The following is a 57,503-nucleotide window of genomic DNA, read 5'->3' on the forward strand; positions in this document are numbered from 1 at the left end:
TGCAACGCCTCTCCTGGCTGCGCGTGCTGCAACGCAGCCCCGCCCCCCGCCTCAATGACACCACCCGCCACCATGGCCTGACCCATGCCGTGATCTCGGCACTGACAGAGCGCCGCACCGACGTGCTGCGCCACCTGGTCGACCGCCATGGAGCGCCCCTCATGGCCAGCGCCATGGCCAATCTCAGCATCCGCCAGCGCGCCGATGCGCTGTCGCTGCTGACCCGCGATCAGCGCAGCCGCATCGACAACCAGTTGCGCGCCAGCCAGGCGCAGCAGCCCTGGACGCGATTGGGCACCTCCAGCAAGACTTTGCACTGACAGGAGGCCGTGATGCGAACCCTCAAAAACCTGTTCCGGGCCTTTTTGCACAGCCACCGCCTGGCCGGCCTCTTCGGGCGTCGGCCGATGCCCGCTGGCGGCCCCTCCACCGCCGTCACCGTGCCACCGGCACAGGTACAGGCCCTGCAATCCGCCGCCTGCAGCCCCGTGTCTGCGCTGCTGCAGCAGCTGGAGACATCGAGCCGGGGCCTGAGCCCCGAGCAGGTCCAGCAGCGCCAGCTGCGCCATGGGCCCAACGAGGTCGCGCATGAAAAGCCGCTGCCCGCATGGCAGCACCTGTGGCATTGCTACCGCAACCCCTTCAACCTGCTGCTGACGCTGCTGGCCGTGGTCTCCTATGTCACCGAGGACGAAAAAGCCACCATCGTCATCGCCAGCATGGTGCTGCTGTCCACGCTGCTGCGCTTTGTCCAGGAGGGGCGCTCCCGGCGCGCCGCCGCGCGCCTGCAGGCCCTGGTCAGCAACCGCGTCACCGTGCGCCGCAGACCCGATGCACCGGCCGCAGACTTTCGCGACAGCGGCGGCGGCCATGACACCTCGCTGTCCGAGCTGCCCATGCGCGAGCTGGTGCCCGGAGACATCGTGGCCCTGTCGGCCGGCGACATGATCCCGGCCGACTGCCGCCTGCTCTCCGCCAAGGACCTGTTCGTGAGCCAGGCAGCCATGACCGGCGAATCGCTGCCCGTGGAAAAGGATGCGCGCACCCTCGCCGCGCTGCAGTCAGGCCAGTTGCTGGAAGCCGGCAACCTGCTCTTCATGGGAACCAATGTGGTCTCTGGCTCGGCTATGGCCGTGGTCGTCGCCACGGGCAACCAGACCTATTTCGGCACGCTGGCGGCGCGCATCACGCATCAGGACCGCACGGCCACCGCCTTCGAGCAGGGCGTGAACAGCGTCAGCTGGCTGCTGATCCGCTTTGCGGCCGTGATGGTGCCCGTGGTGCTGTTCATCAACGGCTACACCAAGGGCGACTGGGCCGAGGCCTTTTTGTTCGCGCTGTCGGTGGCCGTGGGCCTGACGCCCGAGATGCTGCCCATGATCGTCACCTCCACGCTGGCCAAGGGCGCCGTGGTGCTGTCGCGCCAAAAGGTGATGGTCAAGCGCCTGGACGCGATCCAGAACTTCGGTGCCATGGACGTGCTGTGCACCGACAAGACCGGCACGCTGACCCAGGACCGCATCGCGCTGGAGCGCCACACCGATGTGCAGGGCCGCCCCAGTAACGAGGTGCTGCAGTTCGCCTACCTCAACAGCTACTACCAGACCGGGCTCAAGAACCTGCTGGACCGTGCCGTGCTCGAGCATGTGGAGCTGAACACGCGGCTGCATGTCAACGAGGACTACCGCAAGGTCGACGAGATTCCGTTCGACTTCCAGCGCCGGCGCATGTCCGTGGTGGTGGCCGAGCGCGACCACCACCATGAGCTGATCTGCAAGGGCGCGGTCGAGGAGATCCTGCAGGCCTGCACGCATATCCGGGACAGCGGGCCAGACGGCGAGACCGTGCAGACCCTGACGCCGCAACGCCGCGAGCAGGTGCGCGCCGTCACCGAAGGCCTGAACAGCGAGGGGCTGCGCGTGGTGGCCGTGGCCATGAAGGAAGTGCCGCCCGACAAGAACACCTACGGCATCGCCGACGAGTCCGGACTGACCCTGATCGGCTATGTGGCCTTTCTCGACCCGCCCAAGGAATCCACCCAGGCCGCCATTGCTGCGCTGCTGCAGCATGGGGTGACGGTCAAGGTGCTGACGGGCGACAACGAGCTGGTGGCACGCAAGGTCTGCCGCGACGTGGGCCTGCAGGTGGACGAGGCGATTGTCGGCAACGACATCGAAGCCATGGATGAGGAGCAGCTGCGCCGCACGGTGGAGTCACACCTGCTGTTCGCCCGCCTGACGCCGCTGCACAAGGAACGCATCGTGCGTGCGCTGCGCGCCAACGGCCATGTCACGGGCTTCATGGGCGACGGCATCAATGACGCGCCCGCGCTTCGCGCTGCCGATATCGGCATCAGCGTCGACAGTGGCGTGGACATCGCCCGCGAAGCAGCCGACATCATCTTGCTGGAGAAAAGCCTGATGGTGCTGGAGCAGGGCGTACTCGAAGGACGCCGCACCTTCAGCAATATGCTCAAGTACATCCGCATGACGGCCAGCTCCAACTTCGGCAACGTGTTCTCGGTGCTGATTGCCTCGGCCTTCATCCCCTTTCTGCCCATGCTGCCCATGCAGCTGCTGATGCAGAACCTGCTCTACGACCTGTCGCAGATCGCCATTCCCTTCGACCACGTGGACGAGGAAATGGTCGCGCGGCCGCTGCGCTGGAACCCTCAGGACCTGGGTCGCTTCATGCTCTTCTTCGGCCCCATCAGCTCGCTGTTCGACGTGCTCACCTTCGCGCTGATGTGGTTCGTCTTCCATGCCAGCACGGCCGCAGACCAAAGCCTGTTCCAGTCGGGCTGGTTCGTGGTGGGGCTGCTGACGCAGACGCTGATCGTGCACATGATCCGCACGCCCAGGATTGCCTTTGTGCAAAGCCGTGCCTCCTGGCCCTTGCTGGCCACCACGGCGGCCATCATGGCCATAGGCATCTTCCTGCCCATGGGCCCGCTGGCCGAGAATTTCAAGCTGCAAGCCCTGCCGCTCGGCTATTTCCCCTGGCTCATCGTCATATTGCTGGCCTATGCTGTGCTGACGACGCTGCTCAAGCGCGTCTATATCCGCAAGTACGGCTGGTAAGCTCCCGACCGCTTCGCGTCTGCCCTGCGGGGCAGGCGCGCCAGCCCGGGTCGCATGCTTCATGAACCCAGACACCGATCCATAACCAATAACAATCGGAACTTCATGCAATCCCTACAGAACTTCAATCTGCTCGCCACGCTGAACACAGTGCTGTGCCTTGTCGTGGCCTTTGTCTGCGGCAGCATCATCGGCCTTGAGCGCCAGATACGCCAGCGCACGGCGGGCCTGCGCACCAATACTCTGGTCGCCGTGGGCGCGGCCGTGTTCGTCGACCTGGCCATGCGCGTCTCGGGAGCGGACGGCGCCACGCGCGTCATCTCCTATGTGGTTTCGGGCGTGGGCTTTCTGGGCGCCGGCGCCATCATGAAGGAAGGCGCCAACATCACGGGACTGAACACCGCCGCCACGCTGTGGGGCTCGGCCGCCGTGGGCGCCTGTGCGGGCGCGGGTCTGCTGCCCGAGGCCGGCATTGCCACCTTGTTCGTGCTGGCCAGCAACACCTTGCTGCGCCCCGTGGTCAACTACATCAACCGCCACCCTGTGGCCGAGCATGCCAGCGAGGCCACCTACTATGTCTATGTGATCTGCGGCCAGCAAGCCCAGGCCGATGTGCGCGAGGGCATGCAGGAGCTGCTGGAGGCGGCCAACTACCCGGTACGCGCAGTCGAAAAGCACGAGATCCCGCCGCACAACACCGAAATCGAGGCCGAGCTGTTCGCCACGGCCGTGCATGCCGAGGAGCTGGACCAGGTGGTCACGCAGATCGAAGCCTTGCCCGGCGTGCTGCAGGCCTTCTGGAACGCCGGACCGCAGAATAATTGACCCCCCTGAGCCGCTTTGCGGCTTCCCGTTGCACGTCGCCCCCGGAGGGGGACGACGCCCTCGCCTGGGCGGCCCCTACTGGCCGTCTCTCGCTTGGGGCGAGCCGATTTTTGCGTCGTTGCCTTGCCTACGCGGCCGTATCGTCTGCGGGAGCCTGCAGGCCCAGATGGCGATAGGCGGCCTGCGTGGCCATGCGCCCGCGCGGCGTACGCTGCAAAAAGCCCTGCTGGATCAGATAGGGCTCGATCACATCCTCGATGGTGCCCGACTCCTCGCCAATGCTGGCGGCGATATTGTCGAGACCGACCGGGCCGCCATCGAAGCGATGCACCACGGCCTCGAGCAGCTTGCGGTCCATGATGTCAAAGCCCTGAGGGTCCACATCGAGCATGGCCAGCGCCTTGTCGGCGATCTCGCGCGTGATGCGGCCGTCGCCCTTGACATCGGCATAGTCGCGCACGCGGCGCAGCAGGCGGTTGGCAATGCGCGGCGTGCCGCGCGAGCGGCGAGCAATCTCGAAGCAGCCTTCCTCGTCAATCGGCGCATTGAGCAAGCCTGCGCTGCGCTTGACGATGCGCGAGAGCTCCTCTGAGCTGTAGAACTCCAGCCGCGCCACGATGCCGAAGCGATCGCGCAGCGGGTTGGTGAGCATGCCGGCGCGCGTGGTCGCGCCCACCAGCGTGAAGGGCTGCAGGTCAAGCTTGATGGAGCGTGCGGCCGGTCCTTCACCGATCATGATGTCGATCTGATAGTCCTCCAGTGCCGGATAGAGGATTTCCTCGACCACCGGACTCAGGCGGTGAATCTCGTCGATGAACAGCACATCGTTGGGCTCGAGATTGGTGAGCAGCGCCGCCAGATCCTTGGGTTTTTCCAGCACCGGGCCGCTGGTCTGGCGCAGGTTCACGCCCAGCTCGGCCGCGATGATGTGGGACAGCGTGGTCTTGCCCAGGCCCGGCGGGCCGAACAGCAGCACATGATCGAGGGCCTCGCTGCGCTTCTTGGCCGCGCCGATAAAGATCTCGAGCTGCTCGCGCGCCTTGGCCTGGCCCACATATTCGTCGAGCTGCTTGGGGCGCAGAGCGCGTTCCAGCGCCTCTTCGCCCTGGGACGAATGCCCGGCCGAGACCATGCGCGGCGCAACCGCCTCGGGGTCGGCGGCCGCGCTTTTGGCCTTGCGTGCAGGTGCGGGGCTGGCCGCAAATTCGTCCACATGAATCGTCATGGCGGCAATTGTGCCCCAAGCTCGGCCGAAGCACTGATTAAAAATACAGGGGCGAACAAAATCCCACAGTTGCAGCACAGCCGGCTGGACGCTCGGCCCCGGGCTTTGCGCACAATGGCGGCAAAGACCTCAGGAGCTTTTTCATGCGTATTCACACCCTGGCCTGCACGGCCGCCCTGTTTTGCCTGTCCGTCTCGGCCCAGGCCGCGCTCAAGCCCGGCGATGCGGCCCCGAGCTTCAAGACGCCCGCCGCCGTGGCCGGCAAGGCCTTTGACTTCGATATGGCCGAGGCGCTCAAGAAAGGGCCGGTGGTGCTGTATTTCTTCCCCAAGGCCTTCACCCAGGGCTGCACGCTGGAAGCCCATGCCTTTGCCGAAGCCACGCCCCAGTTCGCTGCCATGAAAGCCACGGTGGTTGGCATGTCGCATGACGATATCGACACCCTCAAGCGCTTTTCCATCGAAGCCTGCCGCGACCAGTTTGCCGTGGCCTCGGACCCTCGGGCCGTCACCATCAGGGCCTATGACGCAGGGGCTGCCGCCAACCCGGCCATGGCCGACCGCATCTCCTATGTGGTGGGCCAGGACGGCAAGGTGAAGTTCGCCCTCGTCAGCAGCGACCCGCTGGCCCATGTGGAGCAGACCAAGGCAGCCGTCAGGCAGCTGCAGGGGAAATAGCCCGGCCCGGCCCGGCCCGGCCCTCCATCACTGTGCCAGCCAGTTCCCGATCTGGCTGCTGAAGGTCCGGTCGAAGCGGCTGTAGACGTCGGAGCCGCCGCTGACCGTGCACGAGCTGCTGCCGCCGGACAACGTGCCCACGACGCGACCGCCCGCAAACATGGCCGAGCCGCTGCTGCCGCCTTCGGTCACGCCCTTGCTCCAGCCGACGTTCACGAAATCGCTCTGGGCATTGCCTGGGTTGCAGGTGATGCTGCCGGCGCTCAAGCTGCAGTTTCGGTAGCTCTGCACCTGCCCTTCGCTGTATTTGAGCAAATCGCCCTGCGGGTGATGCAGGCCGTAGATGGCCGTCCCCGTCACTGCCGTTCCTCTCGCATCCCAGCCGGCCAGCGTCGCACCGGCGGGCGCTGCATCATTGAGCCGCATCAGCGTGGCATCGTGCGCCGCCGTCGCATACAGCAAGGTGGCACCGCGCTGCAGCGCCGTGGTCTGGGCATTGGGCTCGAAGCTGTTGCAGCCGGCCGAACGGAAGAACCAGTCCGTGCGCAGCGAGGTGGCCGATGCCTGGGTCGAGATGCAGTGATTGGCCGACAGGAAATACGGCGTGTAATCGCGCCGTGTGTTGTTCAGCAGGGAGCCTGTGCAGTAGTAGTAGCGGTTGTCGGAGCCCACATAGGTCATGCGCGCCACGGCATTGCGCTCGGTGGCGTACTGATCGGCGCAGCTGGCATCGAGCTCGCAACCCGCGGCATCTCCCACATTTCTGGGCACGAGGCTATCGCGCAGCTCCAGCTCCGTGGGCAGGGCCAGGTTGACATAGGCATGGGTGAGCGTGGGAATGGCAATGCGCAGCTGCGATGTCGGCAATCCCGCAGGCAGTGCAATCTCCAGCGTGACCTCATCGGCTCCCAGATCGGGGGTCCACCAGATGCCGGCCGCCCGGGTGTCGCCGTCGACGCGGCGGTTGCGTGCAATGGCCTCGTTGATGGCCTGGCCCGTGGTCTCGAACCCGGTCTTGCTGCGATCCTTGCGGTACAGCCTGAGTTCGGCGGCATCGGGCATGGCATCGACCACCAGGCCCAGCCGCAGGCCATGGGCACCGGCCGAGGTGATGCTGATCGCTGCCACCTGAGCGCCCTCCGGGGTCTGGGACCAGTGCAGCGTGCGCGCCATATCGCCTGCGGACTGCAGCGAAGACAGCTCGCGCGGCGCTCCGATCTGCATGGGCAGGCCGGGCATGGGCATGACCGGCGAAGGTGCGTCGCTCCACTGCGGCAACGCCAGGCTGACGGCCTTGGGCCGCACCGCCACGGATGCCACCGTCACGCTTCTGGTCGCCGCCGCAGCCTGGGCAGCAGGCACGATCAGTGAATCCAGCACATTGGCCATGGGCGGACCCGAAGGGGGAGTGATCTCTGGCGAGCCGCCAATGATCGCACCATTGCCACCTCCGCCCCCGCCCCCTCCGCCAGGGCCGGGACCGGGGTCCGGAACACTGCCTCCACCGCCGCCGCCGCAAGCCGTCAGTACCACCAGCACCAGGCTTGCGCACCGGGAGGGAATGCGTCTGCCCTGTTTCCACCCATGCATATCGTGTTCTCCTGCAGTTCACGATCGGGCTGGCACAAGGCCAGCGAAGCTATTTGGTCAAAGCCTTGAGCGCGAGCTTAATGCCCTCGCTCACCCCTACATCGGGTGGGAGTTTCTTGAGGGCGGCCGAAGCTTCCTTATCGGAGTAGCCCAGCGCCATCAGTGCCTGCTGGATATCGTTTTGCTCGTTGTTATTGGCAAACAGCGACTGAGCGCCGGTATCCGCGCCGATCTTGCCCTTGAGCTCCAGCAGCAGACGCTCGGCGGTTTTCTTGCCGATGCCGGGTACCTTGACCAATCGCCCTGCTTGCTGCTGCGATACCGCGTCCGCGAGATCATCGATGCTCATGCCGCTGAGCACGGCCAATGCCATGCGCGGTCCTATGCCGGTGATCTTGATGAGTTCGCGGAAAGTCTGACGCTCGCGGGCAGTACCGAAGCCGAACAGCAGCTGGGCGTCTTCCCGTACCACGAAATGGGTCAGCAGGGCCACCTTGGCGCCGTTGGCGGGCAGGTTGTAGAAGGTGCTCATGGGCACCTGCACCTCATAGCCCACGCCGGCGCAGTCCACCAGGACTTCGGGCGGGTTTTTTTCCAGCAGCGTTCCAGTCAATTTGCCTATCATTGAAATCCTTTGCCGCACCGTGCGGCGATTCTTTTGAGAAATTATCCGCGTGATCCTGCGCCACACCTTCACTCCCCATAACAATACGCGCCTGACCCATATCTGCGGCCCGGCGGATGCGCATCTGCGCACCATCGAAGTCGCGCTGGGCGTCAAGATCGCTCACCGTCACGAGCAGTTCAAGATCGACGGCCCCAAGGCCAAGGCCAATGAAGCGCTGGAGCTGCTGCAGGCTCTCTATGAGATCGCCGACTACGTGATTGCCGAGGATACGCTTCAGCTCATGCTGGCCGGCGATGTCGAGATGCTGGAGGCCAATCTGACGGCACCGCAGCTGACCACGCGCCGCGCCGATCTGCGTGCCCGCACGCCCAACCAGGCGCTGTATCTGGAAAACATCGCCAACCACGACATCAGCTTCGGCATCGGCCCGGCCGGCACGGGCAAGACCTATCTGGCCGTGGCCTGCGCCGTGGATGCGCTGGAGCGCAGCGCCGTGCAGCGCATCGTGCTGACCCGGCCCGCCGTGGAAGCCGGCGAACGCCTGGGCTTTCTGCCCGGCGACCTGACGCAGAAGGTGGACCCCTACCTGCGCCCGCTGTACGACGCGCTGTACGATCTGATGGGCTACGAGAAGGTGCAGAAGGCCTTCGAGCGCAATGCGCTGGAGATCGCGCCGCTGGCCTTCATGCGCGGACGCACGCTGAACAACGCCTTCGTGATCCTGGATGAGGCGCAGAACACCACGCCCGAGCAGATGAAGATGTTTCTGACCCGCATCGGCTTCGGCGCCAAGGCCGTGGTCACGGGCGACGTGAGCCAGGTCGACCTGCCCAAGGGAGCGCCCAGCGGACTTGTCGATGCCGAGCGCGTGCTCAGGCGTGTCAAGGGCATCTCCATCAACCACTTCACCAGCGCCGACGTGGTGCGCCACCCTCTGGTGGCTCGCATCGTGGACGCCTACGATGCACGCGGGCGCGTGTCCGAAGGCACTTCGGCGCCCAAGCACCGCACCAGCAGCCCGCGCACAGCCCGCTCGCTGCCCACGGCCGACGAGCTTTAATCAAAATCAATAGCTACTGGCGCTTGTTTCATAAGGGCTAAAAGCCAAAATGACCTTGAATCAACTGCAACTATCGCTGCAATTCGGCCCCAGCACCGAGGCCGCCGCCCACCGCGAACTGCTGAGCCGCAGCCGCGTCACGCGCTGGATCCGCCATGCCCTGGCCGTGGATGCCGAGATCACGGTGCGCATCGTCGATGCCGAGGAAGGCCGCAAGCTCAACCGCGAGTACCGCCAGAAGGACTACGCGACCAATGTGCTGACCTTCGACTATCAGCAGGAGCCTAGCGTGATGGCCGACCTGGTGCTCTGCGCCCCCGTGGTGGAGCGCGAGGCCCAGGAGCAGAACAAGACGCTGGAAGAGCATTACGCCCATCTGCTGGTGCATGGCACGCTCCATGCCCAGGGCTGGGACCATGAGACCAGCGAGGAAGACGCCGAGGAGATGGAGGCCTACGAGACCGACATCATGAAGGAGATGGGTTACGAGGATCCGTACGCTCAGTAAGCCATCGCAACTCCGGTCAAGGACAGCACTCGGTAGTTCTACCGAGGTAGCTGCGTAGCCTACCGCATGGACGCCCAGCCGGCGCTTTTCTACAGTTGAGTCCGTCCCTGCATGAAGCATCTGCCTAACACGGGCCATCCTGGCCAGGGTGTGGCACCTGCTGAAGTCATCGGGCCAAGGACTCTCTGTGAAAACCCAACGCATCATCCCTTTGCTGATTCTGGCTGCCACCGGCAGCGCCTTTGCCGCCGACAATTACTACGGCGCACTGCGCATCAACTCCGCCCGCTACGAAGCCCACGACATGGACTCCAGCGCCCGCCCCGGCCTGGGCCAGTTCGTGCCTGGCGACGAGTCGAATACCGCCACCGGCGCCTCTCTGGCCCTGGGTTATCAGCTCCCGTCGAACTGGCGTGTAGAAGCCGAGTACACCATACCCAAGAACAATGAGTTCACCAGCGGATCCACTCGTTTCCCCACCAGCTTCAACCACCACCAGATCCGCTCACAGCGTCTGATGGTCAATGCGTACAAGGATTTCCCGCTGAACAATCAGTTCTCGCTGTACGGCACTGCGGGCCTTGGCCTGGCGCACCTGCAGTCCAGCGGCTGGCAAGGCAACCCTGGCCGCCAGTATTTCAGTGCGTCCCAGAACAATCTGGCCTACGCCGTGGGCTTTGGCGTCACCTATACGCCCGCACCCAAGGTCAGCATCGACCTGGGCTGGCGCTATGTCGACATGGGCAAGACCAAGAGCGGCGCCAACAACTTCGCCAATGTCCGCGGCCTGCAGGACGAGCAGATGCACGCCAAACTGACGGCCAGCGAAATCTCGATCGGCCTGCGTTACCGCTTCTGACCCTGCCCTACAGGCAAGCAGCAAACAAAAAAAGCGGCACTCGGCCGCTTTTTTACTGGGGCGTAACGCTGTTTACTCGACGCTCAGACCGATGCGGCGCACCAATTGAGCCACGCGCACATCTTCGGTCTTGATCTGTTTGACAAAGACCTGCGGACCTTCGCCCACGGGAGTGATGCCCTGCTGCAGCAGGCTCTTGCGCAGCTCGGGGTCCTTGAGCGCCTTGTCGGTGTCCTGGGCGATGGTCTGGACCACGGCAGCCGGCGTGCCCTTGGGTGCGAACAGGCCGAACCAGGCGCCGGCCTCAAAGCCCTTGTAGCTCTCGGCCAGGGTCTGCACCTGGGGCAGCAGCGCGTGACGCTGCAGGCCGGAGACGGCCAGTGCCGTGAGCTTGCCGCTCTGGATCTGGGTCAGCGCCGGAGCGATCGCAATCAGCATCACATCGACCTGGCCGGCCAGCACATCCTGCAGGCCCTGGGGACCGCCGCGATAGGGAATATGCGTTGCGAAAAAGCCTGCGCGCTGCTTGAACTGCTCCATGGCCAGGTGCTGGGCGCCGCCCGTGCCCGAGGAGGCGTAGTTGATCTTGCCCGGGTGGGATTTGGCGTAGGCCACAAAGTCCTGCAAGGTCTTGAAGCCCTTCCTGGGATTGGCCACCAGAACAAAGTCGGACTGGCCCAGCTTGGTCACCGGCACCAGATCGTTCTTGACGTCATAGGGAAGATTGCGCTGCACATTGGGCATGATGGTGATGGCGCTGTCGCCGCCCACCAGCAAGGTGTAGCCATCGGGCTGGGCCTTGACCACGGAGTCCACGGCCGAGACACCGCCGGCCGCGCCCTTGTTTTCCACCACGATGGCCTGCTTCCAGTCCCTGCCCACCAGTTGGCCCACCTGACGGGCCAGCAGATCCGGAGCGCTGCCCGGACCGTTGGCCACCACCAGCTTGACGGAGCGCGCCGGAAACTCCGGCTGCTGGGCCATGGCTGCGCCCGATACACCGCTTGCGGCCAGCAAGGCCCAAACGGTGCGGGAGAGGAAACGGGGCAGATTCACGGCAAAACTCCTTAACTAAGGAGTTGATTGTCAAAACAATCACTTATTCCTCAAAATACTGTTTTCACATTCTTTTATTTCCAAAAATAATTAACCACGACAGAAGAAGAAAAAGAGGCGACACAGGCCATCGCCTAAGATCGACGCCGACAACAAGGCGCAAAGCCGACAGAGAAAATCAGGAGACAAGAACATGGAGAACCTGGGCCACCTCGCCCTTTTGCTGGCCGCAGCTTTCACGGCCGGCGCGCTCAACGCGGTCGCCGGCGGCGGCAGCTTTCTGACCCTTCCCGCGCTGGTCTTCACCGGCGTGCCGCCCGTGATTGCCAATGCCACGGGCACCGTGGCCCTGCTGCCGGGCTATATGGCGGGCGCCTGGGGCTTCAAGGACGATATGCAGTCCCCGCCGGGCCTGTCCATGAAACAGGTGGTGGCGCTGTCCCTGATCGGCGGCTCTGCGGGTGCGGCGCTGCTGCTGTTCACGCCCGACGCCACCTTCCGCAAGGTCGTGCCCTGGCTGCTGCTGGCCGCCACCGCCATGTTCGCCTTCGGCCCGCAGCTGCGCGCCTGGGCTGCGGGCAAGAATGCCGCTCACGCCACCCCATCGGCGGCCAAGGCCGCTGCAGGCATGCTGATCGTGGCCATCTATGGCGGCTACTTCAACGGCGGCCTGGGCATTTTGCTGCTGGCCTTGTTCGGCCTGCTGGGCCAGACCTCGCTCAACGCCATGAACGGCATGAAGAACCTGGTCTCGGCCCTGCTGACGGCGATTGCCGTGGTGATCTACGCCGTGGGCGGCATTGTGGAGTGGAGGCTGGCCCTCGTCATGATGGCGGCCGCCACCCTGGGCGGCTATCTGGGGGCCCGCGTGGCGCGCAAGATCGCGCCCCATGTCCTGCGCTGGGGCATTGTGGCCACCGGGCTGGTGATGGCAGGACTGTTCTTCGCCAAGGGCTGAAGTGCCGTTCCAAAGCAAAAAGCCTTCTCGTCACCGAGAAGGCTTTTTTGCGAGCATCCCGCGCTTTGTGAACAGGCGCTGGAGATCAACCGGATGGCTGATGCTTAGAGCAGCCGCGCCTTCACGGTCTTGCCCTTGACCTTGCCTGCATTGAGCCTGGCGCAGGCCGCCGAGGCGATCTTGCGATCCACTGCCACATAGGTGGAAAAGTCGTTGACGCTGATCTTGCCGATCTGGTCGCGGCTGTAGCCGAAGTCGGCGCACATGGCGCCCATCACGTCGCCGGCGCGGATCTTTTCCTTGCGCCCGCCGATGATCTGGATGGTCATCATGGGCGGCAGCAGCTCGCCACCGGCGGCGGGCGTGAGCTCGTCCACGGGGAAGAACTGCGAAGCCCGGCCTTGCAGCTGCTCGATCTTGCCCACGCTGCCCATCTCGTCCATGGACACCAGATTCAGCGCCAGCCCTTCGGCATCGCCGCGGCCCGTGCGGCCGATGCGGTGGATATGCACTTCGGAATCCGGCGTCACGTCCACATTGATCACGGCCGACAGATCGGCAATATCCAGGCCGCGCGCCGCCACATCGGTGGCGACCAGCACGCTGCAGCTCTTGTTGGCAAACTGCACCAGTACTTCGTCGCGCTCGCGCTGCTCCAGCTCGCCAAACAGCGCCAGCGCACTGAAACCTTCGGCCTGCAGCGCATTGACCACGTCACGGCATTGCTGCTTGGTGTTGCAGAAAGCAATCGTCGATTCGGGGCGGAAGTGGGCCAGCAGCTTGGCCACGGTCGCCACCTTCTCGCGGGCACCGACTTCGTACCAGCGCTGCTCGATTTTGTTGGAGCTATGTTGCGCAGCCACCTTCACGGTCTGCGGGTCACGCATGAAACGCTGGGCCAGCGAGGCAATGCCTTCAGGGTAGGTGGCCGAGAACAGCAGGGTCTGACGATCCGCCGGACATTGGCGCACCACGGTTTCGATGTCGCCGAGAAAGCCCATGTCCAGCATGCGATCGGCCTCGTCCAGCACCAGGGTCTTGAGGTTGCCGATGTCGAGCTTGCCGCGCTCCATCAGATCCATCACGCGCCCGGGTGTGCCAACGACGATGTGCGCGCCGTTTTCCAGCGAGGCGATCTGGTTGCGCGAGGGCACGCCACCATAGACGGTGACGACCTTGATATTGTCCTGCGCGCGCGCCAGGCGGCGGATCTCGGTGGCGACCTGGTCGGCCAGCTCCCGCGTGGGGCACAGCACCAGGGCCTGGACGGCAAACCAGCGCGGGTTCAGGCGATCGACCATGGGCAGGCCGAAGGCAGCCGTCTTGCCGCTGCCGGTGCTGGCCTGGGCGATCAAGTCCTTGCCCTGCAGAGTCAGCGGCAGGCTGGCGGCCTGGATGGGCGTCATCTGCGCATAGCCGAGCTGCTGGAGGTTGGCCAGCATTTCTGGGGACAGGGGCAGCGCCGAGAAAGCGGTGGAATCAGAGGCCTGGGCGGCGCTGGTGGAGGTATTCATGGGAGCGGATTATCCCGGGCCTGCGCAGGAAAAGCCTTGTGCCATCGCTATTCACGGTGCCATTTGCGGGTTGCCCCTCTTCATTCCGGGCCGGACATGCTCCTAGTCTGAAAGCGCGGTCTTCAATGGCCGCCTCTGTTTGATGCCAACCACAGACCCCATATGCACCCTAGCCTTACCCGCAAGTTCTGCGCCGTCGCCACGCTGGCCTTCACTCTGGGCTCGGCCCAGGCCGCGGAGCTGGACCCCCAGCCGCTCAAGCCCCAGCTGCAGCAGCTGATCGCCCAGATGTATCCGCAGATGCGCGGCATCTACGAAGACCTGCATGCCAACCCCGAGCTGGGCTTCCAGGAAACGCGCACCGCCGCCAAGCTGGCGGCCGAGATGCGCAAGCTGGGCTTTGAGGTCACCGAAGGCATCGGCAAGACCGGCCTGGTCGCCATCTATCGCAATGGCGCGGGCCCCACCGTCATGGTGCGCACCGAGCTGGACGCCCTGCCCATGGAGGAAAAAACCGGCCTGCCCTATGCAAGCAAGGCCAAGGCCCAGTACAACGGCAAGGAGAGCTTTGTCGCCCATAGCTGCGGCCATGACATGCACATGACCAGCTGGCTGGGCACGGCCCAGGCGCTGCTGGGCCTGAAGAACCAATGGAAGGGAACGCTGATGTTCGTGGCCCAGCCCTCCGAGGAAACCGTGACCGGTGCCAAGGCCATGCTGGCCGACGGCCTGTTCCAGAAGTTCGGCAAGCCCGACTACGCCTTTGCGCTGCACACCGGCTCCATGCCCTATGGCACGGTGGGCTATGTGGCCGGGGCGGCGACCTCCAACTCGGACTCGCTGGACATCACGTTTCACGGCCGCGGCAGCCATGGCTCCATGCCCGACAAAGGCATAGACCCCGTGCTCATGGCCTCGCGCTTTGTGGTGGACGTGCAAGGCGTGATCAGCCGCGAAAAAGATCCCATGGAGTTCGGCGTGGTCACCGTGGGCGCCTTCAACTCGGGCAGCGCGGGCAATATCATTCCCGACCAGGCGCGGCTGCTCGGAACAATCCGCAGCTACAAGAGCGAGGTGCGCACAAAAATGCACGAAGGCATTGAGCGCACGGCCAAGGCCGAAGCCGCCATGTCGGGCGCTCCTGCACCCGAGGTCAAGCTGGTCAAGGGCTCGGATGCCGTGGTCAATGACGCGGCACTGGTAGGCCGCACGGTCAAGCTGTTCAAGGCCGCACTCGGCGACCGCAATGTGATCCCCATCTCACCCATCACGGCCAGCGAAGATTTCTCGGACTTCATCAATCAGGGTGTGCCATCCATGTTCTACACCCTGGGCGTGTACGACCCCAAGAAGGTGGCCGAGGCCAGCCAGCCCGGCGGCAAGCCGCTGCCCTTCAATCACTCACCCTTCTTCGCCCCAGAACCCGAACCCACGTTCAAGACCGGCGTGGAAACCATGACGCTGGCCGTCATGAACGTGATGCAGTAAGCAGCGCCAGCCCCGCCATCGGGGCTGCGCCTTGCCTTCAGCGCGTCATTGCATCTGCTGCAGGTTGCCGATGCGCACCAGCATCTCGGTGAACATCTGCATGTCTGTGCGCAGATCCGGCAGCTCCTGATACTCCAGCGCATTGTGGGCCGTGTATTTCTTGCCGGGCATGGCCGGGCCAAAGTTGATGGCGTTGGGCATGAGCTTGGCCGTGGTGCTGCCGGCGGTGGCCACGGGCTTGGCGTCCAGCCCCGTGGTGTCGCCAAAGATATTGAGCAGGGTGCTCAGCCACGCGCCCTTGGGATCGCGGGCCATCCAGTTGCCCTGGGTGTACTGCACGGTCACAGGAACCTTGGCCGCATCGCTCCAGCGGGCAATGCCCTGCTCCACCTCGGCGCGCAGCTGCTCGGGCGTCTTGCCCCGCGGCATGCGCGCATTGGCTGTCACCTCCAGCTTGCCGTCAGCAGACTTGATGAGGTTGGGCGACAGCGTCAGCGGCCCCATGAAATCATCGGCATAGGCAATGCCCAGCTGCCGGCCCAGATAGTCCAGGCCGAACACTCCATTGATATAGCGTACCGCCTGACTGTACTGATTGGGCTGCAGCAGCGCCGCGCCCTGCTCCGGCATCAGGCTTTGCTGCAGAAACAGCGCCAGGCGCGGCACGGGATTGACCCCTTCTTCAGGACGAGAGCCGTGGGCCGACGCTCCAGTGACCTTGACCGTGACCTGGCCCTCTGCGCGCTGCACGTCGATGGCGAACTTGCCCTGCGCCTCGTGCTGGCGCACAAACTCGTCCTTTTCCTGAGACAGCCGCTGCGCAATCTGATCCAGCGCAGCCGCATCGGTGGCGGAGACGGTGGCGGAGGCCGTCTGCGCAATAGAGTTGGCCGAGGCGGCGCCGCTCATGGCAGTGATGGCAGGCCTGGCGGCATTCACAGCCACATCCGCAAACAAGGCCTTGAGCGCGCCCGTGCCCTTTTCAGCGACCACGGCCGGGTACTTGCTGTCCAGCACGATGTTGTACTGAGGCAGCGCGGTCTTGGCCTGGTAGTACTTCATGGCATCGCCGCCGGTTTCCTCGGTGGTCTCTATCATCAGGCGAATGCTGCGCGACAGCGGCAGACCGCTGTCCTTGACCGCCTTCATCGCATACAGCACGGTGGCGATAGATCCCTTGTCGTCAATCGTGCCGCGCCCATAAAGCCGTTCGCCCACACGGGTGACCTGAAAAGGGTTGATCTGCCTGCCGTCCAGCACCCACTCGGCAGCCACCACCGGCACCACATCGGCATGGGTCAGAATGCCGAACTCGGTTGCCTCGCTCGCGCGGCTGGCCGCATTGGCTGGCAGCGTCACTTCAAAGATGCGGTTATCCACATTGCGAAAGTGCAGCCCGAATTCGGTGGCCATGGATGCAACGAGCTTGCCGAAGTCCAGGATGGCCGGGCTCTCATGCGGGGGCACCTTGGGATCGCGCACCGTGGGCAGCGCCACCATGCGCTGCAGGCTCTCCAGCACCGCCGTCTCTTGTGTCACGCGGTTGTACACCCCCAGCAATCGGGCGATATCTGCCAGCTCGCCGTCCGACAGAGACTGACCGAGCATGTAGCGCTGTACCGCTGCAGCCACACCCGGCTCTGTCCTGGCAGCCTGTTGCGCAAATACCTTGAAGGAAGCGGGAGAGGTCTTGGCGGACGATGCAATCAATGCGTCCAGCGCGGGTTTCTTCAGGGTCTGCGCCTGAACAGGCAGGCTGACGCCTGCAACCAGACTCAAGGTCAGGCTCGCAGCGATGATCGGCAAAGAGGGCTTGCAGGATTTCTTCATGGACAGCTTTTGTAGGAATCGGGGTGATGAATGTGGTCTCAGGCTTGGCTTCGCCTATACCTGAGGCTCCATACGCATGGGGATGGTCACGGGACCGTCATTGACCAGATGCACCTGCATGTCGGCGGCGAACTCGCCGGTCTGCACCTGAGGATGGGCCACCCTGGCCTGGTCCACAAAGTAGTCGTAGAGGCGCCGACCTTCGCCAGGCTCGGCAGCTGCAGTGAAGCTGGGGCGATTGCCGCCCCTGGTGTCGGCCGCCAGCGTGAACTGGCTGACCACCAGCAGCCCTCCGCCAACGTCCTGCAGGCTTTTGTTCATCTTGCCGGCCTCGTCGCTGAAGATGCGCAGCTTCAGCATCTTGGCCAGCAACTTGTCGGCCTCGGCCTCGGTATCGCCGCGCTCGGCACAGACCAGCGCCAGCAAGCCCTGGTCGATCTGGCCCGTAATACGACCACCAACCTCCACGCGCGCCTGCTTGACGCGCTGAATCACACTCATCATGTACTTAAACCTTCCTTGGCCGTGCCTTGTGCTGCGCCACCCTGCTCTCCGTCAGCCACTTCGCTGACCGTGTTCATGCCCATGGGCAGCAGCTCGATACGGGCATAGAGGCCGGGAATGGCCTCCAGCAGCGCGACTTCAATCTCCGAGCGCAATTGTGCCGCTCGCTGCACGCTCCACTGGCCGGGAACATGCATGTGGAAATCCACAAAGCTGCGCTCCCCCGCCTGGCGGCTGGAGATATTGTCAAAGCTCACACCCTCGTTGCGCTTGGCATAGCCATCCAGCAAAGTGTCAATCTTCAGACGCTGCGGCGCATCCAGCGCCTGATCCATCAGTCCTTGCGAGGACTGCCAGACCAGTTGCACACCCTGCACGCAGATATGCACAGCCACTGCCAGAGCCACCAGTGCATCCATCCACAGCCAACCCGTCAAGGCGGCGGCCAACAGCCCCACCACCACGCCCACCGAAGTCCAAACATCAGTCAGCAGGTGCCGCGCATCGCCCTCCAGTGCCATGGAGCGATATTTGCGTGAAGAGCGCAGCATGACCCAGGCCAGCAGCCCGTTGAAGACCGTGCTGAGCAGCGACAGCATCAGGCCCCAGCTCAACTGCTCCAGTGGTTGTGGGCTCCACAGCCGCGACAGCGCCGCCCAGGCAATCGCCAGGCTGGCGCCTATGACCAGCACGCCCTCGAAACCGGCCGAGAAGTACTCGGCCTTGTAATGCCCGTAAGGGTGCTCGGTGTCCGCCGGCCGCTTGGCCACGGTCACCATGGTCAGCGCGAACATGGCACCGGCCAGATTCACAAAAGACTCCAGCGCATCGGACAGCAGGCCTACCGAGCCGGTCAGCCACCAGGCCAGGGTCTTGAGAACGATGGTGAGCAGTGCCACCACCACGGATAGACGCAGCAGATTGTGCGGCTGCAGCCATTTTGAAGAGCTTGAGAGGTCGGATTTGAGCATGTTCTGGTTCCTGAGCCTCTATATCACCAAGTGTTCTGATACATCAATAGTCTTTGCAAGTTGTCTGAAAAGCAATTCACAATCCCTTATCGTGATGGACATGTCATGGTCGAGGCTGACCTGATTCCTATATAAATACTCCCAGAAAAAAGGGAGGCGCATGCCTGATACGTTGACAGCACAGCAAACGAGGGATGAGGACGCCATTCTTCGACTGGTGGCCGATACAGCACCCGCAATGCTGGCTTATTTTGATGCCGACACACGCGCCTGTCGCTTTGCCAACGCGCGCTATGCAGAGCACTTTGGTCACACCATGCAAAGCATCGTGGGCATGGATGTGCGCGACATCGTGGGCGAGCCGGTCTGGACACAGATCGAGCCTTATCTGGACTCCGTGGCCGTCGACAACACTCAGACGCTGCGCTATACCCGCCAGGTCGAAAACGAAACTGGCCGGCTGCAACACATCGAGGCAGTGCTGCGCCCTCATGAGGAAAAAGGCGTACTCAAGGGCGTTGTGGCGCTGATGACCGATGTCAGCCACCACCATCTGGCGACACAGCAGATACGCGACAGCGAAGAGCGCATGCGCAAATTCGCAGCCATCACCACCGAGGCCATCGTGCTGCATCGTGACGGAATCATCACGGACGGCAATGACGCACTTGCACGGCTGGTTGGCTACTCGCTTGGCGAGCTGCGCGGCACACCGGTTCTCGATTACGTGGCACCTGAAGCGCGCCTGCGGGCGCTGCAGAACATGCGCAGCGAGCGAGAAGATCGCCTCGAGTCCGTGATCATTCACAAAAACGGCCAGCTCATACCGGTGGAGATAGAAGCTTCCACCATGCCCGGTGGAAAAGACCGGCATCGCATCGTCCTGCTGCGCGACCTGACCGCAAGCCTTCAGACCCAGCAGCGCATGGACTATCTGACCCAGCATGACCTGCTGACGCATCTGCCCAACCGAGCACGTCTCAACCATTTGCTGGCCGACGCCATCGCCAGGGCTGCCGGCGAGGAGTCACGACTGGCGGTGCTGTCGCTGGACCTGGACCAATTCAAGGCGGTGAATGATTCGCTCAGCCATCAGGCAGGGGATCTGCTGCTGTGCGAGCTTGCAAAGCGGCTGCGAAGCACTGTAGGTGCTCAGGACATCGTGGCCCGCACCGGCAGCGACGACTTTGTGGTCGTGCTGCCTGACAACCCCGGCCTGCTGGAGACGGAGGCCCTGCTGACGCGACTTCGGGCCACGGCAGAAGCCCCTTACCTGATCGAAGGCACTCAACTGGTGATTTCCGTGAGTGTCGGCATCGCCATGTATCCCAAGGACGGGAAATGTCCGGCGTCCCTGCTGAGCAATGCCGAGGCCGCCATGCAGATGGCCAAGAGTCGCGGCCGCAGCTTCTCCCAGTTCTACACTCCTGCGCTCGAAAGCAGGGCCACACGCATGCTGATGCAGGAGCAAATGCTGCGCAACGCTGTGGAACGCGGTGAGTTCGAGCTGCATTACCAGCCGCAGACCCTCATGCAGACGGGCGAGCTTTCAGGCTTCGAGGCCCTGGTGCGCTGGAAGCACCCGCACCGTGGCCTGGTCTCGCCCGACGAGTTCATCGGCTTTGCCGAAAACCGGGGGCTGATCGCAGCAGTGGACCGCTGGGTGCTCTATCAGGCCTGTCGCCAGGCCCGTGCCTGGCAGCAGCAGGGATTTCCCCCTGTCCCGGTGGCAGTCAACCTGTCGGCGCAGGAATTCCGCCAGCGTGATGTCGTCAAGGAAGTGGCACAGGCACTGGCCGAGACGGGGCTTGACGCCAGCTATCTGCACATCGAGGTCACAGAAACCACGCTGATGCTCTCGGGCAACCAGATGCAGCAGATTCTGCATGCCCTCAAGGCACTGGGCGTGGGACTGGCGATCGACGATTTCGGTACCGGCTACTCGTCTCTTGCCTATCTGCGCAAGCACCCCATAGACCGGCTCAAGATCGACCGTTCGTTCGTGGCCGATCTGCCCCACAACCCGGATGCAGCGGCCATTGTCAATGCCATTGTGCAGATGGGCCAGAGCCTGCATCTGGAGGTTCTGGCCGAGGGTGTGGAAAGCACTGAACAGCTGCAACTTCTGAGAGAGATGGGCTGTGCCATGATGCAAGGGTTTCTCGTGTCAGCGCCATTACCTGCCGAGCAGGCTTCGGCATGGATGTCGCAACACTGTCAACTGCTACAAAGACAATAGTGCATGGCCTCAAATACACCGACACCCTCTCATAAAAGCAGCAGCATGTTTCATACGGATGCCCCTCAGGCATTGGCCCATGTGCAGCAGCTGTACCGCGAGCAAATCGACCATCTGCGAGCTGCCATGCAGCGTTTCGTGGCGGGTGAAACTCCGGCCGCGCCCATTCATGCCTACTACCCGTTTGTACGTATCAAGACCACCACGGTGGCGCAAGCCGATACCAAGCTGACCTACGGCTTTGTGGAAGGCCCAGGCACCTACGAGGCCACGCTGACCCGGCCCGACCTGTTTTCCAGCTACTTCGGCGAGCAACTGCGCCTGCTGATCCTCCACCACCAGGTCCCCATCGAAGTAGGCCTCAGCGACAAGCCCATCCCGATTCATTTCTCGTTCGCCGACAACGACCATATCGAAGGCTCGCTCTCGCCAGAGCGCCGCATGCTGATGCGCGATGTGTTCGATCTGCCCGACCTGGAATCCATGGACGATGGCATCGCCAACGGCACCTGGCGCGCGGCGGCAGGCGAGGCCCTGCCTCTGTCGCTGTTCACCGCCCCGCGCGTGGATTACTCGCTGCATCGCCTGCGCCACTACACAGGCACGGCCCCCGACTGGTTTCAGAACTTCGTGCTGTTCACCAACTACCAGTTCTATATCGACGAGTTCATCCGCCTGGGCCACGCCGAGATGGCCAAGGAGGACAGCGAATACATTGCCTTTGTCGAACCGGGCAATGTGGTGACCCGCCGCGCCGGCCTGCCCGCGGAAGCCGTCGACGAGCTCGGAACGGCGCCGCCGCGCCTGCCGCAGATGCCGGGGTACCACCTGGTGCGCGCAGACAATAGCGGCATCACCATGGTCAATATCGGAGTGGGCCCGGCCAATGCCAAGACCATCACCGACCACATCGCCGTGCTGCGCCCTCATGCCTGGATGATGCTTGGCCACTGCGCGGGCCTGCGCAACAGCCAGCAACTGGGCGACTATGTGCTGGCCCACGCCTATGTGCGTGAAGACCATGTGCTGGACGAAGAGCTTCCTCTATGGGTGCCGATTCCTGCGCTGGCCGAAATCCAGGTCGCGCTGCAGCAGGCCGTGGCCGACGTGACGCAGATGGAGCGTGCCGATCTCAAGCGCATCATGCGCACCGGCACCGTAGCCAGCACCGACAACCGCAACTGGGAACTGCTTCCCGACAACCTGCCCCAGCGCCGCTTCAGCCAGAGCCGAGCCGTAGCACTGGATATGGAGTCGGCCACCATTGCCGCCAACGGCTTCCGCTTCCGCGTGCCCTATGGCACTTTGCTGTGCGTGAGCGACAAGCCGCTGCACGGGGAGATCAAGCTGCCAGGCATGGCCAACCATTTCTATCGAGAGCGTGTAGACCAGCACCTGCGCATCGGCATGCGTGCTGTCGACATACTGCGCGAAGGCGGCTCCGACCGCCTGCACAGCCGCAAGCTGCGCAGCTTTGACGAAGTGGCCTTCCAGTAAATCCAGCCATGCCGGAGGCCGACCAGTTTTCCATGACATTGATGGTGGCCGTCAATTTGATGACGGTCGCTTTTGCACTGCCATGGTTTATGGGTCAGCAAATGAGCCGGGCGACCAGAAATGCTCAGCAATTCCTGCTTTTGCAGGGGCTGGCCTGGTTGCTCGTCTTCTGCGCCGGGCATGTGCTCCCCTTCGCATGGAATGCGCTGCTGTCGATATCCAGTGCCGCTGCTGCAACCGGTGCACTGTGGCAGCTGCATAAAGCACTCAAGGGTTGGCTTGGACCTCGCAACAAGATACTCACCCGCTCCCTGGCCTTGCTGTGCCTGCTGACACTTGCGGGCGTGCTGGTTCTGATCGAGAGCAAACCCTACCGGTTGGCTTGGTTCAATATCAGCTACGGCTTGAGCCTTGTCGCTCTGGTCTGCCTGAGCTTATCGCCGCAAACCAACTCGGCCGCGGCCTGGCGTTATCTGCTATTGGGCGCAGGCCTTTGCGTCGCAGGCATTCTGGTCATACGCGGCTACTTCACCTTGTACGCTCCGTGGCTGCAAAGCTTTGCGGAGGAGCCCAGCCCACATATGCTGCTTTCGTGGCTGATCCCCATAGGGTCCGCCATTTTTTTTGTATCGATCCTGATGGCCTGCCGTGACGAAGAAGTCCGCCAGCGATCCGCAAACGCACCAGAAGACAGCCTGACCGGCCTGCCGCTGCGCCAGGCCATCAAGAACCAGGCCCGCTTCATGCTGAACAGAGCTCGACGCGAAGGCCTGCCGCTGGCCTTGATTCTGATCGACATGGATCACTTTTCCCGGGTCAACAGCCGCCATGGCTATCAGGCCGGAGACGCAGCGCTGCAGCTAATGTCACGCACTCTGCGCAAGCAGATGCGCGGTGACGAGGTCGTGGCCAGATGGCAGGGTGAATCCTTTTGCCTGCTGATGCACGCCGACCAATTGGGTGTCAGGTCGCTGCTGACTCGCATCCAGTCCGCATTCCAGATCGGCGCACAGTACGAACTTCAGATGGATCTGGACTTCAGCGCGGGTTGTGCCCTGGTCCCCTCAGCCTGGAAGAGCCTGAGCCTCAACGAGCTGGCCAGCCATGCCGGAGCCGCCCTGCAACAAGCCAAGAATCAGGGCCGGGGAAGGATGGAATGCACCACTCTGACGCCTCCGCCCGGCGAGGATCATGCCCCCTCCGACTTGGCTCCGCTGGCCTGAGTCAGTACGCGGCCTTGATCAGATCTGCCGCCTTCTCTGCAATCATGATGGTCGGCGCATTCGTATTGCCGCTCACGATGCGCGGCATGACCGAGGCATCGACCACACGCAGCCCCTGCACACCATGCACCAGCAAGCGGGCATCGACCACATCCTGCGCGCCTGGCCCCATGCGGCAGCTGCCCACGGGGTGATAGATGGTGTCGGCGTAACGGCGGATGAACTGCTCGATCTCCTCGTCGCTGCGCGCCCCTGCCGAATACTCCAGCTCCCGGCCCTCGAAGCGGGCCAGCGCAGGCTGCCCGAGAATTTCGCGCATGCGGCGTACGCCGCGCACCATGCGCTGCATGTCCTCGGCCTCGGCAAAGAAGGCCGGGTCTATGAGAGGCATGGTGCCCGCATCGGCAGAGGCGAGCTTCACGCTGCCCCGACTCCTTGGCTGCAGCAGGCAGACATGGCAGGAATAGCCATGACCCAGCAGCGTCTTGCGTCCATGGTCGACCAGCTTGCCCACCACAAAATGCAGCTGCAGATCGGGCACCGCCTCCTGCGGCCGGCTGCGGATAAAACCGCCCGCCTCGGCAAAATTGCTGGTCAGCAAGCCCCGGCGCTCATGGCGCCAGCGGCTCATGCCCTGCCAGACATTCCTGAGACCGGCAAGCGAAATACCGAAGCTGTCCTTGATCTGCGGGCCATCGACCACCTGCACCACATCGGGATGGTCGTGCAGATGCTCGCCCACTCCCGGCAGGTGGTGGACGACATCGATGCCCAGCTGCTGCAGATGCTCCCCCGGCCCTATGCCCGAGAGCATCAGCAGCTGCGGCGACTGCAGGGCGCCGGCACAGAGCAGGACCTCGCGCCGGCAGAGCAGCTGCCTGGCATGACCCCCCTGCACATATTCCACGCCGACAGCCTTGCGCCCGTCCATCAGGATCCGCCGCACCTGGGCACCGGTGATGATTTCCAGATTGGACCGACTGCCGCGCACCGGCATCAGATAAGCCTTGGTCGCACTGCAGCGCTCGCCCTTGTGGTGCGTGACCTGATACAGACCCACGCCTTCCTGAGCTGTGCCGTTGAAGTCCAGATTGTGCGCATGACCGGCCTGCACGCCTGCGCGCACAAAGGCCTGCGCCAACGGATTCGGGTCGCAGAGATCACAGACATGCAAAGGGCCGCTTGCGCCATGCAGCACATCTGCGCCGCGCGTATTGCATTCGGCCTTCAGAAAATAGGGCAGAACATCGCTCCAGCCCCAGCCCGGATTACCCTGAGCGCTCCAATATTCGTAGTCCGCAGGCTGGCCACGCAGATAGATCATGGCATTGATGGAGCTGGAGCCGCCCAGCACCTTGCCGCGCGGCTGGTAGCCCCGCCGACCATTGAGGCCGGCCTGCGGCACCGTGCTCATGGCCCAGTTGAAGTTTTTCTGCTTGGCCATCAGCGCCAGCCCCGCTGGGCAGTGGATCAGCACGCTTTTGTCTTCGCCACCCGCCTCCAGCAAGGTCACGCTGACCTGCGGGTTCTCGCTGAGCCTGGCTGCCAGCACCGCACCAGCGGAGCCGCCTCCCACTACCAGATAGTCACGCATGTCCGCACTCCTTTTGCCGCAAATTCTGACCAGAGGTCAGCAGCGGCGAAACGCGGAAAAACACGGTCGTGCAGAAAAAATACTGTCATCGTGATGACTCTTAACACGCCAACCATGCCCGACTAGGGTCAAACCCGGTCAGAACCGGGATAACATTTTCCCGTTCAACCGCACTTATCTGAATGGAGACAAAAAAGATGGCAATCCAAACCGTAGGCATCATTGGCGCCGGCACCATGGGCAACGGCATCGCGCAGGCTTGCGCCGTGTCGGGCATCGACGTGGTGATGGTGGACATCTCCGACGCTGCCGTGCAAAAAGGGCTGGCCACCGTGGCCGGCAGCCTGGACCGCCTGATCAAGAAGGAAAAGATCAGCGAAGCCGACAAGAGCGCAGCGCTGGCACGCATCAAGACCTCGACCAGCTACGACGATCTGAAGTCAGCCCAGTTGGTGATCGAAGCCGCCACCGAGAATTACGAGCTCAAGGTCAAGATCCTCAAGCAGCTCGATACCCTGCTGGCACAGGACGTGATCGTTGCCACCAACACCTCGTCCATCTCCATCACCCAGCTGGCGGCCGCCACCCAGCGTGCCGACAAGTTCATCGGCATGCATTTCTTCAACCCCGTGCCCATGATGGCCCTGGTGGAGATCATCCGCGGCCTGCAGACCAGCGACGCCACCCACGATGCCGTCAAGGCCCTGTCGGAAAAACTGGGCAAATCGCCCATCACCGTCAAGAACGCTCCCGGCTTTGTGGTCAACCGCATTCTGGTGCCCATGATCAACGAGGCCTTCCAGGTGCTCAGCGAAGGCACGGCCTCGGCCGAGGACATCGACGCCGGCATGAAGCTGGGCTGCAACCAGCCCATTGGCCCGCTGGCCCTGGCCGACATGATCGGTCTGGACGTCTGCCTGGCCGTGATGGAGGTCTACCTCAAGGAATTCGGCGACAGCAAGTACCGCCCCTGCTTCCTGCTGCGCGAAATGGTGGCCGCCGGCCGTCTGGGCCGCAAGACCGGCCAGGGCGTCTACACCTACTGATCTACGGTCGCTGGCTCGGTCAGGAAGCGAGGGCCAGCAAGGCCCACTCGCACTACTCCCGAACCTCTGCCAGCAGCCGACGCACAGCCATCGCCAGAGCCTGAGGCTCGCTGACCCAGAAATGGGTTGTTGCGCCCAGTCTTTGCGCCGCTTGCTTTAAGGTCTCCAGCACCCGCTCAGGCTGGGTGCTGGTCACGCGCACCTGGGCTGCGCCTCGGTAGCCCTGCGCCACCTGCAACTGCTCACCGGGCCAAAGGCTTAGCCGCAGCTCATCCTGCAATAGCTCAATGTCGATGGGTGGCTGTATCGCACGCTTGCCTTTTTGTCTGGGCAGCTCAGGCAGCACCAACCGCGCGCTCACCTGCAGCTCAGCAGTATCCAAGGCCCCGACCGTCGCCCCCTGGCGATACGCGAGCACCGCAAGCCGCTTGCGCCGACTCAGGCCTGAGATCAGCACACAATCTGCAGCCACAGTCACTTCGGCCTCGGTCACCATCTGGGCAAAATGCGCTGCTTTCTTCTGCGCCACCGCAGGGTCACCATCCCAGAACTGCAGCACCAGCCTCGGCGTCTGATGAATTTGCGCACCGAGCCGCTTCATCACCTCCAGCATGTTCTCGCTGCTGACAATATCAGAGTGCACTTCAACGGCCAGAGGGCGCCCATCAGCCAAAGATTCCAGCTTGCGCTTGCAAGCCTCCAGCTCGCCCTCTTGCCCCATCAGGCCCATGGCCAGCAGCAGCGTATCGCCATAAACAAACGGCCGGGCCTGGAATTCATCAGCCCACTCGACTGCAGCGAGCTTGAGGGCTTCAGCTGCACCGGCGGTGCGCACTGCCGCCAACAGCGTCACCTCATGGCTGTGTATGCCACCGGACATCGACGCTGCACCCTGCTTCCAGGCCAGCGCCCGCAGCTCGGGGAACTGGTCTTCCAGACCGTAGCCCATTGCCAGCACCGATCGGCCAATGGCCAGCAAATCGCGCGGCATCTCGCCATAGGCCAGCCCCGGCCCGGCCACGGCCTGCGCCTGAAAGAGCTGCTGCCATTCAGGTGCATAGTCTGCTTCCGGCCTCCAGGCTGGCAGCAGCTGCGCCAGATAGCTGTTGGCATCGCTAATGGTGTCGAACTTGGCCACCATCACACATTCGCCACTGTTATTGCCCGAAAACGCCTGCCACACCCGTATGGATGGCGCCGCGGCATGGGCGCGCTGCGTTTGCGGCACGCCAGCCCGTTTGCGGCCCGCACAGCCATGACGCAAACTGGGCTGGGCCAGACGCGAGCGCTGATGCTGCCAGCCCGCCAGAATCTCCTGCGCATTGCGCGCGGGCAGGCCGCCATCGTGGAACGAGCAACCCTGCATGCGCTGATCAGGAGTGATGGACACAAAATCCACGCCCGCGCCGCAGTCCCCGCTACCGTCCGCTCCATCAAACAAGCGAGGCAATGGAACGGTATCGCCAAAGCACACAGAAAGGCGGCAAGGCAGCGGAGCATCCTGCACCATGGCCGCCAGTTGCAGCCGCCCCTCAGCCGTCAAATGCCTGCGCATATCGGCACCGATATACGAGAGCAGCGACACATCGTGGCAACCCAGTGCCGCCAACTCCCCCAGCAGACTGGGCAGCATAGTCAGCACTGCCGCATCGACCAGCAGATTAGCGCCCCATCTTTGCCCATAGCTGGACAAAACCTGCGCCGTATCGCGCCAGCGCGGGTCGTCATAAAGAGAGATGCGCACCTGCCCCAAGCGGCCCGCATACGCCGCAAAGCTGCCTGGGCGAATCAGCAGTCCATTGGTGGTGACATTCAGCGCCAGCGGCGTGGTTTCATGCAGCTGCTGAACCAGATCGGCAAAGCCGCGAAAGACAAAAGGCTCGCCGCCGCCAAACGCAACCTCCAACACACCGGCTGCGCTCAGGTCTTGCAGCACCTGCGCGGCGGAATCGACCGTCCATGCGCTCTCGCGCTGCACATCGCGTGAGCAGAAGTCACAGCTCAGATTGCATTTATTGGTAATGCCAAACATGGCCACCCGGGGTGCCACGCGCTGCAGATGCCGGGTTTCAGCGTTTTCAATGCGGATGCTGGTGCCGCTTTCCGGGTGGAAACGCAGCAGCGCGCCATCCAGCGGGTAGTCTCTGAACAGTTGACGGTGCGGCGCTTCTGGCATCTTTTTTCCAATTCGTGGGATCACGCCCAAAGCATAGCTGCGTGCAAGGCGCTGGCGTTAACACCTAGCTCTGCAAGCGATGACTCGTCCTGTATGCGACTGCTGCGGAAACCGCTGCGGTCTATTGTTTTGCGCAGGAGATTCACCATGCAAATCGACATTCCCAACCCTCCGCCCGAGGGCTGTATTTCTTGTGAAGTCCGCGGCCATGTGCTGCTGATCGGCATCAACCGCCCGGCCAAGCGCAATGGCTGGACGCCGGCCATGTTCCAGCAACTGGCAGAGGCCTACACCCGGCTCGACGACGAGCCAGAGCTGCGCGTGGGCCTGCTCCATGCTTTTGGCGAACATTTCACGGCGGGACTGGATCTGCCCGTCATCGCCGAATTCATGAAGACTGGCCAGAAAGCCATCCCTGCCGGCCTCGTGGAGCCTCATGACTATGGCCTGCCCGGCTACCGCCGCCGCACCAAGCCCATGGTGGCCGCCGTCAAGGGCATCTGCTTTACCGTCGGCATAGAGCTGATGCTGGGCGCCGATATCGTCGTCGCTGCCGACAGCAGCCGCTTTGCACAGATGGAAGTACAGCGCTGCATCATGCCCACGGGCGGCGCCACGCTGCGCATGCCCGAGCGCGCCGGCGTGGGCAATGCCATGCTGCATCTGCTGACCGGCGACGCGTTCGATGCGGCCGAAGCCCTGCGCTGCAACTTTGTGCAAAAAGTGGTGCCTGCGGGCCAGGAACTGGACGAGGCTTTTCGCATTGCCGAGCGCATTGCCGCCCAGGCGCCGCAGGCCGTGGTGGCCACACGCCTCAATGTCCTCAAGGCCATAGAGCTGGGCCAGGCCGCCGCCGTGGCCGATTTCATCCCCGTGCAGCAGCGCCTGGCCAATAGCGAGGACGCCGCCGAAGGCGTGCGCTCCTTCGTCGAGAAACGCCCAGCCCGTTTTACCGGTCGTTAATCCAAAGTCCAAGAGGTGATGATGAGTTTGAAGTCTTTTACGCACAAAACGCTTGTGCCACTTGCGCTGACAGCTATGGTTTCTGTAGTCCATGCACAAGCTGCCGCTCCCGCATTGCCCGACCCGGCCAGCACCAGCGTGCAGGCCATGGGGTGGATGCAGGGCTTTCCGCCCGCTGCCGACAAGCTCATCACCTTCGACAACCCCCTGGGCAACACCTTTCCACGCAATCGCTGGACCTTCTCGCATATCCGCGAAATCACGCCCACAGCCAATGTCTGGCGCGGCCCTGGCGCGCCCAGCGCACTGCGCTCGACTCCGGTCGACATCGAACAAGTTCGCTTCAAGGTCATGGGCACGGGCGAGGAGCTGACCTTTGCCCAGGCGCTGGATCGCAACTACACCGACGGCATCCTGGTCATGCACAAGGGCCGCGTGATCTATGAAAAATATCTGGGCGCACTGGAGCCGCAGCGCCCGCACCTGGCCATGTCGGTCACCAAGTCCTTTGTCGGCACCCTGGCCGCCCTGCTGGCCCACGAGGGCGTCATCAAGCCCGAAGCACCGGTGACCGACTATCTGCCCGAGATGAAGAACACCGCCTATGGCGACGCCACGGTGCGCCAGGTGATGGACATGACGATCGGCGTGAAGTACTCCGAGAACTACGCCGATCCCAAGGCAGAGGTCTGGGACTACGCCCGCGCCGGCGGCATGATGCCCCAGGGCAAGGACTATGCCGGGCCCAGGAGCTTCTACGAATTTCTGCAGACCCTGCAAAAAGAGGGCGAGCATGACCAGGGCTTTGCCTACAAGACAGTCAACGCCGAAGTCCTGGCCTGGATCGTGCGCCGCGCCAGCGGCAAGCCTCTGGCCCAGCTGCTGTCCGAGCGCATCTGGAGCCGCATCGGAGCCGAGCAGGACGCCTACTTCATGGTGGATCGCATAGGCACGGAATCGGGCGGCGGCGGGCTCAACACCACGCTGCGCGACCTGGCCCGCTTCGGCGAGCTGATGCGCAACGAAGGCCGCGCCGCCAGCGGCCAGCAGGTGCTGCCCAGGGCCGTGGTCCAGGACATCCGCCGCGGCGCCGACCCTGCCAAGTTTGTGAAGGCCGGTTATGCCACTCTGCCCGGCTGGTCGTATCGCAATATGTGGTGGGTCTCGCACAACCCCAACGGGGCCTATATGGCGCGCGGCATTCACGGTCAGGCCATCTATATCGACCCCAAGGCCCAGATGGTAGTGGTGCGCTATGCCTCCCACCCGATTGCGGGCAATGCAGGCATAGATCCGACCAGCCTGCCCATGTACCAGGCCTTGGCCGATGCGCTGACTGCCCGCTGAGCACGCGCCCGTTAAGAACGCGCCCGCCAGGCACGGGACAGTTTCAGCCGCGACAGGCTCCGTACACGGAGCCTGTTTGCATTGCTCCATACCTCTCTACTACCTCTTTCGTATTGGCGGCTTGCAAATTAAATTGCACGCAATTTAATTGTCTGCAATAATTCAACCCATGCGATCCGATGACAACCTCTTCCCCGACAGCTCCGAGCTGCTGCGCCTGGACAATCAGGTCTGCTTTGCGCTGTACTCGGCATCGCTGGCCATGACCAAGCTCTATAAGCCCTTGCTGGATGCCATAGGCCTGACTTACCCTCAGTACCTGGTCATGCTGGTGCTCTGGGAAGGCGACCAGCTCACGGTCTCGGAACTGGGCGAGCGTCTTTACCTGGATTCAGGCACGCTGACGCCCTTGCTCAAGCGACTGGAGAGCGCAGGCCTGCTGGCACGCCAGCGCGATGCACAGGACGAGCGCCGCGTGCGCATCGCCCTCACGGATACCGGCCGGGCACTGCGCGCCGAGGCCGAGAAAATACCTGCCTGCGTGCTTCAGAGCACCCAGTGCACCCTGCCCGAACTGCAGGCTCTTACGGGCCAGCTCAGCACACTGCGCGCACGGCTGGCACCGCGCCGCAGCCACTCCGGCTGATACCGGGGTGACGATTTCCTCCACCCGCCCGCACTGCCGGGCAATCTCGCAAAGGAAGACACCATGGCCCAGCTCGACAAAGTTCTCTACACCGCCCACGCCCACACAACCGGCGGCCGCGAAGGCGCTTCGCGCACCGATGATGGCCGCTTGGACATCCAGCTCAGCTCGCCCGGCGGCGCCGGCAAGGGCACCAACCCTGAGCAGCTGTTTGCCGCCGGTTACTCCGCCTGCTTTATCGGTGCCATGAAAGCCGTGGCCGCTCGCCAGAAGATCACCCTGCCTGCCGACCTGTCAGTAGACGCAGAAGTCGATCTGGGCCCCGTGGGCGAAGTGTTCGGCATCGCCGTACGCATGAAGATCAGCCTGCCCGGCATGGACAAGGCTGCGGCCCAGCAACTGGTGGACGCCGCTCACAAGGTCTGCCCCTACTCCAACGCCACGCGCGGCAATATCGGCGTGACGCTGACCATCGCCTAAAGCGGCTCAGGCCACAGGGCACCGGGCGCTGCAGCGTAGCGCCCGGTGTCCAGTTCGAAGACGCCTTCAAGCGTCAGCGGCCCGGCAATATCGGCCGCCGCATAGCGGGCCAGCGCCAGCTGCCTTACCTCGAAGACCGGCAAGTCCTGGATCATTGCCAGCAACTTGTCCACAGCCTCTCGCAGCGGCAGCCGTCTCGCATAGTGGCCCAGGGTCACATGGGGTACATAGCGCCAGCCCGGCGCGGGCTCCACGGGCACCAGCGCCGTATGCAGGCGCTGCAGGCATTCCTGCCCCCGGCCGACACCCAGATAGGGCACGGTGGTGAAGCTGCCAACCCCCGCGACTTGCACGGCAAAAGGGCCAAGCCGCAGGCCTTGCAGCATGGCGACATCAGCGCTCAACGCCAGCCGGTCATATTCCCGCGCCGCATGCTCATCCCCTCCCCGGCACAGCCCCCTATAGGCCAGCGTGATATGTGGCTGGCGCGCATGGCGCGGCAGCAGGGCATCACCGAGTCTGGATCTGGCCTGCTGCAGCAAGGACTCCAGGTCAGGGCCTTGCAGCATCACCACCCAGACGGCGCACCAGGGGCAGCCTTGATGCCACTCTGCAAAATCCCGGTCCTCGCAGGGCTGTGAAAGTGCTTCGCTGTCTTGCATGCGGGCAGTGTGCCAGCTTCGGCCGCATGCACAGCACCAAGACAGTTTTTCCCAATTTTCAGGCCACCAGGCCAGTCCTGTCCGATGGATATTGCTATCAAATCAAAAGCAATCTTGTCGGCGTATGCGCAACCCCGTCCGACCCGGACTGACCTGTTTGGGCCTGACAATGCAGGAATGAGCGATACACAAGACCCCTCTCACCCCTATGCGGACCTCACGCCGGATTGCGTGATCGATGCGCTGTGCAGCACGGGCCTTGTGCCGGACGGACGGCTGACGGCGCTGAGCTCCTATGAAAACCGCGTCTATCTGGCCCACCAGGACGAGGGCGACAGGGTTGTCGCCAAGTTCTACCGCCCCGGCCGCTGGAGCCGCACCCAGATCGAGGAAGAGCACGCCTTCTCCCAGGAGTTGGCGGACGGGGAAGTTCCCGTGGTTGCACCACTGGTGCTGCAAGGACAGACTGTGCATGAACATGCGGGCTTTCTGTTCAGCATCAGCCCCTGGCGCGGTGGGCGCCGCCCCGAGCTGGACGACTGGGAGGTGCTGGAATGGACAGGCCGTTTTCTAGCCCGCATCCACACCGTGGGTGCCGCCCGGCCCTTTGCGCATCGTCCGGCGCTGAACCTGAAAAGCTTCGGCTACGAATCCATGCACTATCTGCTCGAACATGAGGTCGTCGCGCTCGAAGTGCGCAGCCGCTGGCAGCATGCTTGCGACAAAGCTCTTTCATTGATAGCACCGTCTGTTGATGGGCTAAGTGCCGCAGGACACTTTGCCCTGCATTCTGCGACACAGATTCGCCTGCATGGCGACTGCCACCCGGGAAACATTCTCTGGACGCCGCTGGACGACGAAGGCCATGGCGGCCCGCATTTCGTCGATCTGGACGACGCGCGCAGCGGTCCTGCCGTGCAGGATCTGTGGATGCTGCTCTCGGGCGACCGGGGTCAGCAGACGCAGCAGCTGTCGGCCCTGCTCGAAGGCTATGAACAGTTCCGCAGCTTCGACCGGCGCGAGCTGGCACTGATCGAGCCGCTGCGCACCCTGCGCCTGCTGCATTACAGCGCCTGGCTGGCGCGCCGCTGGCAGGACCCGATCTTTGCCATCAACTTCCCCTGGTTCGGCAGCACCGACTACTGGCAGGGCCAGGTGGGCATGCTGAACGAACAGATCGAAGCCATGCAGCAGGAGCCGCTCTACGCCTAGGGCGGTCCATGCCTGCAAAGCGCTAGCAGCGCCCCTGCAAACGGCATTCGGGCACGAGCTGCCCACGTGCATCGCGCCATTGCACGGCATCGCCGCTCTGTGCGGGGGCCGGCGGCGGCTCGGGCTGCGCCTCTGGTGCCTGCGGGCGATTGGGGTCATGCAGCACGGTGGAGGACCCCACCCCGACGCCCACGCTGGCACCGCCCACGCCGGTGGACGCGCCCACACCGGCACTGCCCAGTACCTGCCCGCGCTGATTGACGCCTACGCCCACACCGACAGGCCCGACGCCCGTGCCGACGCCTGCGCTGAGACCGCCGCTGCCAAGGCCCACGCCCACCGAAAACGGCCCCACCGGAATCCCGACGCCCACGCCAGCTCCTACGGAGCCGCAGGCGGGTAAGGCCAGCACCATAGCGGCGGCCCAGACCGTGCTCAGGATTCTGTGATGACCGGGCTTGATGGTGACTGGCATGGAATTCATCTCACTGACGTTGAACAGTCGCATTGTCACCCGCCGCGCCCGCAAAAAGGTTATCAAGCAGTAGCTCGACCAGTGGCTTGAGGGCCAGCTTCTGCGAGCCCTCGGAGGCCAGCAGGTTGTTGTGCACCAGCGCCATCCAGAACGGGCTGGCCAGCAACTGGGCACTGCGGCTGACCGAACGGGTCTTGAGCTCCCCCTCTTTCACGGCCAGCGCCAGCAAGTCCTGCACATAGTTCTGCCAGGCATCAAAAGCCAGCTCTTTGTACAGTCTGGCCAGCTCAGGCGCATGCCGTGCCTCGCTGAGCACCAGACGTGCCAGCATGCCGCGCTCGCTGCTGTCCACCGCCTCCAGCGTCGGCAGCAAACTGCGGCGCAGCAAGGCACGCACCGTCTCGCCCTTTCGGCGCCTGAGCGGCTGGTAGACGGCCGAATGCCGCAGCGCGTGCTCCACCACGCCCCGCAGCAGCTCATCCTTGGATGGGTAGTAGAGATACAGCGTGCCCTTGGCCACCTGCGCGCGGCATGCAATGCGCTCCATGGTGCTGCGGGCCACGCCGCACTCCACGAACTCGGCCAGCGCGGCCTCCGCAATCTGCTGACGTGTCTGCGCTGTCTTGTCGAGACTAGGGCCACGCGTGCGCCGCTGACGCTTTGCCTGCGTGCCGATATCCGGGTCTGCACAAGGGGCAGCCGTCGCGCCATCCACCATGCGCTGAAATCCTTTTCTAGAATTCATAAAATTGACCAAATAGTCATTTTTAATAATTCTAGGTCAAGCCGACTTGCCCGCACCGGACATGCGGATGACTGCCTCACCAACGCTTTCCCAATGCAATCCCGTCTGAGTCCCTATGCCTGGGTGTGCTTTTCCATGTGCGTCGGCGTCATGGGAACGGCGCTTGCCAGCCCGCTCTACCCGCTCTACCAGCAGGCCTGGGGGCTGCAGCCCAGCCATATCACGCAGATTTTCGTGACCTATATGCTGGGCGCCTTGATCAGCCTGCTGTTCCTGGGCCGTCTGACCAACCTCTTCGGTTTTCTCAAAGTGCTGCGCCTGGGACTGATGGTGATGACCGTAGGCGTCATCGGCTCGGCCCTGTCCTGGAATGCCTGGAGCCTGGGCGCCTCCCGCTTCATCATCGGCCTGGCCTCGGGCCTGATCACCACATCGGCCTCGATAGGCATGACCCAGCTCAACAACAAGGGCGACCTGCAGCGTGCGGCTGCGACCACCAGCCTGACGATTGCCTTCGGCTTCGGCCTCGGGCCCGTGGTTGGCGGCCTGATGGCGCAATGGGTGCCATTCCCCCTGGTCAGCAGCTATCTGCCGCCCATCGCACTGAGCTTTCTGGGCATCCATGCGCTGTTCAAGATCCAGCTTCCGGCGACCAGTGCACCCGTCCACAGCGCGCCCGGCCTGACGCTGAAAGATGTCCTTCCCAGCATCTCCCAGCCGCGCAAGCCTTTTCTCTATCACTATGCGCTGGGTTGCATGGCGGCGTTTTCCGCCTTCGGCATGTTCAGCCTGTTTGCCGCCATGGCCCCCAGCTTCATGGCCCAGATGCTGCCCTGGCATGGACCTGCAGTCTCGGGCCTGTCCATCGGCGTCATCCTGTTTCTGTCGGCCGGCATTCAGCTGATCGCCCGGCCCTACCCCACCAAGCGACTGATCATCATCGGCTTCTTCGCCCTGGCGGCGACCAATGTCCTGCTGGTTCTCAATCTGTTTGCCGGCTCGCCATGGCTGTTCGCTCTGAGTGTGCTGAGCATGTCCTGCGGTCATGCACTGTGCAATCTGTCGGGCATGGCCGTGGTCAACAAGGTATCCAAGCCCGTCAACCGCACAGGCCTGCTGTCCACCTATCTGGTCGTCGGCTATGTAGGCACCATCGTCCCCATCCTGGGCATGGGCTGGCTGTCCGACCATATCGGGCTGACGGGCGCATTGATAGCCTTCTGTGCCTGCTTGGGCCTGCTGTCGGCACTGCTGGGCGTCATCAGCGTACGGGCCCGCGTGCTGCCCGTGCCGCGCCAGTAAGCCAGCTATCTGAAATGCGGGCCGGCCCCCTGCGCCGCCAGACAGTCATGGTCGTTGCGCAGCGGGCAGGCCTGCAGAGACAGGCAGCCGCAGCCTATGCAGGAGTCGAGCTGATCCCTGAGCTGGGTCAGTATGGCAATGCGTGCATCGAGTTGGGCCTGCCAATGCAAGGACAGGCGACTCCAGTCAGCCTTGCCGGGCACGCGGTTGGCCGGCAGATGGGCCAGTGCCTGCGCTATCTCGGCCAGAGGTACACCCATGCGCTGAGCCACCTTGATCACCGCCACCCGCCTCAACACCGCTCGCGCATAGCGGCGCTGATTGCCGGCCGTGCGCGCACTCGCGATCAGGCCCTGCTTCTCATAGAAATGCAGGGCCGATACCGCCACCCCGCTACGGCTGGCGACCTCTCCCACACTGAGATCCGGCATTCCTTCAGCCTCGGCCACCAGGCCGTTGCCACATCCATTCATCTCGCCAGTCTCTTCACACTGCACAGTCATCCCCCGCTGCTTTCCCGTTGTCCCTGCCTGGCCAGCCATGACCGCAATCCTGTGTGGTCATACAAACCCCTTGACCTCAAGCTTAGTTGAGGTTGAACAATTCCAGCAGCTTCCGGAACAAAGGCCTGCCGCTGACGGGCCCTGCCGGACCAGCCTTGCCTGAAAGACCTTAATGGACGCCAAGCCCAGTTTCATTGCCCAAGCCCCTGCCCCGCAACTGCGCCATCTGCAGCCCGCCGGCCTCTATGACAGCATACCCAATGGCTACACCCATGTGGTTACCGTCCAGGAGCCGCTGCGCTGGCTCTTCGTCTCGGGCCAGGGCGGAGAAAACGCCCTGGCCGAGCTGCCAGACAACTTTGCCCAGCAAGCTGCGCAGGCTCTGGCCAATATCAAGACCGCCTTGGCCGCCGGTGGCGCGGACATGGGCCATGTCCTCAAGCTCACCGTGCTCATCGTCGATCACTCACTGGAGCGCTTCGAACACTGGCAAAGTGCCGTGAGACAGCATTGGGGCAGCGGTGAGCCCGGCGACAGGCGGCCGCGCTTTCCGGCCTGCACGCTGATTCCCGTGCCCAAGCTTGCCCTGCCCGGCATGCTGATCGAGGTGGAGGCCACGGCGGCCCTGCCCATGGCGATGGGCGCCAAAGCCGCCATTTCCGCCTGACCCCTGCACCTGAGCGCCTCATGAAAACCACAACACCAGCGGCCACCACCGTCCTCTCCAGAACCACCCTGCTGCTCATGGCCACGGCCTGCGGTCTGTGCGCCGGAGCCAATTATTTCAACCAGCCCTTGCTCAACTCCATGGTCCAGCATCTGCAGATCAGCGATGCCCAGGCCTCCAGCACCGTGACCATGGCCCAGGTCTCCTACGGCCTGGGACTGCTGTTTCTGGTGCCGCTGGGCGATATGCTGGAGCGCCGCCGCCTGATTTTGACCCTGATGCTGCTGGCCGCCTGCGGCATGCTGCTGTCGGGCATCAGCGGCCTGGCTGGCAGCTTCGCGCTGCTCGCCGCCGGCACCCTGATGGCCGGCGTGTTCTCAGTGGCCGCCCAGGTGCTGGTGCCCATGGCCGCCACCTTTGCCGCCCCCGGCGCCAGCGGACGTGCCGTCGGCCTGGTCATGAGCGGCCTGCTGATCGGCATTCTGGCTTCGCGCAGCGTGGCGGGGATTCTGTCCGACCTGGGCGGCTGGAGCACCGTCTACTGGGTGGGGGCCATCAGCACCGCCTTCATGGCTGTGCTGCTGGCACGGGCCCTGCCCAGGGCAGCACCTGCCGCTCCCGTCAGCTATGGCGAAGTCATGAAGTCCCTGGGCGATTTGCTGCGCCGCCATCCGCGCCTGCGCAGCCGCGCGCTGATCGGCGGCACCGGCTTTGCCACCGTGAGCGTGCTGTTCTCCACCATGGCGCTGCTGCTGGCTGGGCCGGGCTTTGAACTCTCGGATCTGATGATCGGCCTGATCGGCATCGTGGGCATTGCCGGCGCGCTGATGGCCAATGTGGCAGGACGCATGGCCGACAAGGGACTGGAGCAGTCCGCCACACTGGCCGGCGCCATTCTGATGCTGCTGGGCTGGCTGTGCCTGTGGCTGGGCGGCAGCAGCATCTGGTGGTTTCTGCTTGGCCTGCTGGTGGTCGACGGCGCCTTGCAGGCGCTGCACATCAGCAACCAGAACGTGGTCTATGCATTGGCTCCCGAGGCCCGCTCGCGCATCAATGCCGTCTATATGACCACGTACTTTCTCGGCGCCTCCCTCGGCTCGGCACTGGGCTCATGGGCCTGGCTGGCACATGGCTGGACCGGTACCAGTCTCATGGGCGGCCTGCTGGGCCTGCTCACTCTGGCCATGGTGCTCTGGGATCGCAGCCTGCTTGCACGTTCACGCAGCTAATCAATTTTGATAGCTGGTGGCGCCATACTCATAAGCGATACAGCCAGAAATCATAAAAAATCCCCGCAGAGCCACCACTCTGCGGGGATTTCTATCGGGGAGACCGAACCGATCAGGCCAGCAGCGCGTTCACACGCTTGACATAAGCAGCCGGGTCTTCGGGCATGCCGCCCTCAGCCAGCACGGCCTGGTCGAACAGGATCTGGGCCAGATCGTTGAAGTGGACGGAGCCGTCCAGCTTCTTGACCAGGGCGTGATCGGGGTTCACTTCCAGCACCGGCTTGGACTCGGGCGCGGCCTGGCCGGCCTGCTTGAGCAAGCGAGCCAGTTGCAGGCTCATGCCGCCGTCACTGACAACCAGACAGGCGGGCGAGTCGACCAGGCGGCTGGTGGCGCGCACGTCTTCGGCACGGTCCTTGAGGGCTTCCTTGAGCTTGGCCAGCACGGGCTTGAAGGCTTCGGCGGCTTCCTCGGCGGCTTTCTTCTCTTCCTCGTTCTGCAGCTTGCCCAGATCCACAGCGCCCTTGGCCACGGACTGCAGCGGCGTGCCGTCAAAGTCGTGCAGATAGTTGAGCGCCCACTCGTCCACGCGATCGGTCATCAGCAGGACTTCGATGCCCTTTTTCTTGAACACTTCGAGCTGAGGACTGTTCCTGGCCGCCGCCAGTGTGTCGGCCGTGATGTAGTAGATCGCGTCCTGACCTTCCTTCATGCGTGCCTTGTAATCGGCAAACGAAGTGTTCAGGCCTTCATGAGTGGTGCTGGCGAAACGCAGCAGCTTGGCAATGCGCTCCTTGTTGCCGAAGTCCTCGCCCAGGCCTTCCTTGAGCACGGCGCCGAACTCGTTGTAGAACTGCGTGAACTTGCCTTCCTTGGCCTTGTCCTCTTCGCTGACGACATCCTGCACGCCATCGGCAGCCTCTGTCGCGGCTTCGTGCTTGTCGTGCCGTGCCAGATCCTCCAGCATCGACAGCACGCGCTTGGCCGAGCCGTCGCGGATCAGGCGCACATCGCGGCTTTCCTGCAGCAGCTCGCGGCTCACGTTCAGCGGCAGGTCGGCAGAGTCGATCACGCCCTTCACAAAACGCAGGTACTGGGGCATCAGCGCCTCGGCATCGTCCATGATGAAGACGCGCTTCACATAGAGCTTGATGCCGGCGTGCTTGTCACGCTGGTACAGGTCGAACGGGGCCTTGGCGGGGATGTATAGCAGCTGCGTGTACTCGGTATTGCCTTCGACGCGGTTGTGGCTCCAGGTCAGCGGGTCCTCGAAGTCATGGCTGATGGCCTTGTAGAACTCCTTGTACTGCTCTTCCGTGATGTCCTTCTTGGCGCGGGTCCACAGGGCGCTGGCCTTGTTCACGGTTTCCCATTCGCCGGTCTTGACCATTTCGCCGGGCTGATCGTTCTCGCCTTCCTTCCACTCTTCCTTTTCCATCAGGATGGGCAGGCTGATGTGGTCGGAGTATTTGGAGATGACCTGCTTGAGCTTGTAGCCGTTGAGAAACTCCTCGGCGTCGTCACGCAGGAGCAGGGTGATGCTGGTGCCGCGCTGTGCGCGTTCGATCTGCTCGATCTCGAAGTCGCCCGTGCCGCCGCTGATCCAGCGCACGCCGGCCGATGCCGGAGCACCGGCGCGGCGGGTCTCCACGGTGATCTTGTCGGCCACGATGAAGCCCGAATAAAAGCCCACGCCAAACTGGCCGATCAGTTGCGAGTCCGCCTTCTGGTCGCCGCTGAGCTTTTCCATGAAAGCCTTGGTGCCGCTCTTGGCAATCGTGCCCAGATTGTCGATGGCTTCCTGCTCGCTCATGCCGATGCCGGTATCGGTGATAGTCAGCGTGCGGGCAGCCTTGTCAAAGGAAACGCGCACTTCCAGCTCGGGCTGATCGCCGTAGAGGCTGGCGTCGCCCAGCGCTTCAAAGCGCAGCTTGTCGCAAGCATCCGAAGCATTGGAGATCAGCTCGCGCAGGAAGATTTCCTGGTTGGAATACAGCGAATGCGTGACCAGGTGCAGCAGCTGGGCCACTTCGGCCTGGAAGGAATGGGTTTGCTTTGTCATGTCTTTGTGAGCGAAAAACTGAAGTCAAAAGCCGCCCGGAGATCCTCTCAAGGCGATTCGCAGTCATAGCTAGGGCCAGCCCCTGATATTTCAAGGGCTATTCGGGCAAGAAAAAAGCGCAAGCGCCGATTCAAAAAGAATAGCTGCTTGCGCTTATCAGCAAAGGGATGGATACCATTTTTACTTAGAAAATGGCATCACCCCTACCCGAGGGGCAGCGAGCAAAAGCCGCATTGCGGCGAAACTGCCCGCCCCCTTGGGCGAAGCGGCGAGGCCGCTCAGGGGGTATCAAAAGCTTTCATGCGCAGCCAGATAGCGCCATTGGCCGGTGGGCAGATTGCCCAGGGTCACACCGCCAATGCGGATGCGCTTGAGGCCCACGACCTTGAGGCCGACCTGCTCGCACATGCGACGAATCTGGCGCTTCTTGCCTTCGGTCAGCACAAAGCGCAGCTGCTCGGGGTTCTGCCAGTCCACCTGGGCCGGCTTGAGCGGCTGCTCATCCAGCGACAGGCCGTGGCGCAGCAGAGCCAGCTTTTCCTCGGGGAAGACGGACTGCACATCCACATCGCGATCGCCGAAGGTCACACGCACCAGGTATTCCTTGTCGACTTCCGAGTCCTCGCCAATGATCTGGCGTGCCACGCGGCCGTCCTGCGTCAGCACCAGCAGACCCACGGAGTCGATGTCCAGACGGCCGCAGGGAGCCAGGCCCTTGAGCTGGCTGAAGTTGAAGCGCGTCTTGCTGCGGTCTTCGTTCCAGCGGTTCTCGTTGGTGATCAGCACCACGGCGGGCTCATGGCCGTCCTCGGCCTGACCGCTGACATAGCCCATGGGCTTGTTCAGCAGGATGGTGACCTGCTGGTCCTGACGGTCCTGAGCCTTCTGGTCGATCTCGATCCTGTCGCCGGGCACCACGTTCTGGCCCATGGTTGCGACTTCGCCGTTGACCTTGACCCAGCCGTTTTCCACCCACTCATCGGCTTCGCGACGCGAGCACAGGCCCATGTCGGCAATGCGCTTGTTGATGCGAATCGCTCCGGGGCGATCGTCCTGGCGCGCCTCCACTTCAGGCGCACGCTTGACGGGAATCGCACGGTCCGAGCCATCGGCAGCGGGCCGGTAGGTGCGAATGCCAGTGGTGGGGCGGCGTGTGGCCTCCGACACAAACGAGCCGGGGATATGACGCTTTTCAGGCTCGCCACCACGGTCGTCGCGGCGTTCGCCACGGCGCTCGTCGTTGCGGCGGTCACCACGATCAAAGGAGCGGCCTTCGGGACGGTCACCGTAGCCACGGCTCTGCGGACGATCACCAAAGTCGCGGCCTTGCGGGCGATCGCCACCACGGCGCTCGCCATCACGGGGCTGGTATTCGCGGCGTTCGCCGCCTTCGGAGCGGTCTGGGCGACCAAAACCACGGTTTTGCGGACGGTCACCAAAGTCACGACCTTGAGGACGCTCATCGCGGCGGCCTTCAAAGCGATCGCCGCCACGACGTTCGTCGTCGCGTGGACGGAATTCACGGCGCTCGCCACCTTCGGAACGCTCAAAGCGGCCCTGGTCGGGACGGCCAAAACCGGACGAACGTGGGCGGTCACCAAAGTCACGGCCGCCTTGAGGACGGTCATCACGGCGGTCGTCACGAGGACGGAATTCACGACGCTCTCCGCCTTCGGAGCGCTCAAAGCGGCCCTGGTCGGGACGGCCAAAACCGGACGAACGTGGGCGGTCACCAAAGTCACGGCCGCCTTGAGGACGGTCATCACGGCGGTCGTCACGAGGACGGAATTCACGACGCTCTCCGCCTTCGGAGCGCTCAAAGCGGCCCTGGTCGGGACGGCCAAAACCGGACGAACGTGGGCGGTCACCAAAGTCACGGCCGCCTTGAGGACGGTCATCACGGCGGTCGTCACGAGGACGGAATTCACGACGCTCTCCGCCTTCGGAGCGCTCAAAGCGGCCCTGGTCGGGACGGCCAAAACCGGAAGAACGTGGACGGTCACCAAAGTCACGGCCGCCTTGAGGACGCTCATCACGGCGGTCGTCACGTGGACGGAACTCGCGGCGCTCGCCACCGCGATCACCATCACGCGACTCGCCATAGGGGCGGAAACCTCGATCACCGCCGCCAAAGCGACGCTCGCCGCCTTCGGCAAAGCGGTCATCGCGATCAGCGCGGGGACGGCGCTCATCGCGCTGCGAGAAGCCGCCGCGGCGTTCGCCGTCGTCACGAGCAGGACGGCCGCCATCGGGGCGACCAAAGCCGGAAGCGCGGGGACGCTCGTCGCGCTCACGCTGAGGGCGTGCGCCACGCTCGCCACGCGGGCCTTCGCCGCGCGGGCCGCGATCGGAGCCGCCTGCGGGCCGGGAGCCACGGGCTGCCGCGGGATTCTCCGCCTTGGCTGGCTTGGCCGGTGCACGCAAAACAGGGCGCGCCGACGAGGAATCAGAGGGCGCTGAGGAATTGCCAGCACCAGGGGCGCCGGACTCTTTAGGAGGTTTGACTGACATTTGGGCGTAATTGTCTCGCGACGCGCGGACGCGAGGCGAGAGTTATCCACAATTCCAGCGCGGAGCTAGGTTATAGGGCGTCTCTCAGGCAAGCGCCTTGCGCGACGCGCAGAACTCTCCATGCCGCAATGCCTCTAGGTCCAGTACGCGCAGGCCGCCATACTCGATCTGGATCACACGCTCGCGCTGCAGCACGGACAAGGCCTCGTTCACACGCTGACGTGACAGGCCTACCAGATTGGCCAGCTCCTGCTGAGTGATGCGCAGAATCTGCCCCACGCCGGGATAGAGCAAGGGGTTGAACAAAGCGGCCAGAGTGCGCGCCACGCGCAGATCGGGGTTGCTCATGCGGTCGATCTCGCGCGCCGCGATGAACTGGCCTAGGCGCTCGTTGAGCTGATTCATTACAAAACGATTGAAGCCTATGGAGTGATCAAGCAGCCAGTGGAACATGTCTATGGGCAGGCCGCCCACAACGGTCCTGCGGATGGCCTGCACGTTGTAGCGATAGGGCTCGCGCTTGATGACCGTTCCCTCGCCAAACCAGCCACCAGGCGGCAGACCGGCCAGCGTCATGCTGACTCCGTCGGCGCTTTCGGTGTTCATCTTGAGCAGACCGTCAACTACGCCAAACCAGTAGGTAGGCGGGCGACCGGTGCGGCAGACATAGTCGCCCGGCTCGGCATCGCCGACGAGCAGCACGCGTGCCACGTTTTCACGCTCTATGGGCAACAGAACGGGCCACCAGGGAATGCCATCGAGTTCTGAGCTCAAAGGCTTGCGCCGCCTTTGATGCAGGGACAGTTCTTGACTCATGCCCAGAAGCATTGCCAAAGCCGCGCTGGCGCAACAGCGGGATTTCCACGAGGCAGCAAATGAGCCATTTTCAGCAGCATTTGTTACAGCGGATTTTCACTATGCAGGCTTTCCCTCAAATTGTCGTCAAACAGACATCCTGACGTCAAAGTCGCTCATAGCATGTCTGCAAGACTTTCGTGAAGGGTAGCCGCGGCGGCACCAACCCCAACCAAGAGGATCAGGCATGACAACCACGTTCCCGCAACTGCTGCTCAAGCACGCGACAGAACGCCCCGATGCGCCCGCCCTGCGCGAGAAAGAGTATGGCATCTGGCAAACCTGGAGCTGGCGCGAAGCCGCACAAACCGTACGCCACATGGCCTGCGGCCTGCGCGCGCTGGGGCTTCAAAGTGGCAAGAACCTGGCGTTCATCAGCGATAACCGGCCCCATGTCTACATGGGCTTTCTGGCTGTTCAGGCCTGTGGCGCAGTGCCCATTCCGCTGTACCAGGATGCCGTGGCCGCCGAGATGCGCTTTGTGATGGAGGACGCGGAGATCGCGTTTGCCTTCGCCGAGAACCAGGAGCAGGTGGACAAGCTGCTGGAAGTTCGCGAAAGCGTTCCAGGCATTCGTCACATCATCTATGACGATCCGCGCGGCCTGCGCAAATATGATCAACCCGGCCTCATCAGCACCGAGGAGCTGCTGGCCAAGGGCAAGGAATGGGATGCTCAGCACGCGGGAGCCTATGAGGCCATGGTCCAGGCCATCTCGCCCGACGATGTCTCGGTCATCCTCTACACCTCGGGTACCACGGGCAAGCCCAAGGGGGTGTGCCAGACCCATGCCAGCTTTGGCGAATCGGCCCGCGGCGGCGTCCAGACCGACAGCCTGAATGCCACGGACAATGTGATCTGCTACCTGCCCCCGGCCTGGGTGGGAGACCATCTGTTCTCGTTTGCGCAATGGCTGGTGGCAGGCTTCACCATCAACTGCCCGGAATCTGCCTCGACCATCGCCATCGACCTGCGCGAGATCGGCCCCAGCTACTACTTTGCTCCACCGCGCATATTCGAGGGCATGCTGACCTCGGTTTCCATCCGCATGGAAGATGCGTCGCCGCTCAAGCAATGGATGTATGCCAAGGCCATGGAGGTGGCACGTCGCGTCGGCTCTGACATTCTGGACGGCAAGAACGTCGGTGCCGTGGATCGCCTCAAATACCAGTTGGGCAGCTTGTTCATCTACGGGCCGCTGCGCAATGCACTGGGCCTGTCGCGCATCCGCGTGGCCTATACGGCAGGCGCTGCCATCGGCCCCGAGCTGTTTCGCTTCTTCCGCTCCATCGGCATCAACCTCAAGCAGCTGTACGGTCAAACCGAAACCTGCGCCTATGTCTGCCTGCAGCGCGACCGCCAGGTGGAACTCTCCAGCGTGGGCCAGGCCGCACCGGGCATTGAGCTCAAGATTGCCGACAACGGCGAGGTACTGGTCAAGGGCGTGTCCGTGCTCAAGGAGTACTACAAGCGCCCCGACGCCACGGCCGAGGTGATTGATGCCAGCGGCTATTTCCACACCGGCGATGCCGGGGTGATCGACGCCAACGGCCAGTTGCGCATCATCGATCGCGCCAAAGATGTGGGCAAGACCAGCCGCGGCGCCATGTTCGCGCCCAACTACATAGAAAACAAGCTCAAGTTCTTCCCGCATATCAAGGAAGCCGTGTGCTTTGGTCATGGCAAGGACGAGGTCTGCGCCTTCATCAACATTGACTACGAGGCCGTGGGCAACTGGGCCGAGCGCCAGGGCCTTCCGTACGGTGGCTATGTGGACCTGGCCAGCAAGGCCAAGGTGCTGGAGCTGGTGGCCGACTGCATAGACAAGGTCAACGCCGATCTGGCCAGCGAGCCCGGCATGGCCGACACCCAGGTGGCGCGCTTTCTGGTGCTGCACAAGGAGCTGGACCCCGATGACGACGAGCTGACCCGCACGCGCAAGGTGCGCCGCAACTTCATCGCCGACAAGTACGGCGTGCTGGTGGAGGCTCTCTACACCGGCAAGCAGCAGCAGTTCATCGAGACCCTGGTGAAGTTCGAGGACGGCCGCACGGGCAGCGTCAGCGCCACGCTGACCATCGTTGAAGCCAAGCTCCACCCGGCTTCTGCCAAGGCTGCCGCCTGAGAGGAATTTTCATGAATACAAGAATCAGCGGCGACGTGATCCTGGACATCAAGAACATCAGTCTGCGTTTCGGCGGCGTCAAGGCCTTGACCGATATCTCGTTCAATGTCAAAGAGCACGAAATCCGCTCCATCATCGGCCCCAACGGTGCTGGCAAGAGCTCCATGCTCAACTGCATCAACGGCGTCTATACACCGTCCGAAGGCTCCATCACCTTTCGCGGCCAGACCTTCAGTCATATGAACAGCCGCCAGGTGGCCGAGATGGGTGTCGCACGCACCTTTCAGAACCTGGCGCTGTTCAAGGGCATGAGCGTGATCGACAACATCATGACCGGCCGCAACCTCAAGATCAGGAGCAACATCCTCATGCAGGCCCTGCGCATCGGCCCTGCGCAGCGCGAGGAAATGCAGCACCGCGAGTTCGTCGAGCACATCATCGACTTTCTCGAAATCCAGGCCTATCGCAAGACTCCTGTGGGCCAGCTTCCCTACGGCCTGCAAAAGCGCGTGGACCTGGGACGGGCCCTGGCCATGGAGCCGCAGGTGCTGCTGCTGGACGAGCCCATGGCCGGCATGAACGTGGAAGAAAAGCAGGACATGTGCCGCTTCATCCTCGATGTGAACGAAGAGTTCGGCACCACCATAGTGCTCATCGAGCACGATATGGGCGTAGTCATGGACATCAGCGACCGTGTCGTGGTGCTGGACTACGGCAAGAAGATCGGCGACGGCGCTCCCGATGAAGTACGCAACAACGAAGACGTGATCCGCGCCTACCTGGGCGCAGGCCACTGAAGGAGCAGTCATGGGATTTTTCTTAGAGACATTGTTCGGCGGCCTCATGGTGGGCACGCTGTACGCACTGATCGCCATCGGCTTTGTGCTGATCTTCAAGGCCTCGGGCGTCTTCAACTTTGCGCAAGGTGCCATGGTGCTGTTTTCGGCCCTGGCCATGGCGCGCTTTTCGCAGTGGATTCCCGGCTGGCTGGGCATGGAGCCCGGCATCGTCGGCAACCTGCTGGCCATCGTCGTCACTCTGACGCTGATGGTGATCGTGGCCTGGGTGATAGAGCGGCTGGCCCTGCGCCATCTGGTCAATCAGGAGCCCATCACCTTGCTGATGGCCACGCTGGGCATTGCCTATCTGCTCGACGGCCTAGGCCCCATGGTCTTCGGCAGCGAGGTCTACAAGATTGACGTCGGTATGCCCAAGGACCCCGTCTTCATCATGGACAACCTGTTTCAGGGCGGCGTGATGATCAGCCTGGAAGACCTGTATGCGGCCTGCATCGCCGCCATTCTGGTGATCTGCCTGAGCATCTTCTTTCAGAAAACCAAGACCGGGCGCGCCCTGCGTGCGGTGGCCGACGATCACCAGGCCGCGCAGTCCATCGGCATTCCGCTGTCGCGCATCTGGGTCATTGTCTGGTCGGTGGCCGGCGGCGTGGCTTTGGTCGTCGGCATCATCTGGGGCAGCAAGCTGGGCGTTCAGTATTCGCTGTCGCTGGTGGCCCTGAAGGCTTTGCCCGTGGTGATTCTGGGCGGCCTGACCTCGCTGCCTGGCGCCATCATCGGCGGCCTGATCATCGGCGTGGGCGAAAAGCTCTCCGAAGTCTATATCGGCCCCATGGTGGGCGGCGGCATCGAGACCTGGTTTGCCTATGGTCTGGCCCTTTGCTTCCTGCTGGTACGGCCCCAAGGTCTGTTCGGCGACAAGATCATTGACCGCGTCTGAACGGGGAGAACAAGAATATGTTTTATCGTGAAAACGGCCAGTTCAAGACCAGCTACGCGGCAGACCAGCAGATCTTCGGCGTCGCGCAGGACCGCTGGGTCATCCTGTTGGTGCTGGCCTTTGCCTTCCTGGCCATTCCCTTCATTGCCAGCGACTACACCTTTCAGGCGATTCTGATTCCCTTTGTCATCATGTCGCTGGCAGCGCTGGGTCTCAACATCCTCGTCGGCTACTGCGGCCAGATTTCGCTGGGCACGGCCGCCTTCATGGCCGTGGGTGCCTATGCGGCCTACAACCTGCAGGCCCGCATTGAAGGCATGCCCTTGCTGGTGGCGCTGATCGGCGGCGGCGTGGTGGCCATGGTGTTCGGCGTGGTGTTCGGACTGCCCAGCCTGCGCATTCGCGGCCTGTATCTGGCCGTGGCCACGCTGGCCGCCCAGTTCTTTGTGGACTGGCTGGCGACCCGCGCGGCCTGGGTGACAAACAACTCCTCTTCCGGCTCCGTCAGCGCCAAGCCGCTGGCCATTCTGGGCTGGGCCATCGACACGCCCATGGAGAAATACCTGCTCTGCCTGGCAATCCTGTGTCTGCTCGGACTGGCCGCCAAGAATCTGGTGCGCAGCTCGGTCGGCCGTGAATGGATGGCCATGCGCGACATGGACGTGGCAGCTGCAGTGATCGGCATCCGCCCCACCTACGCCAAGCTCTCGGCCTTTGCCGTGAGCAGCTTCATCGTCGGCGTGGCCGGCGCGCTATGGGGCTTTGTCCACCTGGGTGCCTGGGAACCCGCTGCCTTCAGCCTCGATCGTTCGCTGCAGTTGCTGTTCATGATCATCATCGGCGGCCTGGGCTCTGTCGTGGGCAGCATCTTCGGCGCCGCCTTCTTCGTGCTGCTGCCGCTGCTGCTCAACCAGGTACCCCACTGGCTGGACCTGCCGCTGTCCACGGCCACCGCCACCTATCTCGAGCACATGATTTTTGGTGCGCTCATCGTGTTCTTCCTGATTGTGGAACCCCACGGATTGGCCAAGCTCTGGGCCACGGCCCGTCAGAAACTGCGTGTCTGGCCATTCCCGCATTGATATGAAACACCTCCTGAGTCGCTGCGCGCCTTCCTCCTCTCTCGCTTCGCGGGAGGAGGACGACATCCTCGCTGCGGGGCGGCCCTTGCTCGATGTCTCTGAGATGGCTGTTGCCAAATCCAAAGACAGTTTCCAATGCGTGAGCCCTAGCCCTTATTAATCAAGACACCACAGAGTGCCTGTCCGGGACCCCGTCCCATACAACCCAAGGAGACAGTTGATGATGTTCAAGAAGATTGCGATTGCCGCCGCCACCGTGGCAGCCGGCATGGGTGGTTTGATGGCTTCGCCGGCCGCGCAGGCGCAGGAACAGTTTGTGCCGCTGCTGGTCTACCGCACCGGCCAGTTCGCGCCCCTGGGTATTCCATGGGCAGACGGCAAGCAAGATTACCTCAAGCTGGTCAATGCCAAGGGTGGCGTCAACGGTGTGAAGATCAAATTCGAGGAATGCGAAACCGCCTATGACACGGCCAAGGGCGTGGAATGCTACGAGCGTCTGAAGAACAAGGACGGCGGCGCCTCCGGCTTTGACACCCAGTCCACCGGCATCACCTTTGCCGTGACCGACAAGGCTCCTGGCGACAAGGTGCCGGTGGTCACCCCGGGCTATGGTCTGTCCCAGTCCGTGGACGGCAAGGTCTTCGAGTGGAACTTCCCGCTGCTGGGCAACTACTGGACAGCCGCCGACTCCATCGTGCAGGACATTCTGAAGAAGGAAAAAGGCAGCCTCAAGGGCAAGAAGATCGCACTGGTCTATCACGACTCGCCTTATGGCAAGGAGCCAATTCCGCTGCTGGAAAAGCGCGCCGCCAAGGAAGGTTTCGAGCTGATCAAGCTGCCCGTGACCGCCCCCGGCGTGGAGCAAAAATCCACCTGGCTGCAGATCCGCCAGAACCGACCCGACTATGTGCTGCTGTGGTCGGCCGGCGTGATGACTCCTACGGCCGTGCGTGAGGCACAGGCCACGGGCTACCCACGCGAGAAGATGTATGCCGTGTGGTGGGGCGGCTCCGACCATGACGTCAAGGACATCGGTGCCGGCGCCAAGGGCTACAACACGGTGACCATCCACAACACGGCCGAGAGCGACAAGGTGCATGGCGACATCAAGTCCATGCTCTACGACAAGGGTCAGGGTACGGCCAAGGATGCCAAGGAGCTGGGCCAACTGGCACATACCCGCGGCATGGTGATCTCCATGCTGCAGGTCGAAGCCATCCGCACCGCACAGGAGAAGTTCGGCAAGGGCAAGGCCATGACACCCGAGCAGGTGCGCTGGGGCCTGGAGAACCTGAACATGACGCAGGAACGCCTGAACGAGCTGGGCTTCGGCAAGATCATCCGCCCCTTCAAGACCAGCTGCGAAAACCACCTGGGTGCCGACTGGGCGCGTATTGCCACCTGGGACGGCGCCAAGTTCAAGGTCACCTCCGACTGGTACCAGGCCGACAAGTCCATGGTCGATCCGCTCTACAAGGAGTTCGCGGACAAGTACGCCAAGGAAAAGAACGTCAAGGTAAGAACCTGCACGCCCTGAGGCACCTCGCGCCCTCCTCCTCTTTGGCGCTGAGCGCCTGAGGGGGACGATATCCCCGCTGCGGGGCGACGCGACCGGCATCGGCCCTTGCCTGATGTCTCCAATCAAGGCTCGCCCCGCCGCACCGGGATTTACATGAAAACAGCCTCAAACGCTTACCCATAAAGCGTATATAGCTATACATTTTGAGTTACCAGGTGACCGCATGACCGATAAAGCGCACACAGTTTCCACTTCCCCGCAGGCCACGCCGCTGGTGGAAGTCAATGGCATCGAGGTCATCTACAACCATGTGATCCTGGTGCTCAAGGGCGTCTCACTGCAAGTGCCGCACCAGAGCATCGTGGCCCTGCTGGGCGGCAATGGTGCGGGCAAGACCACCACGCTGCGGGCCATCTCCAATCTGCTCAAGGGTGAGCGCGGTGAAGTCACCAAGGGCGGCATCACGCTGGAGGGCGAGCAGATCGCCAACCTCTCGCCCGCCGAACTCGTCAAACGCGGCGTGGTCCAGGTCATGGAAGGGCGCCACTGCTTTGCCCACCTGACGATCGAAGAGAACCTGCTCACCGGCAGCTACACGCGCACCGACAAGGGCGAGATTGCCGCCAATCTCGAGAAGGTCTACAACTACTTCCCGCGCCTCAAGACCCGGCGCACCAGCCAGGCGGCCTACACCTCGGGCGGCGAGCAACAGATGTGTGCCATCGGCCGCGCGCTGATGAGCAACCCGCGCATGGTGCTGCTCGACGAGCCTTCCATGGGCCTGGCACCGCAGATCGTGGACGAGGTGTTCCACATCGTCAAAGACCTCAACAGCAAGGAAAAAGTCACCTTCCTTCTGGCCGAGCAGAACACCAATATGGCGCTCAAGTACGCTGACTACGGCTACATCATGGAGAGCGGGCGCATCGTCATGGACGGTTCCGCCAAGGATCTGGCCAGCAACGAGGACGTCAAGGAGTTCTACCTGGGCGTGGGCGGCGGTGAGCGCAAGAGTTTCAAGGACGTGAAGAGCTACAAGCGCCGCAAGCGCTGGCTGGCATGAAAACTACCCCTGAGCGGCTTCGCCGCCTCCCTCTGAGGGGGACGGAAACTTCGCTGCGAGGCGGCGGGGCCGCCCAGGCTCTTGCTCGTTGCCTCTTCCATGGATTTCGCCAGTTTCAAAGGCTACCCCTTACCGCTTGAATTTTCTCTACAGGATTTGTCATGAGTGCTTTCTACGATGCCCTGGAAACCCGCAGCCCCGCGCAGCGCGAGGCGGATCTCATGGCCCAGTTGCCCCGGCAAATTGACCATGCGCAGCAAAAGTCCGCTGCGTTTGCCGAGATTCTCAAGGGGGTGGATGCGCAAGGCATCACCAGCCGCACCGCTCTGGCCCAACTGCCCGTCACCCGTAAGAGCGAACTGCTGGAACGCCAGGCCGCGCTGCGCCCGCGCCAGATCTTCGGAGGCTTCAATGCCATTGGCCTGGGCCACGACATGCCCAGGCTGTTTGCAAGCCCCGGCCCCATCTACGAACCCGAAAGCCGTCGCCCCGATTACTGGCGCATGGCCCGCTCCATGTACGCCGCGGGCTTCAAGGCTGGCGAGCTGGTGCACAACTGCTTCAGCTATCACTTCGTGCCCGCTGGCTCGATGATGGAAACCGGAGCCCAGGCACTGGGTTGCACGGTGTTTGCAGGCGGCACGGGCCAGACCGAGCAGCAGGTACAGGCCATGGCCGATCTGCGGCCTGCCGCCTATGTGGGCACGCCCAGCTTTCTGAAAATCATTGTGGAAAAGGCCCAGGAGATGGGCGTGACGCTGCCCAGTCTGACCAAGGCCATGGTCAGCGGCGAAGCCTTCCCGCCCTCGCTCAGCCAATGGATGCGCGAACATGGCATCGATGCCTACCAGAGCTATGGCACGGCCGATCTGGGCCTGATTGCCTATGAAACCAGCGCCCGCGAAGGCTTGGTGCTGGACGAAGGTGTGATCGTGGAGATCGTGCGCCCGGGCACCGGTGACCCCGTGACCGAGGGCGAGGTGGGCGAGTTGGTCATCACCACGCTCAACCCCGACTATCCGCTGATCCGATTCGGTACGGGCGACCTCTCGGCCTATCTGCCCGGAACCTGCCCCACGGGCCGCACCAATGCCCGCATCAAGGGCTGGATGGGCCGCGCCGACCAGACCACCAAGGTTCGCGGCATGTTTGTGCATGCCAAACAGGTGGCCGAGGTCGTCAAGCGCTTTCCGCAGATCGCCAGGGCCAGACTGGTGGTGACGGGCGAGATGGCCAACGACCAGATGCAGCTGCTGGTTGAAACCACGGAAACCGCGCCGGGCTTTGCCCTGCAGGTGATCGACGCCTTGCGCGAGGTCACCAAGCTGCGCGGCGAAGTGCAGATGGTAGCTCCCGGCAGCCTGCCCAACGACGGCAAGGTGATCGAGGACGCGCGCTCCTACCAATGACGCTTCGCAGAGCGGCTGACAACCGGCTCCGCCGTCGCCAGGCTTTTGCGCGGCGGCTACGGCTGGATGCAAACTCCGCCGCCCGTGTCGCCAATTTGCGACACGTCATCGGTTTGCTTTAACGCAAATGCAATGTGATCGCCCGCTCCATCGAGGGATAACACTTAGAAAATAACAAAAACCCCACAGATTAGCGCTACCTAGAATCCGGCTTTACGTCACGACAAGCCAACCGTCCTGGTCTGCTTGCACATTATTTTTAGGGAGACACTGTGAAAACTATTTTCAAGATCGCCACCATTGCTCTGGCCGCCACCGCTGCCATCAGCAGCCATGCTGACAGCTACCCTGCCGCTGGCAAGACGATCACGATCATCGTGCCTTTCACGGCAGGCGGCCCCACCGACAAAGTGGCACGCGACCTGGCCGAATCCATGCGCAAGCAGCTCAACAACGCCACCATCGTCATCGACAACGCAGACGGTGCCGGCAGCACGATTGGCACGGCCAAGGCCGCACGTGCACGCAATGACGGCTACACGCTGCTGCTGACGCATATCGGCATGTCCACCATCCCGACGCTGTACCGCAAGCTGTCCTTCAACGTGCTCAACGACTTTGAGTACGCCGGCATCATCAACGATGTGCCCATGACACTGATCGGCCGCCCCACCCTGCCCGCCAAGAACTTCGCCGAAGTCAAGGACTGGGTCAGCAAGAACCAGGGCAAGGTGAATCTGGCCAATGCCGGCGTGGGCTCGGCCTCGCACCTGTGCGGCTTGATGTTCCAGGCCTCGCTGCAGCAGGACATGACGCCTGTACCCTACAAGGGTGCTGCTCCTGCGATTGCCGACCTGATGGGCAACCAGGTGGACCTGTTGTGCGACCAGACCACCAACACCACTTCGCAGATTGCCGCCAAGAAGGTTCAGGCCTATGCCGTGACCACTGCCAAGCCGCTGACCACGCCTGCACTCAAGGACCTGCCCACGCTGCAATCCCTGGGTCTGAAGGACTTCAACGTAACCATCTGGCACGGTCTGTACGCCCCCAAGGGCACGCCTGCCGATGTGGTGCAAAAGATCAACGAAGCCATGAAGGCTTCGCTCAAGGATCCTGAGTTCATCAAGCGCCAGGAAGCCCTGGGAGCCGTGATTGCCACGGACGACCGTACCAGCCCTGCCGGCCACAAGAAGTTTGTGGAGTCTGAAATCGCCAAGTGGGGCAAGGTCATCAAGGCCGCCGGCATCTACGCCGACTGATAGGGCGCGAGCTCGTCGAAACAAAAAAGCCTGCATATGCAGGCTTTTTTGTTGGGGCGGCCAGAAGGCGACTGGACTTACCAGGTCACTTCCTTGCCATCGGCAGCACTGCGCCTGAGCATGTCGACAAAAGGCACGATGCGTTGACCCAGGGCCACGCTGTCCTGGCTCGCAGGCGCGGCATCCTCGTCCTGCGCGTCGTCTTCCGGCTGCTTGCGCCTGGCGGCCTCCTCTGCGGCAGCCGCTTCCAGCGCGGCAATGGCGGCCGGAATCTGCTCCACAGTGATGATGCCGTGTACCTCGTCGGGCGACTTGCCGATGATTTCCAGCAGCTTGCGGCCATTGGCGTCCAGCATGATGAGATCTGCCGTGGCACGCGATTTGAATTTGTAGGGCATGGAGCGGTTCCTTCAGCGGTAGATGTATTCGCGGTTGAAAGGATAGCCGCTCTGCGCACCGGTCATCGCGCCGCTGTGCAGATCGCCATCGGGTTTGCAGCAAAGCATCTGATGCAGCGCAATCCAGCCATGCTCGAAGCCCATGGCCGATCCGGCCAGATAGAGGCGGTAGGCGCGCAGCGCCTTGGCGGCTTTTTCCTCATCATACTGGGCCTGCAAAATGGCCTGGGCCTCGCCCAGCCGGCTCTCCAGCGTGTCCGACCAGGCCCAGAGCGTGCGTGCATAGTGCGGGCGCAAGTTCTCGGTGTCCACCATCTCCAGCCCGCTGGCAGCCAGGTCATGCAGCACGCGGCTGACATGCATGAGTTCGCCCCCGGGAAAGATGTAACGGTTGATGAACTCGCCCATGCCGGCGCCCAGCTCCACATTGCTGACGCCGCCCGCCGTGATGCCATGGACCAATGCCAGACCGCCAGGCCTGAGCATGGAATAAATGGTTTCGAAGTATTCCTGCAGATTGGCGCTGCCCACGTGCTCGAACATGCCGACCGAGCCGATCTTGTCGAACGGCTCCACATCACCCATTTGCCGGTAGTCGCGCAGCTCGACCTGGACCTTGCCCTGCAGACCCTTCTCGGCGATCAGGCGCTGCACATGCTCGAACTGGTTGCGCGACAGCGTGATGCCATGGGCCTGAACACCGTAATGCTCGGCCGCCCAGAAGATCAGCCCGCCCCAGCCGGAACCGATGTCCCAGAAGCGCTCGCCAGGCTGGAACTTGAGCTTTTTGCAGATGTGATCGAGCTTGGCCTCCTGAGCCTGGGCCAGACTCATGCTCTGCTCCTTGTAGTAGGCACAGGAATAGACGCGGCGCGGATCCAGCCACAGCGCGTAGAAGTCATCGGAAAGATCGTAATGAAACTGAATCTGCTCGGCATCACGCGTCAGCGTGTGCATGGCCAGCGATCTGGCCTTGGAAACCGTCTGCCCCAACCACGAGGGTGTATGGCTGACCGGATCGCCGCGTAGCAGCCCGGCAGCAGCAGCCATGATGTCTCGGGAGCTGCCCTTGACCTCCACCCAGCCTTCGACGATGGCCGAGCCGATCGAGCCGATCTGGCCGTCCAGCAGCGCAGCCAGGGCCTTGGGGGAGCGGAAAATGAGTTGAACCGCACTGCGTTCAGACCCGATGCGCTCGCCCGATGGAAGTTCTACCGATGCCGTCACAGGAAGTCTTGCTAGCAGCGGCTCCAATGTGCTCAACAGGTTTTTCATGAAAAACATTGTTCACATCGACTATGGCAGGGTCAAGACGGGAAACTTCTCCAAACCCCAAACGGCCCTGGGTCCGACAAGACCTCAGCTGCTGGCCTTCACCAGCTTTTCATAGGCTTTGAGAGTGCCGGGGGCTATCGACTGCAACACTTGCTCATAAGCCGTCTTGTGACGCGCCAGCAAGCGCATGGAGGCAACGGTACGGCTGCGGCAGAACCAGTGACAGGTGTGTTGCATCAGCATCAGCTCGGCCGTCATGGTGAAGGCTCGGCGCTTGCGCTCTTCTTCGTCGGCCGCATCGCCCACGCGGGCAGCCGCCAGCGCCTGGGCGTGCAGCTTCATGGTCTCGCGCACATCCATGGTGGCCAAGGGCAGAACCCGGGTCATGTAGGGCAACGCCAGCGGCAGGGTGCTGGCACGTGTCTGCTCGGCCGGCAAGGTGGCGAACTCTTCCGCAAAGCGCTGAAACTGGCTCACCAGACTGCTCTCTGTATTGGCCAGCACGGGCCAGATCTGTTCACGCCTCTGCGCATCCTTCTCGCCGATGACACGCAAATATCCCTCCATCAGGTTGGCCATGAGCTTCTCGATCTGAAAGCGTGCCAGATGCTGGGCCAGAAGCTGGGTGTGCTGACGCTGCTCCTGCTTCTTGAGCACGTAGAGCACGGTGGTGACAATGATGGCGAGCGTTAGAAAATCCATGAAGCGAAACCAGACAGGCGGACAAGCGCAATGAGAAAAAGGATGAGTGTAGTCAGCCTGAGGGCTTTGCTGGGAATTAGTGCCGCAATTGCAGGCCTGACGGGCTGCAGCAGCGCCGGCTATTACTGGCAAGGTTTCAAGGGACAGATGCAGATTCTTCAGGCCGCACGGCCCATTGATGAATGGCTCGCCGAAGACACCACCTCCGCAGCACTGCGTCAGCGCCTGCAGACCGCGCAACAGATTCGCCGCTTCGCCAGCCGGGAGCTGGCTTTGCCCGACAACGCCAGCTACACCCGCTACGCCCAGCTGCAACGTCCGTTTGCGGTCTGGAACGTGGTGGCAGCCCCAGCCTACAGCCTGGAGATGCACCAATGGTGCTTCCCCATCACCGGATGCATTGCCTACCGGGGCTACTTCAGCAAGAGCGACGCACAGGCGCAGGCACTAACGCTTCAGTCCCAGGGGTTGGAAACCAGCATCTATGGCGTGCCGGCCTACTCCACGCTGGGCTATCTGAACTGGCTGGGCGGCGACCCCTTGCTCAGCACCTTCACCTCCTGGCAGGAGGGCGACTTTGCCGGCCTGCTGTTCCACGAACTGGCCCATCAGCTGCTGTATGTGAAGAACGACACGGCCTTCAACGAATCCTTTGCCTCCACGGTGGAGCGCATGGCCACACCTTTGTGGCTGCACAGCCATGCCAGCGCCGCCACGCAACAAC

At 63.0% G+C, this 57,503-nt stretch carries 50 protein-coding genes (2 of these 50 running past the window's edge); 30 read left to right on the plus strand and 20 right to left on the minus strand.

Features of this window, described 5'->3' with window-relative positions:
- From P353_RS20015 to P353_RS20025, 3 genes are all read left to right on the plus strand, one after another.
- Window positions 1–320, plus strand: the 3' portion of a protein-coding gene (locus tag P353_RS20015) for a hypothetical protein (protein ID WP_034373513.1). 1 nt of this gene lie to the left of the window's left edge; 320 of the gene's 321 nt are visible here — the last part of the coding sequence; its start codon straddles the left edge of the window (only 2 of its three bases are visible, at window positions 1–2); it ends in the stop codon at window positions 318–320.
- Between the two features lie 12 nt (window positions 321–332).
- On the plus strand, window positions 333–3,080 hold the full coding sequence (mgtA, locus tag P353_RS20020; protein ID WP_034373516.1) for a magnesium-translocating P-type ATPase: 2,748 nt from the start codon (window positions 333–335) through the stop codon (window positions 3,078–3,080).
- 105 nt (window positions 3,081–3,185) lie between these two features.
- A complete protein-coding gene (locus tag P353_RS20025; protein ID WP_003050868.1) occupies window positions 3,186–3,905 on the plus strand; it encodes an MgtC/SapB family protein in 720 nt (239 codons plus the stop codon).
- 127 nt (window positions 3,906–4,032) lie between these two features.
- Here P353_RS20025 and ruvB read toward each other — a convergent pair whose 3' ends face one another.
- Complete coding sequence (gene ruvB / locus P353_RS20030) at window positions 4,033–5,130, minus strand: Holliday junction branch migration DNA helicase RuvB (protein ID WP_034373518.1); 1,098 nt, start codon at window positions 5,128–5,130, stop codon at window positions 4,033–4,035.
- Window positions 5,131–5,273: 143 nt separating this feature from the next.
- Here ruvB and P353_RS20035 point away from each other — a divergent pair, with 143 nt between their 5' ends.
- Complete coding sequence (locus tag P353_RS20035) at window positions 5,274–5,807, plus strand: peroxiredoxin (protein WP_034373521.1); 534 nt, start codon at window positions 5,274–5,276, stop codon at window positions 5,805–5,807.
- Between the two features lie 27 nt (window positions 5,808–5,834).
- Here P353_RS20035 and P353_RS20040 read toward each other — a convergent pair whose 3' ends face one another.
- Both P353_RS20040 and ruvA read right to left on the minus strand, forming a co-directional pair.
- On the minus strand, window positions 5,835–7,397 hold the full coding sequence (locus P353_RS20040; protein WP_034373523.1) for a trypsin-like serine peptidase: 1,563 nt from the start codon (window positions 7,395–7,397) through the stop codon (window positions 5,835–5,837).
- A 49-nt stretch (window positions 7,398–7,446) separates the two neighbouring features.
- On the minus strand, window positions 7,447–8,022 hold the full coding sequence (gene ruvA / locus P353_RS20045; protein ID WP_034373527.1) for a Holliday junction branch migration protein RuvA: 576 nt from the start codon (window positions 8,020–8,022) through the stop codon (window positions 7,447–7,449).
- A gap of 49 nt (window positions 8,023–8,071) precedes the next feature.
- Between ruvA and P353_RS20050 the strand changes: the two genes are divergently transcribed.
- The 3 genes from P353_RS20050 to P353_RS20060 all read left to right on the plus strand — a co-directional run bounded on the left by P353_RS20050 (window position 8,072) and on the right by P353_RS20060 (window position 10,452).
- The gene (locus P353_RS20050) at window positions 8,072–9,085 is read left to right on the plus strand and encodes a PhoH family protein (RefSeq protein WP_034373530.1); all 1,014 of its coding nucleotides are present in this window, start codon (window positions 8,072–8,074) and stop codon (window positions 9,083–9,085) included.
- Between the two features lie 49 nt (window positions 9,086–9,134).
- Window positions 9,135–9,593, plus strand: a complete 459-nt coding sequence (gene ybeY / locus P353_RS20055; RefSeq protein ID WP_034373533.1) for an rRNA maturation RNase YbeY — start codon at window positions 9,135–9,137, stop codon at window positions 9,591–9,593.
- A gap of 187 nt (window positions 9,594–9,780) precedes the next feature.
- Window positions 9,781–10,452 carry an outer membrane protein gene (locus P353_RS20060; RefSeq protein ID WP_034374163.1) on the plus strand — a complete coding sequence of 224 codons (672 nt, stop codon included), beginning with the start codon at window positions 9,781–9,783 and terminating at the stop codon, window positions 10,450–10,452.
- A gap of 72 nt (window positions 10,453–10,524) precedes the next feature.
- On the opposite strand, the gene P353_RS20065 is transcribed toward P353_RS20060, so the two are convergent.
- Window positions 10,525–11,508, minus strand: a complete 984-nt coding sequence (locus tag P353_RS20065; protein ID WP_034373538.1) for a Bug family tripartite tricarboxylate transporter substrate binding protein — start codon at window positions 11,506–11,508, stop codon at window positions 10,525–10,527.
- A gap of 193 nt (window positions 11,509–11,701) precedes the next feature.
- Between P353_RS20065 and P353_RS20070 the strand changes: the two genes are divergently transcribed.
- Entirely contained in the window at window positions 11,702–12,466 is a 765-nt protein-coding gene (locus tag P353_RS20070) for a sulfite exporter TauE/SafE family protein (protein WP_034373541.1), read from the plus strand.
- A gap of 104 nt (window positions 12,467–12,570) precedes the next feature.
- Here P353_RS20070 and dbpA read toward each other — a convergent pair whose 3' ends face one another.
- Window positions 12,571–13,980: an ATP-dependent RNA helicase DbpA gene (dbpA, locus tag P353_RS20075; RefSeq protein ID WP_034373544.1), complete on the minus strand. Its 1,410-nt coding sequence runs from the start codon at window positions 13,978–13,980 to the stop codon at window positions 12,571–12,573.
- Between the two features lie 162 nt (window positions 13,981–14,142).
- Here dbpA and P353_RS20080 point away from each other — a divergent pair, with 162 nt between their 5' ends.
- Window positions 14,143–15,468, plus strand: a complete 1,326-nt coding sequence (locus P353_RS20080; RefSeq protein WP_034373546.1) for an amidohydrolase — start codon at window positions 14,143–14,145, stop codon at window positions 15,466–15,468.
- 45 nt (window positions 15,469–15,513) lie between these two features.
- Here the strand turns inward: P353_RS20080 and P353_RS20085 are convergent, their stop codons facing one another.
- From P353_RS20085 to P353_RS20095, 3 genes are read right to left on the minus strand one after another with little or no spacing between them, the layout of a single operon-like run.
- Window positions 15,514–17,298, minus strand: a complete 1,785-nt coding sequence (locus P353_RS20085) for a dipeptidase (RefSeq protein WP_034373549.1) — start codon at window positions 17,296–17,298, stop codon at window positions 15,514–15,516.
- Between the two features lie 54 nt (window positions 17,299–17,352).
- Window positions 17,353–17,802 (minus strand): D-aminoacyl-tRNA deacylase, encoded by a 450-nt coding sequence (gene dtd, locus P353_RS20090; RefSeq protein WP_034373552.1) that lies wholly within the window; start codon window positions 17,800–17,802, stop codon window positions 17,353–17,355.
- Window positions 17,799–18,773, minus strand: coding sequence for a cation diffusion facilitator family transporter (locus P353_RS20095; protein WP_034373555.1), 975 nt, complete (start codon window positions 18,771–18,773; stop codon window positions 17,799–17,801). The genes dtd and P353_RS20095 overlap by 4 nt, the downstream gene beginning before the upstream one ends.
- Window positions 18,774–18,933: 160 nt before the next feature.
- Between P353_RS20095 and P353_RS20100 the strand changes: the two genes are divergently transcribed.
- Genes P353_RS20100 through P353_RS20110 form a run of 3 tightly spaced genes read left to right on the plus strand, consistent with a single transcriptional unit; the run spans window position 18,934 to window position 23,732 of the window.
- Complete coding sequence (locus P353_RS20100) at window positions 18,934–21,012, plus strand: putative bifunctional diguanylate cyclase/phosphodiesterase (RefSeq protein WP_034373558.1); 2,079 nt, start codon at window positions 18,934–18,936, stop codon at window positions 21,010–21,012.
- A gap of 45 nt (window positions 21,013–21,057) precedes the next feature.
- Window positions 21,058–22,509 carry an AMP nucleosidase gene (locus P353_RS20105; RefSeq protein WP_034373561.1) on the plus strand — a complete coding sequence of 484 codons (1,452 nt, stop codon included), beginning with the start codon at window positions 21,058–21,060 and terminating at the stop codon, window positions 22,507–22,509.
- Window positions 22,510–22,517: 8 nt separating this feature from the next.
- Window positions 22,518–23,732, plus strand: coding sequence for a GGDEF domain-containing protein (locus P353_RS20110; RefSeq protein WP_034373564.1), 1,215 nt, complete (start codon window positions 22,518–22,520; stop codon window positions 23,730–23,732).
- A gap of 1 nt (window position 23,733) precedes the next feature.
- On the opposite strand, the gene P353_RS20115 is transcribed toward P353_RS20110, so the two are convergent.
- On the minus strand, window positions 23,734–25,326 hold the full coding sequence (locus P353_RS20115) for a GMC family oxidoreductase (RefSeq protein WP_034373566.1): 1,593 nt from the start codon (window positions 25,324–25,326) through the stop codon (window positions 23,734–23,736).
- 197 nt (window positions 25,327–25,523) lie between these two features.
- Here P353_RS20115 and P353_RS20120 point away from each other — a divergent pair, with 197 nt between their 5' ends.
- Window positions 25,524–26,372, plus strand: a complete 849-nt coding sequence (locus P353_RS20120) for a 3-hydroxybutyryl-CoA dehydrogenase (RefSeq protein WP_034374166.1) — start codon at window positions 25,524–25,526, stop codon at window positions 26,370–26,372.
- A 52-nt stretch (window positions 26,373–26,424) separates the two neighbouring features.
- On the opposite strand, the gene P353_RS20125 is transcribed toward P353_RS20120, so the two are convergent.
- Window positions 26,425–28,548 carry a radical SAM protein gene (locus P353_RS20125; RefSeq protein WP_034373568.1) on the minus strand — a complete coding sequence of 708 codons (2,124 nt, stop codon included), beginning with the start codon at window positions 28,546–28,548 and terminating at the stop codon, window positions 26,425–26,427.
- Between the two features lie 147 nt (window positions 28,549–28,695).
- On the opposite strand from P353_RS20125, the gene P353_RS20130 reads away from it, so the two are divergent.
- The 4 genes from P353_RS20130 (at window position 28,696) to P353_RS20145 (ending at window position 31,984) form a co-directional block, all read left to right on the plus strand.
- Window positions 28,696–29,511, plus strand: a complete 816-nt coding sequence (locus P353_RS20130; protein WP_034373570.1) for a crotonase/enoyl-CoA hydratase family protein — start codon at window positions 28,696–28,698, stop codon at window positions 29,509–29,511.
- Between the two features lie 21 nt (window positions 29,512–29,532).
- Window positions 29,533–30,858 (plus strand): serine hydrolase domain-containing protein, encoded by a 1,326-nt coding sequence (locus tag P353_RS20135; protein ID WP_196354078.1) that lies wholly within the window; start codon window positions 29,533–29,535, stop codon window positions 30,856–30,858.
- Between the two features lie 169 nt (window positions 30,859–31,027).
- Entirely contained in the window at window positions 31,028–31,504 is a 477-nt protein-coding gene (locus P353_RS20140) for a MarR family winged helix-turn-helix transcriptional regulator (RefSeq protein ID WP_034373575.1), read from the plus strand.
- Window positions 31,505–31,567: 63 nt separating this feature from the next.
- Window positions 31,568–31,984 (plus strand): organic hydroperoxide resistance protein, encoded by a 417-nt coding sequence (locus tag P353_RS20145; RefSeq protein WP_034373578.1) that lies wholly within the window; start codon window positions 31,568–31,570, stop codon window positions 31,982–31,984.
- Here P353_RS20145 and P353_RS20150 read toward each other — a convergent pair.
- A complete protein-coding gene (locus tag P353_RS20150) occupies window positions 31,981–32,646 on the minus strand; it encodes a 2'-5' RNA ligase family protein (RefSeq protein WP_034373581.1) in 666 nt (221 codons plus the stop codon). The two genes, P353_RS20145 and P353_RS20150, sit on opposite strands and share 4 nt — an antisense overlap.
- Before the next feature lie 177 nt (window positions 32,647–32,823).
- On the opposite strand from P353_RS20150, the gene P353_RS20155 reads away from it, so the two are divergent.
- Window positions 32,824–33,858, plus strand: coding sequence for a serine/threonine protein kinase (locus P353_RS20155; protein WP_034373583.1), 1,035 nt, complete (start codon window positions 32,824–32,826; stop codon window positions 33,856–33,858).
- A gap of 22 nt (window positions 33,859–33,880) precedes the next feature.
- Here P353_RS20155 and P353_RS20160 read toward each other — a convergent pair whose 3' ends face one another.
- Together P353_RS20160 and P353_RS20165 are read right to left on the minus strand one after the other, a co-directional pair.
- Window positions 33,881–34,342: a hypothetical protein gene (locus tag P353_RS20160; protein ID WP_196354077.1), complete on the minus strand. Its 462-nt coding sequence runs from the start codon at window positions 34,340–34,342 to the stop codon at window positions 33,881–33,883.
- A 1-nt stretch (window position 34,343) separates the two neighbouring features.
- Window positions 34,344–35,078, minus strand: a complete 735-nt coding sequence (locus tag P353_RS20165) for a TetR/AcrR family transcriptional regulator (protein WP_232776722.1) — start codon at window positions 35,076–35,078, stop codon at window positions 34,344–34,346.
- Window positions 35,079–35,171: 93 nt separating this feature from the next.
- Here P353_RS20165 and P353_RS20170 point away from each other — a divergent pair, with 93 nt between their 5' ends.
- Window positions 35,172–36,380, plus strand: a complete 1,209-nt coding sequence (locus P353_RS20170; protein WP_080750623.1) for an MFS transporter — start codon at window positions 35,172–35,174, stop codon at window positions 36,378–36,380.
- A 5-nt stretch (window positions 36,381–36,385) separates the two neighbouring features.
- On the opposite strand, the gene soxR is transcribed toward P353_RS20170, so the two are convergent.
- Window positions 36,386–36,853, minus strand: a complete 468-nt coding sequence (soxR, locus tag P353_RS20175; RefSeq protein WP_034373589.1) for a redox-sensitive transcriptional activator SoxR — start codon at window positions 36,851–36,853, stop codon at window positions 36,386–36,388.
- A gap of 202 nt (window positions 36,854–37,055) precedes the next feature.
- On the opposite strand from soxR, the gene P353_RS20180 reads away from it, so the two are divergent.
- Entirely contained in the window at window positions 37,056–37,550 is a 495-nt protein-coding gene (locus P353_RS20180) for a RidA family protein (RefSeq protein ID WP_034373592.1), read from the plus strand.
- A gap of 20 nt (window positions 37,551–37,570) precedes the next feature.
- Entirely contained in the window at window positions 37,571–38,779 is a 1,209-nt protein-coding gene (locus P353_RS20185) for an MFS transporter (protein WP_034373595.1), read from the plus strand.
- Window positions 38,780–38,891: 112 nt separating this feature from the next.
- Here the strand turns inward: P353_RS20185 and htpG are convergent, their stop codons facing one another.
- The 3 genes from htpG to P353_RS20205 form a co-directional block, all read right to left on the minus strand.
- On the minus strand, window positions 38,892–40,841 hold the full coding sequence (htpG, locus tag P353_RS20190) for a molecular chaperone HtpG (protein WP_034373598.1): 1,950 nt from the start codon (window positions 40,839–40,841) through the stop codon (window positions 38,892–38,894).
- 288 nt (window positions 40,842–41,129) lie between these two features.
- Window positions 41,130–43,352 carry a pseudouridine synthase gene (locus P353_RS30030; RefSeq protein ID WP_232776725.1) on the minus strand — a complete coding sequence of 741 codons (2,223 nt, stop codon included), beginning with the start codon at window positions 43,350–43,352 and terminating at the stop codon, window positions 41,130–41,132.
- Between the two features lie 84 nt (window positions 43,353–43,436).
- Complete coding sequence (locus P353_RS20205) at window positions 43,437–44,168, minus strand: Crp/Fnr family transcriptional regulator (protein WP_034374174.1); 732 nt, start codon at window positions 44,166–44,168, stop codon at window positions 43,437–43,439.
- A 226-nt stretch (window positions 44,169–44,394) separates the two neighbouring features.
- Here P353_RS20205 and P353_RS20210 point away from each other — a divergent pair, with 226 nt between their 5' ends.
- The 8 genes from P353_RS20210 (at window position 44,395) to P353_RS20245 (ending at window position 54,404) form a co-directional block, all read left to right on the plus strand.
- Window positions 44,395–46,332 (plus strand): AMP-dependent synthetase/ligase, encoded by a 1,938-nt coding sequence (locus P353_RS20210; protein ID WP_034373603.1) that lies wholly within the window; start codon window positions 44,395–44,397, stop codon window positions 46,330–46,332.
- An 11-nt stretch (window positions 46,333–46,343) separates the two neighbouring features.
- Complete coding sequence (locus tag P353_RS20215) at window positions 46,344–47,129, plus strand: ABC transporter ATP-binding protein (RefSeq protein WP_034373606.1); 786 nt, start codon at window positions 46,344–46,346, stop codon at window positions 47,127–47,129.
- Window positions 47,130–47,139: 10 nt separating this feature from the next.
- A complete protein-coding gene (locus P353_RS20220; RefSeq protein WP_034373608.1) occupies window positions 47,140–48,069 on the plus strand; it encodes a branched-chain amino acid ABC transporter permease in 930 nt (309 codons plus the stop codon).
- Between the two features lie 17 nt (window positions 48,070–48,086).
- Window positions 48,087–49,151 (plus strand): branched-chain amino acid ABC transporter permease, encoded by a 1,065-nt coding sequence (locus tag P353_RS20225; protein ID WP_034373610.1) that lies wholly within the window; start codon window positions 48,087–48,089, stop codon window positions 49,149–49,151.
- 220 nt (window positions 49,152–49,371) lie between these two features.
- On the plus strand, window positions 49,372–50,688 hold the full coding sequence (locus P353_RS20230; protein ID WP_034373613.1) for an ABC transporter substrate-binding protein: 1,317 nt from the start codon (window positions 49,372–49,374) through the stop codon (window positions 50,686–50,688).
- 205 nt (window positions 50,689–50,893) lie between these two features.
- Entirely contained in the window at window positions 50,894–51,733 is an 840-nt protein-coding gene (locus P353_RS20235; protein WP_034373616.1) for an ABC transporter ATP-binding protein, read from the plus strand.
- A gap of 161 nt (window positions 51,734–51,894) precedes the next feature.
- The gene (locus P353_RS20240; protein ID WP_034373619.1) at window positions 51,895–53,142 is read left to right on the plus strand and encodes a phenylacetate--CoA ligase family protein; all 1,248 of its coding nucleotides are present in this window, start codon (window positions 51,895–51,897) and stop codon (window positions 53,140–53,142) included.
- A 272-nt stretch (window positions 53,143–53,414) separates the two neighbouring features.
- On the plus strand, window positions 53,415–54,404 hold the full coding sequence (locus tag P353_RS20245; RefSeq protein WP_003050777.1) for a tripartite tricarboxylate transporter substrate-binding protein: 990 nt from the start codon (window positions 53,415–53,417) through the stop codon (window positions 54,402–54,404).
- 77 nt (window positions 54,405–54,481) lie between these two features.
- On the opposite strand, the gene P353_RS20250 is transcribed toward P353_RS20245, so the two are convergent.
- From P353_RS20250 to P353_RS20260, 3 genes are all read right to left on the minus strand, one after another.
- Complete coding sequence (locus tag P353_RS20250; RefSeq protein WP_034373624.1) at window positions 54,482–54,802, minus strand: DUF1840 domain-containing protein; 321 nt, start codon at window positions 54,800–54,802, stop codon at window positions 54,482–54,484.
- A gap of 12 nt (window positions 54,803–54,814) precedes the next feature.
- Window positions 54,815–56,086 carry a class I SAM-dependent methyltransferase gene (locus tag P353_RS20255; protein ID WP_080750624.1) on the minus strand — a complete coding sequence of 424 codons (1,272 nt, stop codon included), beginning with the start codon at window positions 56,084–56,086 and terminating at the stop codon, window positions 54,815–54,817.
- Window positions 56,087–56,161: 75 nt separating this feature from the next.
- Window positions 56,162–56,779, minus strand: a complete 618-nt coding sequence (locus P353_RS20260; protein ID WP_034373627.1) for a hypothetical protein — start codon at window positions 56,777–56,779, stop codon at window positions 56,162–56,164.
- Between the two features lie 42 nt (window positions 56,780–56,821).
- On the opposite strand from P353_RS20260, the gene P353_RS20265 reads away from it, so the two are divergent.
- A protein-coding gene (locus tag P353_RS20265) for an aminopeptidase (RefSeq protein WP_034373630.1) crosses the window boundary here: on the plus strand, window positions 56,822–57,503 show its 5' portion. 500 nt of this gene lie beyond the right edge of the window; 682 of the gene's 1,182 nt are visible here — the first part of the coding sequence; it begins with the start codon at window positions 56,822–56,824; the stop codon falls past the right edge of the window.

It is taken from the genome of Comamonas testosteroni (assembly GCF_000761245.1).
GTDB classification, from domain to species: Bacteria; Pseudomonadota; Gammaproteobacteria; order Burkholderiales; family Burkholderiaceae_C; genus Comamonas; species Comamonas testosteroni_C.

Coding starts and splice junctions, on each gene's coding strand:
- P353_RS20040 (WP_034373523.1), bottom strand. CDS start 7,397: ATGCATGGGTGGAAACAGGGCAGACGCATTCCCTCCCGGTGCGCAAGC.
- P353_RS20035 (WP_034373521.1), top strand. CDS start 5,274: ATGCGTATTCACACCCTGGCCTGCACGGCCGCCCTGTTTTGCCTGTCC.
- P353_RS20135 (WP_196354078.1), top strand. CDS start 29,533: ATGAGTTTGAAGTCTTTTACGCACAAAACGCTTGTGCCACTTGCGCTG.
- P353_RS20085 (WP_034373549.1), bottom strand. CDS start 17,298: ATGAAGAAATCCTGCAAGCCCTCTTTGCCGATCATCGCTGCGAGCCTG.
- htpG (WP_034373598.1), bottom strand. CDS start 40,841: ATGACAAAGCAAACCCATTCCTTCCAGGCCGAAGTGGCCCAGCTGCTG.
- soxR (WP_034373589.1), bottom strand. CDS start 36,853: ATGAATGGATGTGGCAACGGCCTGGTGGCCGAGGCTGAAGGAATGCCG.
- P353_RS20160 (WP_196354077.1), bottom strand. CDS start 34,342: ATGAATTCCATGCCAGTCACCATCAAGCCCGGTCATCACAGAATCCTG.
- P353_RS20180 (WP_034373592.1), top strand. CDS start 37,056: ATGGACGCCAAGCCCAGTTTCATTGCCCAAGCCCCTGCCCCGCAACTG.
- P353_RS20110 (WP_034373564.1), top strand. CDS start 22,518: ATGCCGGAGGCCGACCAGTTTTCCATGACATTGATGGTGGCCGTCAAT.
- P353_RS20210 (WP_034373603.1), top strand. CDS start 44,395: ATGACAACCACGTTCCCGCAACTGCTGCTCAAGCACGCGACAGAACGC.
- P353_RS20140 (WP_034373575.1), top strand. CDS start 31,028: ATGCGATCCGATGACAACCTCTTCCCCGACAGCTCCGAGCTGCTGCGC.
- mgtA (WP_034373516.1), top strand. CDS start 333: ATGCGAACCCTCAAAAACCTGTTCCGGGCCTTTTTGCACAGCCACCGC.
- P353_RS20170 (WP_080750623.1), top strand. CDS start 35,172: ATGCAATCCCGTCTGAGTCCCTATGCCTGGGTGTGCTTTTCCATGTGC.
- P353_RS20105 (WP_034373561.1), top strand. CDS start 21,058: ATGTTTCATACGGATGCCCCTCAGGCATTGGCCCATGTGCAGCAGCTG.
- P353_RS20250 (WP_034373624.1), bottom strand. CDS start 54,802: ATGCCCTACAAATTCAAATCGCGTGCCACGGCAGATCTCATCATGCTG.
- P353_RS20145 (WP_034373578.1), top strand. CDS start 31,568: ATGGCCCAGCTCGACAAAGTTCTCTACACCGCCCACGCCCACACAACC.
- ybeY (WP_034373533.1), top strand. CDS start 9,135: ATGACCTTGAATCAACTGCAACTATCGCTGCAATTCGGCCCCAGCACC.
- P353_RS20260 (WP_034373627.1), bottom strand. CDS start 56,779: ATGGATTTTCTAACGCTCGCCATCATTGTCACCACCGTGCTCTACGTG.
- P353_RS20255 (WP_080750624.1), bottom strand. CDS start 56,086: ATGTTTTTCATGAAAAACCTGTTGAGCACATTGGAGCCGCTGCTAGCA.
- P353_RS20240 (WP_034373619.1), top strand. CDS start 51,895: ATGAGTGCTTTCTACGATGCCCTGGAAACCCGCAGCCCCGCGCAGCGC.
- P353_RS20080 (WP_034373546.1), top strand. CDS start 14,143: ATGCACCCTAGCCTTACCCGCAAGTTCTGCGCCGTCGCCACGCTGGCC.
- P353_RS20225 (WP_034373610.1), top strand. CDS start 48,087: ATGTTTTATCGTGAAAACGGCCAGTTCAAGACCAGCTACGCGGCAGAC.
- P353_RS20165 (WP_232776722.1), bottom strand. CDS start 35,078: ATGAATTCTAGAAAAGGATTTCAGCGCATGGTGGATGGCGCGACGGCT.
- P353_RS20230 (WP_034373613.1), top strand. CDS start 49,372: ATGATGTTCAAGAAGATTGCGATTGCCGCCGCCACCGTGGCAGCCGGC.
- P353_RS20130 (WP_034373570.1), top strand. CDS start 28,696: ATGCAAATCGACATTCCCAACCCTCCGCCCGAGGGCTGTATTTCTTGT.
- ruvA (WP_034373527.1), bottom strand. CDS start 8,022: ATGATAGGCAAATTGACTGGAACGCTGCTGGAAAAAAACCCGCCCGAA.
- P353_RS20150 (WP_034373581.1), bottom strand. CDS start 32,646: ATGCAAGACAGCGAAGCACTTTCACAGCCCTGCGAGGACCGGGATTTT.
- P353_RS20095 (WP_034373555.1), bottom strand. CDS start 18,773: ATGCTCAAATCCGACCTCTCAAGCTCTTCAAAATGGCTGCAGCCGCAC.
- P353_RS20100 (WP_034373558.1), top strand. CDS start 18,934: ATGCCTGATACGTTGACAGCACAGCAAACGAGGGATGAGGACGCCATT.
- dbpA (WP_034373544.1), bottom strand. CDS start 13,980: ATGAATACCTCCACCAGCGCCGCCCAGGCCTCTGATTCCACCGCTTTC.
- P353_RS20125 (WP_034373568.1), bottom strand. CDS start 28,548: ATGCCAGAAGCGCCGCACCGTCAACTGTTCAGAGACTACCCGCTGGAT.
- P353_RS20120 (WP_034374166.1), top strand. CDS start 25,524: ATGGCAATCCAAACCGTAGGCATCATTGGCGCCGGCACCATGGGCAAC.
- P353_RS20235 (WP_034373616.1), top strand. CDS start 50,894: ATGACCGATAAAGCGCACACAGTTTCCACTTCCCCGCAGGCCACGCCG.
- P353_RS20220 (WP_034373608.1), top strand. CDS start 47,140: ATGGGATTTTTCTTAGAGACATTGTTCGGCGGCCTCATGGTGGGCACG.
- P353_RS20155 (WP_034373583.1), top strand. CDS start 32,824: ATGAGCGATACACAAGACCCCTCTCACCCCTATGCGGACCTCACGCCG.
- P353_RS20215 (WP_034373606.1), top strand. CDS start 46,344: ATGAATACAAGAATCAGCGGCGACGTGATCCTGGACATCAAGAACATC.
- dtd (WP_034373552.1), bottom strand. CDS start 17,802: ATGATGAGTGTGATTCAGCGCGTCAAGCAGGCGCGCGTGGAGGTTGGT.
- P353_RS20070 (WP_034373541.1), top strand. CDS start 11,702: ATGGAGAACCTGGGCCACCTCGCCCTTTTGCTGGCCGCAGCTTTCACG.
- P353_RS20185 (WP_034373595.1), top strand. CDS start 37,571: ATGAAAACCACAACACCAGCGGCCACCACCGTCCTCTCCAGAACCACC.
- P353_RS20025 (WP_003050868.1), top strand. CDS start 3,186: ATGCAATCCCTACAGAACTTCAATCTGCTCGCCACGCTGAACACAGTG.
- P353_RS20205 (WP_034374174.1), bottom strand. CDS start 44,168: ATGAGTCAAGAACTGTCCCTGCATCAAAGGCGGCGCAAGCCTTTGAGC.
- P353_RS20115 (WP_034373566.1), bottom strand. CDS start 25,326: ATGCGTGACTATCTGGTAGTGGGAGGCGGCTCCGCTGGTGCGGTGCTG.
- P353_RS30030 (WP_232776725.1), bottom strand. CDS start 43,352: ATGTCAGTCAAACCTCCTAAAGAGTCCGGCGCCCCTGGTGCTGGCAAT.
- ruvB (WP_034373518.1), bottom strand. CDS start 5,130: ATGACGATTCATGTGGACGAATTTGCGGCCAGCCCCGCACCTGCACGC.